This is a genomic window from Pseudobacteroides cellulosolvens ATCC 35603 = DSM 2933 (assembly GCF_001262605.1).
Taxonomy (GTDB): Bacteria; Bacillota; Clostridia; order Acetivibrionales; family DSM-2933; genus Pseudobacteroides; species Pseudobacteroides cellulosolvens.
The window spans coordinates 2,980,344-3,038,014 of record NZ_LGTC01000001.1; the positions used below are offsets into that span (position 1 = coordinate 2,980,344).

Annotated in this window: 65 protein-coding genes, 1 tRNA gene, 3 rRNA genes and 1 pseudogene (1 of these 70 only partly in view); 5 read left to right on the plus strand and 65 right to left on the minus strand. The window is 37.5% G+C overall.

The features are described from left to right. Positions 1-156: 156 nt before the first annotated feature. From rpsI to rpsJ, 40 genes and pseudogenes are all read right to left on the minus strand, one after another. The gene (gene rpsI, locus Bccel_RS11980) at positions 157-549 is read right to left on the minus strand and encodes a 30S ribosomal protein S9 (RefSeq protein WP_036945040.1); all 393 of its coding nucleotides are present in this window, start codon (positions 547-549) and stop codon (positions 157-159) included. Positions 550-571: 22 nt separating this feature from the next. Continuing rightward, on the minus strand, positions 572-1,006 hold the full coding sequence (gene rplM / locus Bccel_RS11985; protein ID WP_036945042.1) for a 50S ribosomal protein L13: 435 nt from the start codon (positions 1,004-1,006) through the stop codon (positions 572-574). 411 nt (positions 1,007-1,417) lie between these two features. Beyond that, entirely contained in the window at positions 1,418-3,229 is a 1,812-nt protein-coding gene (gene speA / locus Bccel_RS11990; protein ID WP_242857010.1) for a biosynthetic arginine decarboxylase, read from the minus strand. 292 nt (positions 3,230-3,521) lie between these two features. Beyond that, entirely contained in the window at positions 3,522-4,256 is a 735-nt protein-coding gene (gene truA, locus Bccel_RS11995; protein WP_036945044.1) for a tRNA pseudouridine(38-40) synthase TruA, read from the minus strand. Positions 4,257-4,258: 2 nt separating this feature from the next. Next, positions 4,259-5,206: an ROK family protein gene (locus Bccel_RS12000; protein ID WP_036945045.1), complete on the minus strand. Its 948-nt coding sequence runs from the start codon at positions 5,204-5,206 to the stop codon at positions 4,259-4,261. Between the two features lie 118 nt (positions 5,207-5,324). Beyond that, positions 5,325-6,128: an energy-coupling factor transporter transmembrane component T family protein gene (locus Bccel_RS12005; protein WP_036945046.1), complete on the minus strand. Its 804-nt coding sequence runs from the start codon at positions 6,126-6,128 to the stop codon at positions 5,325-5,327. Continuing rightward, positions 6,128-6,928: pseudogene (locus Bccel_RS12010) on the minus strand (energy-coupling factor transporter ATPase); the annotation flags it as partial. The pseudogene Bccel_RS12010 and the gene Bccel_RS12005, both read right to left, overlap by 1 nt. A 34-nt stretch (positions 6,929-6,962) precedes the next feature. Then, a complete protein-coding gene (locus Bccel_RS12015; RefSeq protein WP_036945048.1) occupies positions 6,963-7,838 on the minus strand; it encodes an energy-coupling factor transporter ATPase in 876 nt (291 codons plus the stop codon). Between the two features lie 338 nt (positions 7,839-8,176). Next, on the minus strand, positions 8,177-8,701 hold the full coding sequence (locus tag Bccel_RS12020) for a bL17 family ribosomal protein (protein ID WP_036945049.1): 525 nt from the start codon (positions 8,699-8,701) through the stop codon (positions 8,177-8,179). Positions 8,702-8,777: 76 nt separating this feature from the next. After that, positions 8,778-9,725, minus strand: a complete 948-nt coding sequence (locus Bccel_RS12025; protein ID WP_036945050.1) for a DNA-directed RNA polymerase subunit alpha — start codon at positions 9,723-9,725, stop codon at positions 8,778-8,780. A gap of 141 nt (positions 9,726-9,866) precedes the next feature. Continuing rightward, positions 9,867-10,493 (minus strand): 30S ribosomal protein S4, encoded by a 627-nt coding sequence (gene rpsD / locus Bccel_RS12030; RefSeq protein ID WP_036945051.1) that lies wholly within the window; start codon positions 10,491-10,493, stop codon positions 9,867-9,869. 79 nt (positions 10,494-10,572) lie between these two features. Next, entirely contained in the window at positions 10,573-10,977 is a 405-nt protein-coding gene (gene rpsK, locus Bccel_RS12035; protein ID WP_036945052.1) for a 30S ribosomal protein S11, read from the minus strand. A 27-nt stretch (positions 10,978-11,004) separates the two neighbouring features. Next, positions 11,005-11,373 (minus strand): 30S ribosomal protein S13, encoded by a 369-nt coding sequence (rpsM, locus tag Bccel_RS12040; protein ID WP_036945053.1) that lies wholly within the window; start codon positions 11,371-11,373, stop codon positions 11,005-11,007. A 156-nt stretch (positions 11,374-11,529) separates the two neighbouring features. Next, positions 11,530-11,643, minus strand: coding sequence for a 50S ribosomal protein L36 (gene rpmJ / locus Bccel_RS12045; RefSeq protein WP_004620818.1), 114 nt, complete (start codon positions 11,641-11,643; stop codon positions 11,530-11,532). Positions 11,644-11,661: 18 nt separating this feature from the next. Then, a complete protein-coding gene (gene infA, locus Bccel_RS12050; protein ID WP_036945054.1) occupies positions 11,662-11,880 on the minus strand; it encodes a translation initiation factor IF-1 in 219 nt (72 codons plus the stop codon). 43 nt (positions 11,881-11,923) lie between these two features. Further along, positions 11,924-12,187, minus strand: a complete 264-nt coding sequence (locus tag Bccel_RS12055; RefSeq protein WP_036945055.1) for a KOW domain-containing RNA-binding protein — start codon at positions 12,185-12,187, stop codon at positions 11,924-11,926. Between the two features lie 48 nt (positions 12,188-12,235). Continuing rightward, complete coding sequence (gene map, locus Bccel_RS12060; RefSeq protein ID WP_036945056.1) at positions 12,236-13,006, minus strand: type I methionyl aminopeptidase; 771 nt, start codon at positions 13,004-13,006, stop codon at positions 12,236-12,238. Between the two features lie 3 nt (positions 13,007-13,009). Next, complete coding sequence (locus Bccel_RS12065; protein ID WP_036945057.1) at positions 13,010-13,654, minus strand: adenylate kinase; 645 nt, start codon at positions 13,652-13,654, stop codon at positions 13,010-13,012. A 50-nt stretch (positions 13,655-13,704) separates the two neighbouring features. Beyond that, positions 13,705-14,988 carry a preprotein translocase subunit SecY gene (gene secY, locus Bccel_RS12070; RefSeq protein ID WP_036945079.1) on the minus strand — a complete coding sequence of 428 codons (1,284 nt, stop codon included), beginning with the start codon at positions 14,986-14,988 and terminating at the stop codon, positions 13,705-13,707. Positions 14,989-14,995: 7 nt separating this feature from the next. Further along, complete coding sequence (gene rplO / locus Bccel_RS12075) at positions 14,996-15,439, minus strand: 50S ribosomal protein L15 (protein ID WP_036945058.1); 444 nt, start codon at positions 15,437-15,439, stop codon at positions 14,996-14,998. A 15-nt stretch (positions 15,440-15,454) separates the two neighbouring features. Continuing rightward, positions 15,455-15,637 carry a 50S ribosomal protein L30 gene (gene rpmD, locus Bccel_RS12080; protein WP_036945059.1) on the minus strand — a complete coding sequence of 61 codons (183 nt, stop codon included), beginning with the start codon at positions 15,635-15,637 and terminating at the stop codon, positions 15,455-15,457. Positions 15,638-15,650: 13 nt separating this feature from the next. Beyond that, positions 15,651-16,151: a 30S ribosomal protein S5 gene (rpsE, locus tag Bccel_RS12085; protein ID WP_036945060.1), complete on the minus strand. Its 501-nt coding sequence runs from the start codon at positions 16,149-16,151 to the stop codon at positions 15,651-15,653. Between the two features lie 18 nt (positions 16,152-16,169). Beyond that, positions 16,170-16,538 carry a 50S ribosomal protein L18 gene (rplR, locus tag Bccel_RS12090; protein ID WP_036945061.1) on the minus strand — a complete coding sequence of 123 codons (369 nt, stop codon included), beginning with the start codon at positions 16,536-16,538 and terminating at the stop codon, positions 16,170-16,172. A 17-nt stretch (positions 16,539-16,555) separates the two neighbouring features. Further along, positions 16,556-17,107: a 50S ribosomal protein L6 gene (gene rplF, locus Bccel_RS12095; protein WP_036945062.1), complete on the minus strand. Its 552-nt coding sequence runs from the start codon at positions 17,105-17,107 to the stop codon at positions 16,556-16,558. Between the two features lie 57 nt (positions 17,108-17,164). After that, on the minus strand, positions 17,165-17,563 hold the full coding sequence (gene rpsH, locus Bccel_RS12100; RefSeq protein ID WP_036945063.1) for a 30S ribosomal protein S8: 399 nt from the start codon (positions 17,561-17,563) through the stop codon (positions 17,165-17,167). Between the two features lie 28 nt (positions 17,564-17,591). Then, the gene (locus Bccel_RS12105; RefSeq protein WP_036945064.1) at positions 17,592-17,777 is read right to left on the minus strand and encodes a type Z 30S ribosomal protein S14; all 186 of its coding nucleotides are present in this window, start codon (positions 17,775-17,777) and stop codon (positions 17,592-17,594) included. 18 nt (positions 17,778-17,795) lie between these two features. Continuing rightward, positions 17,796-18,338, minus strand: a complete 543-nt coding sequence (gene rplE, locus Bccel_RS12110; RefSeq protein ID WP_036945065.1) for a 50S ribosomal protein L5 — start codon at positions 18,336-18,338, stop codon at positions 17,796-17,798. Positions 18,339-18,366: 28 nt separating this feature from the next. Continuing rightward, positions 18,367-18,717, minus strand: coding sequence for a 50S ribosomal protein L24 (gene rplX / locus Bccel_RS12115; RefSeq protein WP_036945066.1), 351 nt, complete (start codon positions 18,715-18,717; stop codon positions 18,367-18,369). Between the two features lie 18 nt (positions 18,718-18,735). Next, positions 18,736-19,104 carry a 50S ribosomal protein L14 gene (gene rplN, locus Bccel_RS12120; RefSeq protein WP_036945067.1) on the minus strand — a complete coding sequence of 123 codons (369 nt, stop codon included), beginning with the start codon at positions 19,102-19,104 and terminating at the stop codon, positions 18,736-18,738. Positions 19,105-19,128: 24 nt separating this feature from the next. After that, a complete protein-coding gene (gene rpsQ, locus Bccel_RS12125) occupies positions 19,129-19,386 on the minus strand; it encodes a 30S ribosomal protein S17 (RefSeq protein WP_036945068.1) in 258 nt (85 codons plus the stop codon). A gap of 25 nt (positions 19,387-19,411) precedes the next feature. Then, positions 19,412-19,615: a 50S ribosomal protein L29 gene (rpmC, locus tag Bccel_RS12130; RefSeq protein WP_036945069.1), complete on the minus strand. Its 204-nt coding sequence runs from the start codon at positions 19,613-19,615 to the stop codon at positions 19,412-19,414. After that, a complete protein-coding gene (rplP, locus tag Bccel_RS12135; protein WP_036945070.1) occupies positions 19,605-20,042 on the minus strand; it encodes a 50S ribosomal protein L16 in 438 nt (145 codons plus the stop codon). The genes rpmC and rplP overlap by 11 nt, the downstream gene beginning before the upstream one ends. Then, positions 20,042-20,704, minus strand: coding sequence for a 30S ribosomal protein S3 (rpsC, locus tag Bccel_RS12140; RefSeq protein ID WP_036945071.1), 663 nt, complete (start codon positions 20,702-20,704; stop codon positions 20,042-20,044). Before rpsC ends, rplP begins: the two co-directional genes overlap by 1 nt. Before the next feature lie 19 nt (positions 20,705-20,723). Then, positions 20,724-21,068 (minus strand): 50S ribosomal protein L22, encoded by a 345-nt coding sequence (gene rplV / locus Bccel_RS12145; protein WP_457920572.1) that lies wholly within the window; start codon positions 21,066-21,068, stop codon positions 20,724-20,726. A gap of 177 nt (positions 21,069-21,245) precedes the next feature. Continuing rightward, entirely contained in the window at positions 21,246-21,530 is a 285-nt protein-coding gene (gene rpsS, locus Bccel_RS12150) for a 30S ribosomal protein S19 (RefSeq protein WP_036945072.1), read from the minus strand. Positions 21,531-21,591: 61 nt separating this feature from the next. Then, a complete protein-coding gene (rplB, locus tag Bccel_RS12155) occupies positions 21,592-22,425 on the minus strand; it encodes a 50S ribosomal protein L2 (RefSeq protein ID WP_036945073.1) in 834 nt (277 codons plus the stop codon). A 27-nt stretch (positions 22,426-22,452) separates the two neighbouring features. Next, entirely contained in the window at positions 22,453-22,983 is a 531-nt protein-coding gene (rplW, locus tag Bccel_RS32815) for a 50S ribosomal protein L23 (protein WP_036945074.1), read from the minus strand. Continuing rightward, positions 22,983-23,606, minus strand: coding sequence for a 50S ribosomal protein L4 (gene rplD, locus Bccel_RS12165; protein WP_036945075.1), 624 nt, complete (start codon positions 23,604-23,606; stop codon positions 22,983-22,985). The genes rplW and rplD overlap by 1 nt, the downstream gene beginning before the upstream one ends. A 29-nt stretch (positions 23,607-23,635) precedes the next feature. Then, positions 23,636-24,268 (minus strand): 50S ribosomal protein L3, encoded by a 633-nt coding sequence (gene rplC / locus Bccel_RS12170; protein WP_036945076.1) that lies wholly within the window; start codon positions 24,266-24,268, stop codon positions 23,636-23,638. Positions 24,269-24,340: 72 nt separating this feature from the next. Then, positions 24,341-24,652, minus strand: coding sequence for a 30S ribosomal protein S10 (rpsJ, locus tag Bccel_RS12175; RefSeq protein WP_036945077.1), 312 nt, complete (start codon positions 24,650-24,652; stop codon positions 24,341-24,343). Positions 24,653-25,456: 804 nt separating this feature from the next. Here rpsJ and Bccel_RS12180 point away from each other — a divergent pair. Further along, positions 25,457-27,142 (plus strand): GGDEF domain-containing protein, encoded by a 1,686-nt coding sequence (locus Bccel_RS12180; RefSeq protein WP_036945078.1) that lies wholly within the window; start codon positions 25,457-25,459, stop codon positions 27,140-27,142. A gap of 195 nt (positions 27,143-27,337) precedes the next feature. On the opposite strand, the gene rrf is transcribed toward Bccel_RS12180, so the two are convergent. From rrf to Bccel_RS12240, 12 genes are all read right to left on the minus strand, one after another. Continuing rightward, a 5S ribosomal RNA gene (gene rrf, locus Bccel_RS12185) occupies positions 27,338-27,454 on the minus strand. 243 nt (positions 27,455-27,697) lie between these two features. After that, positions 27,698-30,747 (minus strand): 23S ribosomal RNA (locus Bccel_RS12190). 421 nt (positions 30,748-31,168) lie between these two features. Then, positions 31,169-31,244: transfer RNA gene (locus Bccel_RS12195), tRNA-Ala, on the minus strand. Between the two features lie 117 nt (positions 31,245-31,361). Continuing rightward, positions 31,362-32,873: ribosomal RNA gene (locus Bccel_RS12200) — 16S ribosomal RNA — on the minus strand. Together the 16S, 23S and 5S rRNA genes with 1 tRNA gene alongside form the textbook arrangement of a ribosomal RNA operon. Positions 32,874-33,289: 416 nt before the next feature. Beyond that, positions 33,290-33,871, minus strand: a complete 582-nt coding sequence (locus Bccel_RS12205; protein ID WP_036942529.1) for a uracil-DNA glycosylase — start codon at positions 33,869-33,871, stop codon at positions 33,290-33,292. Continuing rightward, complete coding sequence (locus Bccel_RS12210; RefSeq protein WP_036942531.1) at positions 33,850-34,419, minus strand: uracil-DNA glycosylase; 570 nt, start codon at positions 34,417-34,419, stop codon at positions 33,850-33,852. Before Bccel_RS12210 ends, Bccel_RS12205 begins: the two co-directional genes overlap by 22 nt. A gap of 6 nt (positions 34,420-34,425) precedes the next feature. After that, the gene (locus Bccel_RS12215) at positions 34,426-35,055 is read right to left on the minus strand and encodes a radical SAM protein (RefSeq protein ID WP_036942532.1); all 630 of its coding nucleotides are present in this window, start codon (positions 35,053-35,055) and stop codon (positions 34,426-34,428) included. A 20-nt stretch (positions 35,056-35,075) separates the two neighbouring features. Beyond that, on the minus strand, positions 35,076-35,459 hold the full coding sequence (queD, locus tag Bccel_RS12220) for a 6-carboxytetrahydropterin synthase QueD (protein ID WP_081926954.1): 384 nt from the start codon (positions 35,457-35,459) through the stop codon (positions 35,076-35,078). Continuing rightward, entirely contained in the window at positions 35,452-36,186 is a 735-nt protein-coding gene (gene queC, locus Bccel_RS12225; protein WP_081926955.1) for a 7-cyano-7-deazaguanine synthase QueC, read from the minus strand. The genes queD and queC overlap by 8 nt, the downstream gene beginning before the upstream one ends. A 70-nt stretch (positions 36,187-36,256) precedes the next feature. Further along, complete coding sequence (locus Bccel_RS12230; protein ID WP_036942533.1) at positions 36,257-37,018, minus strand: acyl-CoA dehydratase activase; 762 nt, start codon at positions 37,016-37,018, stop codon at positions 36,257-36,259. A gap of 14 nt (positions 37,019-37,032) precedes the next feature. Further along, positions 37,033-38,016: a 2-hydroxyacyl-CoA dehydratase family protein gene (locus Bccel_RS12235; RefSeq protein ID WP_036942534.1), complete on the minus strand. Its 984-nt coding sequence runs from the start codon at positions 38,014-38,016 to the stop codon at positions 37,033-37,035. Between the two features lie 17 nt (positions 38,017-38,033). After that, positions 38,034-38,687, minus strand: a complete 654-nt coding sequence (locus Bccel_RS12240; RefSeq protein ID WP_036942538.1) for a PilZ domain-containing protein — start codon at positions 38,685-38,687, stop codon at positions 38,034-38,036. A 347-nt stretch (positions 38,688-39,034) separates the two neighbouring features. Between Bccel_RS12240 and Bccel_RS12245 the strand changes: the two genes are divergently transcribed. The 3 genes from Bccel_RS12245 to Bccel_RS12255 are packed head-to-tail and all read left to right on the plus strand — an operon-like array spanning position 39,035 to position 41,794. Continuing rightward, a complete protein-coding gene (locus tag Bccel_RS12245; RefSeq protein WP_036942865.1) occupies positions 39,035-39,898 on the plus strand; it encodes a class I SAM-dependent methyltransferase in 864 nt (287 codons plus the stop codon). 3 nt (positions 39,899-39,901) lie between these two features. Beyond that, on the plus strand, positions 39,902-40,582 hold the full coding sequence (locus Bccel_RS12250; RefSeq protein ID WP_036942540.1) for an RluA family pseudouridine synthase: 681 nt from the start codon (positions 39,902-39,904) through the stop codon (positions 40,580-40,582). Between the two features lie 51 nt (positions 40,583-40,633). After that, positions 40,634-41,794: a THUMP domain-containing class I SAM-dependent RNA methyltransferase gene (locus tag Bccel_RS12255; RefSeq protein WP_036942542.1), complete on the plus strand. Its 1,161-nt coding sequence runs from the start codon at positions 40,634-40,636 to the stop codon at positions 41,792-41,794. 126 nt (positions 41,795-41,920) lie between these two features. Here the strand turns inward: Bccel_RS12255 and Bccel_RS12260 are convergent, their stop codons facing one another. Beyond that, positions 41,921-42,397, minus strand: a complete 477-nt coding sequence (locus tag Bccel_RS12260; RefSeq protein WP_036942544.1) for a copper amine oxidase N-terminal domain-containing protein — start codon at positions 42,395-42,397, stop codon at positions 41,921-41,923. Positions 42,398-42,739: 342 nt separating this feature from the next. On the opposite strand from Bccel_RS12260, the gene Bccel_RS12265 reads away from it, so the two are divergent. Further along, entirely contained in the window at positions 42,740-43,726 is a 987-nt protein-coding gene (locus tag Bccel_RS12265; protein ID WP_036942547.1) for an acyl-CoA thioester hydrolase/BAAT C-terminal domain-containing protein, read from the plus strand. Between the two features lie 70 nt (positions 43,727-43,796). On the opposite strand, the gene Bccel_RS32340 is transcribed toward Bccel_RS12265, so the two are convergent. From Bccel_RS32340 to Bccel_RS12320, 12 genes are all read right to left on the minus strand, one after another. After that, positions 43,797-44,081: an NAD(P)H-dependent oxidoreductase gene (locus tag Bccel_RS32340; RefSeq protein ID WP_338053629.1), complete on the minus strand. Its 285-nt coding sequence runs from the start codon at positions 44,079-44,081 to the stop codon at positions 43,797-43,799. A 101-nt stretch (positions 44,082-44,182) separates the two neighbouring features. Next, positions 44,183-44,662, minus strand: a complete 480-nt coding sequence (locus Bccel_RS12275; protein ID WP_036942551.1) for a flavodoxin family protein — start codon at positions 44,660-44,662, stop codon at positions 44,183-44,185. A 67-nt stretch (positions 44,663-44,729) separates the two neighbouring features. Continuing rightward, on the minus strand, positions 44,730-45,227 hold the full coding sequence (locus Bccel_RS12280) for a hypothetical protein (protein ID WP_160317716.1): 498 nt from the start codon (positions 45,225-45,227) through the stop codon (positions 44,730-44,732). A 157-nt stretch (positions 45,228-45,384) separates the two neighbouring features. Then, positions 45,385-45,525 (minus strand): MerR family transcriptional regulator, encoded by a 141-nt coding sequence (locus tag Bccel_RS30225; RefSeq protein WP_160317717.1) that lies wholly within the window; start codon positions 45,523-45,525, stop codon positions 45,385-45,387. Between the two features lie 100 nt (positions 45,526-45,625). Continuing rightward, complete coding sequence (clpB, locus tag Bccel_RS12285) at positions 45,626-48,217, minus strand: ATP-dependent chaperone ClpB (RefSeq protein ID WP_036942557.1); 2,592 nt, start codon at positions 48,215-48,217, stop codon at positions 45,626-45,628. 120 nt (positions 48,218-48,337) lie between these two features. After that, positions 48,338-49,021, minus strand: coding sequence for a zinc metallopeptidase (locus Bccel_RS12290; RefSeq protein WP_081926973.1), 684 nt, complete (start codon positions 49,019-49,021; stop codon positions 48,338-48,340). A 250-nt stretch (positions 49,022-49,271) separates the two neighbouring features. Beyond that, complete coding sequence (locus tag Bccel_RS12295; RefSeq protein WP_036942563.1) at positions 49,272-51,776, minus strand: glycoside hydrolase family 9 protein; 2,505 nt, start codon at positions 51,774-51,776, stop codon at positions 49,272-49,274. 635 nt (positions 51,777-52,411) lie between these two features. Further along, positions 52,412-52,807, minus strand: coding sequence for a response regulator (locus Bccel_RS12300; RefSeq protein ID WP_036942566.1), 396 nt, complete (start codon positions 52,805-52,807; stop codon positions 52,412-52,414). A 35-nt stretch (positions 52,808-52,842) separates the two neighbouring features. Then, complete coding sequence (locus Bccel_RS12305) at positions 52,843-55,557, minus strand: PAS domain-containing hybrid sensor histidine kinase/response regulator (protein WP_050753408.1); 2,715 nt, start codon at positions 55,555-55,557, stop codon at positions 52,843-52,845. Positions 55,558-55,573: 16 nt separating this feature from the next. Then, positions 55,574-56,044, minus strand: coding sequence for a chemotaxis protein CheD (locus Bccel_RS12310; RefSeq protein ID WP_036942568.1), 471 nt, complete (start codon positions 56,042-56,044; stop codon positions 55,574-55,576). 18 nt (positions 56,045-56,062) lie between these two features. Then, on the minus strand, positions 56,063-57,073 hold the full coding sequence (locus Bccel_RS12315) for a protein-glutamate methylesterase/protein-glutamine glutaminase (RefSeq protein ID WP_242857011.1): 1,011 nt from the start codon (positions 57,071-57,073) through the stop codon (positions 56,063-56,065). Positions 57,074-57,105: 32 nt separating this feature from the next. After that, on the minus strand, positions 57,106-57,671 hold the 3' portion of the coding sequence (locus tag Bccel_RS12320) for a CheR family methyltransferase (RefSeq protein WP_242853133.1). Its footprint extends 262 nt past the window's final position; the window shows 566 of its 828 coding nt (coding positions 263-828); its start codon lies beyond the right edge, outside the window — the gene reads right to left on this strand; the stop codon is at positions 57,106-57,108.

Below are 57,671 nucleotides of genomic sequence, written 5' to 3' on the forward strand. Positions count from 1 at the left end.
ATCCTATGAAATATTTATCAATCTTATTTTTTTATGTTGATCAATTAATGAACTAATTTTGTTACAGTATTTGAAACTGAAAATGTACACAAATTACCTTATGATTCAAAAAATCCCCAAATGCAAGCATTTGAGGATTTGATAACAATGTAAATATTATCTCTTTGAGAACTGTGGAGCTCTTCTTGCCTTCTTGAGACCGTATTTCTTTCTTTCCTTCATTCTTGGGTCTCTAGTAAGGAAGCCAGCTTTCTTAAGCACCAGTCTTAATTCTTCATCAGCCTTTAAAAGTGCTCTTGAAATACCGTGTCTGATAGCTCCTGCCTGGCCTGTAAAACCACCGCCAACAACTTTACAAAGTACATCGAACTTACCTACTGTATCTGTAAGAACCAAAGGTTGTTTTACAATAACCTTAAGTGTTTCCAATCCGAAATATTCATCAATGCTTCTATCATTTATAGTTACGTTTCCATCTCCTGGTATAAGTCTAACTCTTGCAACAGCTTTCTTTCTTCTACCAGTTCCATAATATTGAACCTTTGCCATAAGTACTAACTCCTCCCTTCAATTAAATATCCAATTCGATAGCTTCAGGTTTCTGTGCCTGATGCTCATGTTCTGTTCCCTTATAAACCTTCAATTTTCTATACATTGCTCTTCCAAGGCTATTCTTTGGCAACATGCCTTTAATAGCAAGCTCAACAGCCCTTTCAGGTCTAGTAGCCATGAAATGCTTGTACTTTATTTCCTTCATACCGCCTGGGTATCCGGAATAATGTCTGAACATCTTCTGCTCAAGCTTCTTACCTGTGAGAACAACCTTTTCCGCATTCAATACGATAACATGATCACCAGTATCAACATGTGGAGTGTAAGTAGGCTTATGCTTTCCTCTTAACAATTTTGCAACTTCACTAGCAAGTCTACCGAGAGGTTTGCCGCTAGCATCAACTATCAACCATTTTCTTTCAACTTCTTGTGGCTTAGCCATAAAAGTTTTCATTATTTTTTCTACCTCCTTGACAACGAGTTACGCTTCTGATTTATAATCATCTGAATTTTAGAATGCTAAAGTTATACTTTAACTACAAAATTCTTCAGTAACGACTAAAACATAAATTCATAACACAATGAACCAATTTTAGACACTTTAATATTTTAATATTAATACAGCAAAGTGTCAAGCTATATTTTTAATTTATCTCACTTATCCTCTATTTTTTTCATCTATTGTATCGATATCTCTCACATAATCGGCCACCATTTCATTTTTTGATAATTTATTAGCAGATAAATAACTGGCCAATTTGGCATTTCAAAAACCCAAAGAAAAAACACCTTGCGGATAAAGTGTTTTCTTAAATATAGTAATTTATTTATTCAATCAATATATAGCTACATTACATAACATATACTATCTCTCGTAATAGGTATATCCCCTTAGTCCATTGTCATATGCCTTCATTATTTCTCTTCTGTCGCTTGCACTTATAAGTCCGTCTCTTATGGCTTCTTCGGCTTTTTCTCTAAAACTTACAAGCATGTCTTTCGGATCAAACTCTACATAGGAAAGAACATCTGCTACGCTATCGCCATGAATTTCGTTTACAAAATCAAAATTGCCGTCAGGATATATTCGTACGCTTACAACATTTGTATCACCAAAAAGATTGTGTAAATCACCCAGGGTTTCCTGGTAAGCACCTACAAGAAATACTCCCAGATAATAATCATCTCCGTTTTTCATTTCGTGCAGCGGTAATGTGTTTCTTACATCATGTAAATCAATAAAGCGGTCAATCTTACCATCACAATCACAGGTTATGTCTGCAATAACTGCGTTTCTTTTGGGCAATTCCAGCAAACGGTGTACAGGCATAATAGGAAACAACTGGTCAATAGCCCAACTATCCGGTATTGATTGAAAAACAGAAAAATTGCAGTAATATATATCTGCTATTGCACTTTCAATGTCTTCAAGATCCGGCGGCGGGTTCTTAAGCTTTAACTTCTCCTTTGCTATCTGGCTTATGGTATTCCAGAATATCTTTTCAGACAAGGAACGTTCACGAAGGCTTATCCTCCCATGCTTAAACATTTCACGAATCTCATCCCTGTAGTACAGCACGTCATTATAGCATTCCTGAATGTTTTTAAGATTAATGTTTTTCTTAGCATCGTAAAGGTTTTTAATCTGCTCTGAAGTATTATCATCAAGCTTGTCCGGTATATCATACTCCTGGAATTTTTCCACATCAAGCACATTAAAGAGCAATACCGAATAATAAGCAACCACAGCACGCCCTGACTCAGTTACTATAACCGGATGCTGAATTCCGCTAGGGTCTAATATTGACATAACCGCTTCTACTATATCGGTACAGTATTCCTCAACATTATAATTACGGCTATTGGTGTAATTGGTATTTGAACCATCATAATCAACCGCAAGCCCGCCTCCCAAATCAAGGTAACCCATTGGAGCCCCTTCATTTACCAATTCTGCATATACTCTTGTAGCCTCCAGCACAGCAGAACGTATATCCCTGATATTAGGTATCTGCGAACCCAAATGGTAGTGAAGAAGTTTTAATGAATCCAGCATCTTCTTTTCCTTTAATGTATCAACCATTGTTATGGCCTGTGAAACATTGAGTCCGAATATGCTTCTGTCTCCTCCAGATTCTGTCCAGTGGCCTCCTGCTTTTGCCGAAAGCTTTATTCTTATACCTATATTGGGCTGTATTCCTAATGCCTGGGATCGTTCCAATACTATATCAAGCTCACCTGGAATCTCAATTACAAAAAAACACTTGTACCCCATTTTTACTGCATACAGACCCAGATCAACAAATTCTTCATCCTTATAACCATTACAAATAAGACATGCTTCCTTATCCTTCATAAGTGAAAGTGCTGCAACCAATTCAGCTTTGCTTCCCACTTCCAAACCGTGGTGATACCTCTGACCGAACTTTGTAACTTCCTCGATAACCTGCTGCTGCTGATTAACCTTTATAGGGTATACCCCTCTATATTCACCCTTATAATTCAACTTCTTTATAGCCTCATTGAACGAGTTATTTAAAAAGGATATTTGAGAATCCAACAAATTCTCAAAACGCAATAAAACAGGCATATCAAGCCCACGTTCTTTGACACCTGAAATTATATCCATAAGGCTTATGGCAGAAGATTCACTATCCTTGTAAGGGTTAATAAGCACTTCCCCCTTATCCGATATTGAAAAGTAGCCGGCCCCCAATTTTTAATACCGTATAACTCTTCGGACTTTTCTTTTGTCCATCTTCCCAACAGTTCAGTTTTATTCATGGTATCATTCCTTCCATACAGGCAACCAATAAATAACTAAAAATATTACATTTTAGTTATTTCTAATTGCTTTTACTTATATAGTACAAATTAAAAATTATATCAATTATTTTTAAGCCTAAAGCCAACAATAACATACAGTAAACTCACTGTCAACATGCTGAAAAAATTATATTATACCAATTTTAATAATATACTTCCACAAGGTACAACCCATGAGCCGGTGCTGTTCTTCCAGCTCTGGTCCTATCCATGCTTTCCAAAATTGAGCTCAATTCATCGGGAGCGATTCTTCCCATTCCTACATCAATAAGGGTACCTGCAATGATCCTGACCATGTTGTAAAGAAATCCGTCTCCCGATACTGTAAGTTCGATAATATTATCTTTCTTTTGAAGTTCAATCCCTGTCACTGTCCGCACCGAATCTTTAACGCTGCTTCCACTGGCCTTAAAGGCAGAGAAATCCTTTTTACCAGGTATAAAACCGGCAGCCTTTTTCATGTCTTCCAGCTTTAATGGAACCGGAACATGAAAAGCCCTGCTCCGCAGTAATGCGGATGGGGCCCTGTCATTGTATATTAGATACTTGTATTTTTTACCCTTTGCACAAAATCTAGAGTGAAAATCCTCCTGGACTTCCTCAGAGTGCACTATGGATATATCAGGCGGAAGCAAAGAATTTACAGCAAGAAAAAACTTCTCTCCGGGTATTTTAGATTCTGTAAAAAAATTGGCTACCTGACCATAAGCATGGACTCCTGTATCGGTTCTGCTGGCACCAATTATTTTGATATTTTCTCCTGTCAGCTTTTTAAAAGCATCCTCCACTACTCTTTGGACAGAAATAGCATTTTCCTGCGATTGCCAACCATGATAACCTGTTCCGTCATATTCTATAGTAACTTTAATATTTCTCATTTCTATTTTCCAAGCATTGCAGCTCCAACTATACCTGCATCATTTCCCATTTCTGCAACTCTTATCTGAGGCTTTGGAACCGAACCTCTGCAGTATATGTCTGCATAAACCCTTTCTCTAAGAGGCTTTAAGAGGTATTCTCCCTCTTTACATACGCCTCCGCCTATTACTACAGCTTCAGGCATGAATGAATTAATTGTATTGGAAAGGCCTTCAGCTATGTACTTTATATATTGGTCAACAACCTTCTGTCCTATGACATCTCCCATTTTTGCCGCATCAAAAGCTGTTTTGGCATCTATATTATCCAAATTGCCATCAATAATTTCATTAATTTTCGAATCAGGGTTAGCTACAGCAGCTTCCCTGGTCTGCCTTATGAGTGCTGTTGCTGAAGCATATGCTTCCCAGCAGCCCTTTCTTCCGCATGTACATTGAACACCGTCAGAAACAATTACCATATGCCCTATTTCTGAACCTGCGTAATTAAATCCGCTGTAAATCTTCTTACCGATTACTATACCCCCTCCTATTCCCGTACCGAGGGTTATAGCAATAGAATCATCCACATCCTTTGCCGCACCTGCGATGCTTTCTGCCAATGCAGCACAGTTTGCATCATTTTCCAGGTATATAGGAAGATCTATATATTTTTGCATTTCATCTCTAATTGGTGCATTATCAAAATTCAAATTACAGCTGTAAACAAGTATGCCCTTTTTACTGTCCGGCGTTCCTGGTGACCCTATTCCGATGCTTTTAACATCTTTTAGTTCCAGCCCTTTGTCCTTTATAACCTTTAATGCCAGTTGTGCCATATCTTTAATTATTTCCTGATAGTGTCTTTCCCTTTTTGTCGGCACGCTGTCTTTGTGAAGCAGTACACCATTCTCATCTACAATACCGGCAGCAATTTTGGTGCCGCCTAAATCAATACCTACATAATACATGTTATCCTCCCTGTATATCATAAACCTTTATTTATTAACTTTATATTCGCTTCTAGAATAAAGAATACTATAACTTTGACAACGAATCAATATTTATATTCATCATTTTTTATTAGACCTACTTTGTTACCAAGTAAACAGCAATTGCACAAATAATAAATACAAGAAATAATACAGATACTTTTATATCATCTTTACTATACTTCAATTGCTTTAATCTTGTCCTACCTTCTCCGCCTCTGTAACATCTGGCTTCCATAGCCATTGCCAGTTCCTCCGCTCTCCTGAAGGCTCCTGCCAAAAGCGGAATCATTAAAGGTATGTAGCCTTTTGCCCTTTTAATGATTCCCCCTTGGTCGAATTCTGCTCCCCTCGAAGCCTGTGCCTTCATCAGCTTATCCGTTTCTTCAACTAAAATCGGTATAAACCTTATAGATAGTGACACCATCATTGCAACCTCATGAACCGGAACCCTGAATCTTTTAAGTCCTGCTAAAAGGCTTTCAAGTGCATCTGTGACAGTGATAGGTGTTGTGGTATATGTAATCATTGACGAGTTTATAATAATAAGTGAGAGCCTTAAAATCATTTTCACGGTAATGCCTATTCCTTCGTACGTTATCCTTACAAAGCCAATCTCCAATGCAGTAGTGCCTTTTGTAGCAATCAGATTAATTATACCTGTTATCATCATAATAAGAAAAATGGGTTTTATACTTTTTATGACATAGCTGATATGTACTTTGGTTCCTGCTAATACTATTACAGTAAAGAATACAGCTAATCCAAACTGAATATATGAGTTGATGATAACAAAATAAATCATTAAAACAAATGTCAATATTATTTTTGTTCTGGGATCAGCTCTGTGCAACAGTGTATTTCCTTGAACATATTGACCTAATGTTATGTTTTTTATCATTATATTTCCCTCTTGTTCAAATAACCTAAAATTGCTTCTTTTGCTTCTTTAACAGTAAATACATCAGAATTTAATTCAGGAAGCTTTTTCTTTAAAAGTCTCATAAAGCATGTTATCTGCGGCACAGATAGCCCTATATTCTTAAGCAACTCGTCATTTTTAAATACCTCTGCTACCGTGCCATCCATCTCTATCCTTCCTCTATTTAAAACAATAATCCTATCTACATACCTGGCTAAATCTTCCATGCTATGTGAGACAAGTATTATTGTTGCGTTATTTTCTTTTTTAAATTTTACAACTGCATCATATATTTCATCTCTGCCCTTTGGATCAAGTCCTGCTCCTGGTTCATCAAGAATCAGCACCTTAGGTTTCATGGCAAGAACCCCTGCTATTGCAACCTTCCTTTTCTCCCCTCCAGAAAGACGAAATGGTGATTTCTCCAATAAGTTTTTATCAAGCCCAATTATATTTATAGTTTGCAGAATTTTTTCTTCAACTGTTTTACCTTCATAGCCCTGTTTTGAAAGGCCATATCCTATATCCTTGAAAACAGTTTCCTCAAAAAGCTGGTGCTCCGGATATTGAAACACCAATCCTACCTGCTTTCTTATTTCCTTCATATTTTTTTTATTTACATCAATTCCATTGATATTAATGCTTCCACTAACAGGCATGAGTATGCCGTTTAAGTGCTGGACGAGTGTAGACTTGCCTGAGCCTGTATGCCCGATTATGCCTACCGATTCACCGTCATTTATATTTATGTTAATGTCTATCAATGCATTTTTTTCATATGGGCTTCCAACCATATAGGTATGCCTAAGATTGTTAATTACTATAGCCATCTCTACCACACTCATCCATTATAACTTTAATCAATTTACAAGCGGCCTCTTCAATATTGCCAATATCTAAAGGAAGTTTAATACCGTTTTTGTTCAATTCATATAAGAGCTCTGTTATTTGAGGTACATCAAGCCCCAATTCTTTTATAACATCAACTTTTGAAAATATTTCATTGGGCTTGCCATCCATTATTATAGAACCCTTTTCAATAACTATTACTCTGTCAAACAAACATGCTTCTTCCATATGGTGACTTATATGGATTATTGTTATACCATGTTTTCTGTTAAGTTCCCTTACTGTTTCCATAACTTCCCTCCGCCCCTCAGGGTCAAGCATTGAGGTGGCTTCATCCATTACAATACATTTAGGCTTCATGGCTAAAATTCCAGCTATTGCAACTCGCTGTTTCTGTCCTCCTGAAAGAAATGCGGTTTGATGAATCGCATATTCATACAGCCCAACAGCCTTCAAAGCACCATCCACCCTCTCTCTCATCTCTGTCGGAGGTATGCCAAGATTCTCAGGACCAAATGCCACATCTTCTTCAACTGAAGTTGCAACTATTTGGTTTTCCGGGTTTTGAAATACCATGCCAATGCTGCTTCTTATCTCCCAGATAAAATTGTTATCTTTAGTGTCAATATTACCTATATATACAGTTCCTTCTCCCGGAACTATTAAAGCATTCAATAATTTTGCAAGAGTTGACTTACCCGAACCGTTTCTTCCAATTATTGAAATAAACTCACCCTGTTCAATTTTTAAATCAATTTTTCTAAGTGTTTCCTCTTTATTGCTTTTGCCTTTATTGTATGTATAATGAACATTCCTTAACTCTATTCTCTTTTTATCCATTCTATCTCACTCAATCATATTTAAAATTATTTAAGGAAGCGATTAAGGCATGAATGAAAAATTACTTCCGCTTTCTATGTGAGTGTTAACGAGCTAAGTCAACACATAATCGAAGCTTATAACGGAAGTTATTTTTTGATCATGACTAATAATGCATTAAAAATGTACTTGCATAATATATTTTTGGGAACGACCTAATACAAAGCACTTTAGACCTGTTTACCATGGTTTAAAGTGCTCTTTTAAATAGATATAACTTTTATATTGTCGGTTAGTTACAAAACAAAGGGATTAAGAAATTCTTTCATCACCTAATCCCGTTACTGTTTCATATTTTATTAAACCAATTCTAAAATAACAACTTCTGCAGCATCTCCGCGTCTTACGCCGAGTTTGTATATTCTTGTGTAACCACCCTTAATATCCTTATATTTAGGAGCAATTTCATCGAATATTTTGTTTGCAAGGTTTATGCTGTTTCCTTCTTTGTCCTTCACCTTGTAAACCCAGTTCATAATCATCTTTCTTGCATGTAACCTTGAAGGATTATCAACTGCTTTTCTTTCGCTCTTTTCTTCTCTTTCAACTTTTCTGTATGTCTTATTGTTACGTGATGTAGCTGCATTTAAAATCTTCTTACCTGTAGAATCTAATTTTGCAGCAGTAACTTTAACATTCTTTGGTTCGAAGTTATCAGCCTCTTTTATAGCAATTGTTATCATCTTTTCAGCAATATTTTTAACTTCCTTTGCCCTTGCCAGTGTGGTTTCAATTTTACCATACTCGAACAATGATGTTACGAGACCTTTTAAAACTGCTTTTCTTTGGTCCGTAGCGCGTCCGAGTTTCCTTTGTAATGGCATTTAATTTACCTCCCTTACCTTTAATCAACAGGTCTTGTATATAACTACAAGATGCTTCTTATATTTTATTTTCGAATTATTCTTCGCTTGGTGCCAAGGCTAATCCTAGTGCACTCAATTTCTGCAGAACTTCTTCAAGAGACTTTCTTCCGAGGTTTCTGACCTTCATCATATCCTCTTCTGTCCTGTTTGTAAGATCTTCTACAGTGTTAATTCCTGCACGCTTCAAACAGTTATATGATCTAACTGAGAGATCCAGTTCCTCGATAGTCATCTCAAGAACTTTTTCCTTCTTAGTTTCTTCCTTTTCGACCATAATTTCTGTATGTTTAGCCTGATCGGACAAATCTATGAACAGATTTAAATGCTCACTAAGTATCTTTGCTCCGAGGCTTATGGCCTCATCCGGCTTAATACTTCCGTTTGTCCATACTTCAAAGGTCAGCTTGTCATAATCAGTAACCTGGCCAACACGCGTATTTTCTACTGTGTAATTTACTTTCCTGACAGGAGTGTAAATTGAATCAACAGTTATAATACCTATAGGCTGTCCAGGCTGCTTATTCTTCTCAGCTGGTACATATCCTCTGCCTTTGTTTAGGGTCAACTCAATGTAAAGCTTGTGGTCTCCATTGAGAGTAGCTATATGAAGATCAGGGTTTAATATTTCAACATCTGCATCTGCAGTTATATCACCTGCAGTAACAGGACCTTCCCCTTCAGCTTCTATATATACTATTTTTTGACCTTCGCTGTGCATTTTTAAAGATAATCCTTTTATGTTGAGGATAATCTCTGTAACATCTTCAACAACTCCAGGTACTGTGGAAAATTCGTGCAGTACACCATCTATCTTGATGGATGTAACAGCTACACCAGGCAATGAGGATAATAAAATCCTTCTTAAAGAATTACCCAGTGTTGTACCATACCCTCTTTCCAGTGGTTCTACTACAAACTTTCCATATGTGTTATCTTCACTAATTGTAATGCACTCAATCTTTGGCTTTTCTATTTCGATCAACCTAAAACCCTCCTTTTTGTCTTTAATTTGTTAATGAGGGCAACTGATTCTTTATCTCTTAATAGTCTAATTTAAAATCCATAGGTCCCCGACTTATCATTTCAGTTGCTATATCCAACGATTCTTTAAGTTTATAAACTATTATTTAGAATACAACTCAACAATCAAGTGTTCTGCAATCGGTAAATCTATGTCTTCTCTCGCAGGAATTGCAGCTACTTTACCAACCATATTTTCACGGTCAAACTCAAGCCACTTAGGTATTGTTGTTCTTCCTACAATTTCACTAATAGCTTTGAATTTTTCAGAGCTTCTGCTCTTTTCTTTTAAAGCTACAACATCTCCTACTTTGAGAAGATATGAAGGTATGTTCACTTTCTTTCCGTTAACAGTGAAATGACCATGATTAACAAGTTGTCTTGCTTCAGGTCTTGAAGTAGCCAATCCTAATCTGTAAACTGTGTTGTCAAGTCTGCTTTCTAATATTTGGAGAAGGTTTTCACCAGTAATACCTTTTTTCTTGGAAGCAAGTTCGAAATATTTTCTGAACTGTCCTTCAAGAATTCCATAATATCTTCTTGCTTTCTGCTTTTCACGGAGCTGTAATCCGTATTCGGAAAGCTTCTTTTTCTGCTGTCCATGCTGCCCAGGAGCATAAACCCTTCTCTTTATTGAACATTTGTCTGTATAGCATCTTTCACCCTTAAGTAAAAGTCTTTCACCTTCTCTTCGGCAAAGCCTACAAGATGCACCAGTGTATCTTGCCATTTAATTCTACACCTCCAGTATAATAATCGAGACAGGCAACATCTATTATCATTTTGACTATGCTGCCATATATTTTCTATTAAACTCTTCTTCTTTTTGGTGGTCTGCAACCATTGTGAGGAATCGGAGTAACGTCCTTTATTAAACTAACTTCAAGGCCAGCAGCCTGCAAAGCTCTAATAGCCGCTTCTCTTCCCGCACCAGGTCCCTTTACATAAACCTCTACAGACTTTAATCCATGTTCCATAGCTGCTTTTGAAGCAGTTTCGGCTGCCATTTGAGCTGCATATGGAGTGCTCTTTCGGGATCCTCTAAAACCCAGTCCACCCGCACTAGCCCATGACAAAGCATTTCCAGTAGCGTCAGTGAGTGTAACTATTGTATTGTTGAATGTTGATCTGATATGTGCCTGACCGCGTTCAACATGTTTACGTTCTCTTCTTTTTCTGGTCGTTCTTTTTGCACCAGCGGTTTTAACTGCCATTTTATTCTTCAACCTCCTTATTCAATATTACTTTTTCTTGTTAGCGATAGACTTCTTAGGTCCTTTTCTTGTTCTCGCATTATTCTTAGTATTCTGTCCTCTTACAGGAAGTCCCATTCTATGTCTACGTCCTCTATAACATCCAATTTCAATAAGTCTCTTGATGTTTAAAGCTATTTCTCTCCTTAAATCACCTTCAACCTTGTATTCCTTGTCTATTATTTCTCTTAATTTGCTTATTTCGTCGTCAGTCAAGTCTCTGACTCTTGTGTCTGGATTTATCCCAGTTTCTTTTAAAATTTCATTTGACTTTGGTCTGCCTATACCAAATATATAAGTTAGCCCAATTTCTACTCTTTTTTCCCTGGGTAAATCAACTCCGGCAATACGAGCCATCTTTTTACACCTCCGTTAAATTCAGTCAAGTTCAATACTCTAACTACTATGGTAACTTTCTTAATAAAATTCATTACAGGACATGATTGTCATCATGCAGCCGCTCCTTCATAAATCTTTTTAAGAAAGCTTTACACAATTTATGATTATCCAAAATCAACCTTGCTTTTGCTTATGTTTTGGATTTTCGCAAATAACCATTACTCTGCCTTTTCTTTTAATTATCTTGCATTTTTCGCAAATTGTTTTTACAGATGGTTTAACTTTCATCTTTTTCTCCTCCTTAAATTACTTAGCTCTCCACGTTATTCTACCCCTTGTTAGATCATAGGGTGAAAGCTCTATAACTACTCTATCACCAGGAAGAATTCTTATAAAATTCATTCTTAATTTTCCAGATATATGGGCAAGTACTTTGTGTCCATTATCTAATTCCACCTGAAACATCGCATTTGGTAATGCTTCTATTATCTTACCTTCAACTTCTATTACATCTTCCTTAGACAATATTAAAACCTCCTTATCAAATCACTTTCCGTTATCGTTCCTGTTATTGTTGAGGATCTTCTAAAGCCCTTCTGACTTCAGAATTGGTAACATTCATATTATTCAAAAGTTTTTCATTCAGCGGCTTTATAACTTCCTCCGTAATTATAAGGTGCTTTGCTTTCTTTCTTTTGGGTTTTTCTATTTTTCTAAGGTCGCCGTCGGAGATATACACATATGATTCGTCCGGAATACTTATAATAATAAATTTCTTACCGGCATCTCGCCCAGCTTTTGAATAAACTACCTGACCTATTTTATAATCCAAGGAATCCACCTCTTTAATGCTGTCGTATTTTAAACTTTCCCTGCACTTCTAAGGTGTTTCCGTAATAATCATAGGTTCGCCTTCTGTAACAATAATCGTATTCTCGTAATGAGCTGATAAACTGTTATCTAAAGTTACAACGGTCCATTTATTTTCAAGCAATTTTACGTTATAATCTCCTGCATTCACCATAGGTTCTATAGCTAGTGCCATACCAGGCACAATCCTCGGATTTGCACCTTTGAAACTGTAATTAGGAATTTGCGGTTCTTCATGCATCTCTGTTCCTATGCCATGCCCCACATAATCCCTTACCACAGAATATCCGTTACTCTCAACATAATCCTGTATAGCAGCTGATATATCTCGTATCCTCTTGCCTACTACGGCGTTTTTAATACCTTCATAGAAGCTTTGTTTAGTTACATCAATCAAATGTTGTGCTTCCGCAGTAACAGTACCTACCGGAAAAGTTCTCGCTGCATCAGAGTGAAATCCGTTAAAATAGACCCCAATGTCAACACTAATAATATCGCCATCTTTTAAAGCTCTTAAACCGGGAATGCCATGTACAACTTCATTATTTACAGAAGCACATATGCTTCCCGGGTAATCAACGGCACCTCTATAAGGAGATTTATATCCTAAAAATGAAGGTATTGCACCGCATTTCCTGATATAACTTTCAGCAATTCTGTCCAGGTCTAAAGTTGTTACTCCTGGCTTAATTGCCTCTTGTATCCTTATGAGGGCGTTAACCAGTATATCGCTTGACTTTTTCATTAGTTCTATTTCAGCTTTAGATTTTTGAATGCTCATTTGTCACACACCCAATACCTTTATAACAGCTTTTGATGTTTCTTCAATCTCTTCTTTTCCAATTACGGTAAGCATCTTACCTCTTTTAGAATAGAAGTCTATCAATGGTTCTGTTTGCTCATGGTATGTCTTAAGCCTACTAATTACAGTCTCTTCTTTATCGTCATCCCTTTGTATGACATTTGCTTTGCAATTATCACAAATGCCGTCTACCTTAGTGGGATTGAAAACAATATGGTAAGTTGCTCCGCAATTAGGGCAGACTCTTCTTCCAGACATTCTTTCAATTATTTCCTCATCAGCAACATGTATATTTATAACATGATCCATATCTGTTCCTATCTCAATAAGTGTTTTCTCCAGATATTCCGCTTGAGGAATGGTTCTTGGAAACCCATCAAGAATAAAACCATTTTTACAGTCTTCCTGTATAAGCCTGTCTTTAACAATGCTTATAGTAAGTTCATCAGGTACAAGCATACCTTTGTCGATGTATTCCTTTGCTTTTATTCCAAGTTCAGTTCCATTCATCATATTGTTTCTAAATATATCACCTGTCGATATGTGAGGTATGCACAACTTTTGTGAAAGTTTCTTTGCCTGTGTACCCTTACCTGCTCCAGGAGCCCCCAATAAAATCAATCTCATAGTTTTATTCCTCCATTACAAAAAACACCATTAGATACTCTCTCTATATATTATTCAAGGAATCCTTTATAATGTCTCATAAGCATTTGTGATTCCATTTGTTTAATTGTATCTAATGCAACCCCAACCAATATCAGAACTGATGTGCTTCCAAACCACACATTAGCTAATCCAGTTGCATTCTGTAAAACTATCGGTAATACAGTTACAACTGCAAGGAATAATGCTCCAAACCATGTTACTCTGTTTAATACCCTTGAAATATAATCAGAAGTTGGTTTTCCCGGTCTTATACCTGGTATAAACCCGCCGTTCTTTTTCATATTGTTTGCAAGCTCAATAGGATTAAACACAATCATAGTATAGAAGAATGTGAAGAACATTATCAGTACTGAATATAAAACAGCATACCAGACACTGCCTGATGAATTCTTAAAGAAGTTTACAAACCAGTTGTTTGAATTTGCAAAGAAAAAGCTTATAATCTGTGATGGGAACATCATAATAGACATAGCAAATATTATCGGAATAACACCTGCCATATTAACCTTTATAGGAATATGAGTGCTCTGTCCACCATAAACTTTTCTTCCAACTACTCTTTTTGCATATTGTACAGGTATTCGCCGTTCAGCTTGTGATACCCATACAACAGCTGCGATCATCGCTAAGAACATTATTAAAATAGCAATTATCTTAACTAATGCCATAAGGAAATTACCTTCAGTCATACCAGCTTTTCCTATGTTTACTAATGCCGCAAAAGCTGATGGACCGTTTGAAACTATACCTGCAAAGATCATTAATGATATACCGTTTCCTATGCCGTGCTCAGTGATCTGCTCACCAAGCCACATAAGGAAAGCCGTACCGGCTGTAAATGTAAAAGTTATTGTAATAAAGCTTAATACACCTGAATTAATAACCGCACCTTTAATTCCGAAATACAGACCTACAGCCTGTATAAACGCAAGTAAAACGGTTCCATATCTGGTGTATTGGGCAATAATTTTTCTTCCTTCTTCGCCTTCCTTAGCTAATTGCTCCAGCTTAGGAATAGCGACGGTCAACAACTGCATTATGATAGACGAGTTGATATATGGTGTAATACTCATTGCAAATATCGTTGCGAGCTTAAAGGCTCCGCCTGATACTATATCAAAAAACCCGAAAAGCTGTCCGCCTTGTTCAACCAACCTCTGGAACTCAGCCGGATTCAAACCCGGAACAGGTATATGGGAACCAACTCTATAAACAAGCAAAAGACATACTGTGAATATAAGTTTTCTTTTTAAATCGGGAATCTTCCAGGCATTTCTCAATATTTCCAACATGCCCATATTATACCACCTCGACCTTTCCCCCTGCAGCTTCTATCTTTTCAGAAGCACTCTTTGTAAACTTAGCAGCCTTAACAGTAAGCTTCTTGGTCAACTCACCGTTACCCAATATAGCTACACCGTCATTTACTTTTTTAACCAAACCGTTTTCCTGTAAAAGCTCCAATGTAACTGTTGATCCATTTTCAAATGTATTCAAATCAGAAACATTTACTTCAGCATAAACTTTAGCAAAGTTCTTATTATTGAAGCCTCTCTTAGGTAACCTTCTGTATAACGGCATCTGACCGCCTTCGAAACCAGGTCTAACTCCGCCGCCAGCACGTGCATTCTGACCCTTATGACCCTTTCCGGCTGTTTTACCGTTTCCACTACCTGGACCTCTACCTTTTCTCATTGCTACTTTCCTTGAGCCTGGTGAAGGTACTAATTCGAAAAGTTTCATATCTTACACCTCCTCTTATATTTCTTCAACTGCCACAAGATGAGAAACCTTATTAACCATTCCTCTTATCTGAGGATTATCTTTTTGTTCAACTACACTTCTTATTTTCTTTAAACCAAGAGCTTTTACTGTAGCAACTTGGTCTTCTTTAGCCTTATTTATGCTTCTTATTAAAGTAATTTTTAATTTACCAGCCATGTTAGCTACCCTCCTAGCCCAGTATTTCTTCAACAGTTTTACCTCTAAGCTTAGCTACTTCTTCTGCTGTTCTTAGCTGTGACAAACCATTTATAGTCGCATTAACCATGTTTATTGGGTTATTTGATCCTAATGATTTAGTTCTGATATCATGAATACCAGCTAATTCAAGAACCGCTCTTACAGGACCACCAGCTATAACTCCTGTACCTTCGCTGGCAGGCATTAGAAGAACTCTTCCTGCACCATACTCACCTGTTGATTCATGTGGTATAGTTGTTTCAACTAGAGGAACCTTTATAAGGTTCTTCTTTGCATCTTCAATTCCTTTTCTTATTGCATCAGGAATTTCTGCTGCTTTTCCTATTCCACTTCCTATATGTCCATTTTCATCTCCGACAACAACAAGTGCACTGAAACGAAAATTTCTACCACCTTTAACAACCTTAGTAACACGACCGATATTTACTACCTTTTCTTTAAGGTCTAATGAATTCGCATCAATTCGTTGCAATTTTTGTCCCTCCTTCTATTAAAATTCCAAGCCTGCTTCTCTTGCTGCTTCCGCAAGCTCTTTAACTCTACCATGATACAGGTAGCCACCTCTATCAAAAACAACCTTATCGATTCCTTTTGCTTTCGCTTTAGACGCTATAAGCTTGCCAACTTCAATAGCTGCTTCCTTATTTCCGCCAAACTTTACTTTTCCTTTTAAAGACTCATCAAGGGTTGATGCTGCAACAAGTGTGTTTCCGTTTGCATCATCTATAATCTGAGCATATATATGATTTAGGCTTCTGAATACATTCAACCTTGGGCGTTCAGGAGTACCTTTAATTTTTTTACGTACCCTTAAATGCTTTCTTAATCTTATTTTATTAGTGTTAGGCTTATTTATCATTAAAGTTCACTCCTTTCTTATTTTTTACCTTTTCCGCCAGTCTTACCTTCTTTACGTCTGATAACTTCAGTCTCATACTTAATACCCTTACCCTTATATGGCTCAGGCTCTCTCTTTCCTCTTATCTTTGCAGCAAACTCACCAACTGCCTGCTTATCAATACCCTTAACAATTATTTTATTTTGAGCAGGCACTTCAACTGTTATGCCTGCAGGCTCTTCCATTTCAACAGGATGTGAGTAGCCGAGGGTAAGAACTAATTTCTTGCCCTGCTTTGCGGCCCTGTAACCTACCCCGTTTATTTCAAGCCCTTTTTCATATCCATTGGTTACACCTTCAACCATATTGCTTATAAGGGTTCTTGTAAGACCATGCAATGATTTGTGCATTTTTTGCTCGGAAGGCCTTAATACATTTATTTCATTATTTTCTATCTTAATAATCATATCCTTATGGAACTCTTTTGTCAAAGTTCCTTTTTGGCCTTTAACCGTAACTACGTTGTTCTCAGCAACTTTTACGTCTACACCTTTAGGTATAGCTATCGGCATTCTGCCTATTCGTGACATTTTTCTTCCTCCTGTTCTTAAATTATGAGCCTTGGCCCTTTTCAGAAATATTTTATATTACCATACAAAAGCCAGTACTTCTCCGCCTATTCCCTGAGATCTAGCTTTTTTGTCAGACATGATCCCTCTTGATGTAGAGATTATTGCAATTCCTAAGCCACCCAATACTTTAGGAAGTTCATCCTTACCGGCATATACCCTTAATCCTGGTTTGCTTATTCTCTTAATTCCTGTTATTACACCACTTTTGCTTGGTGTATACTTCAAAGCCAATCTGATTATGCCTTGCTTACCGTCTTCTATTTCTTCAATATTCCTCACAAATCCTTCTTCCAATAAAATTCCTGCTATTGCTTTCTTTATATTTGAAGCTGGAATATCAACAGACTCATGTTTTGCAGAACTAGCATTTCTTATTCTGGTTAACATATCAGCTATTGCGTCTGTAATTTGCATATGTTAAACCTCCTTCCAAATTTTCTGGTTACCAACTTGCTTTCTTTACGCCAGGTATTTGACCCTTATATGCCAATACTCTGAAGCATAGACGACAAATACCGAATTTCCTTATATACGCATGCGGTCTTCCGCACAATTTACATCTATTGTAAGCTCTTGTTTTAAACTTGGGAGTTTTTTGTTGCTTCAAAATCATCGCTTTTTTTGCCACGCTTAGGTCCCCTCCTTATCATGCACGGCTGAATGGCATGCCCATCAGCTTTAACAACTCTTTCGCTTCTTCGTCGTTTTTTGCCGTTGTAACAAATGTTATATCCATGCCTCTCATCTTATCAATTTTATCATACTCAATTTCAGGAAATATCAACTGGTCTGTAACACCTAATGAGTAGTTACCTCTTCCGTCAAAAGCATTGTTAGATACTCCTCTGAAGTCTCTTACTCTTGGCATTGCAACATTAAATAATTTATCTACAAACTCATACATTCTTTGTCCGCGAAGTGTTACTTTACATCCGATATTCATACCTTCTCTTAATTTGAAAGCTGCTACAGACTTCTTAGCCTTAGTTATAAAAGGTTTTTGTCCTGTTATAGCAGTTAAATCATTAACAGCCGCATCTATAGCCTTAGGATTTTCCTTAACGTCTCCTACGCCCATATTAATTACAACTTTTTCAATCTTAGGAATCTGCATTGCACTTTTAAACTTGAATTTGTCCTGTAATGCTGGAACAACTTCTTTAACATATTTTTCTTGCAATCTAGTCATTCACCAATTACCTCCTTTCGAACAGAGTTTAAACGTTATCTATAAACTCATTACATTTTTTGCAAACCCTTACCTTATGTCCATCATCAAGCTTCTGTTTTCCAACTCTTGTACGTTCTCCGCACTTTGGACAAACAACCATAGCCTTTGATGCATATATAGGGCTTTCCTGATGAATTATTCCGCCCTGCTGGTATCTTCCTCTTGGCTTCTTATGCTTAACACTCATATTTACGCCTTCAACAAGAACCATACCTTTATCTGAAAGAACCTTTAATACTTTACCTTTTTTGCCTTTATCGCCGGTTTTTCCTTCACCGCCTGACAATATATAAACAGTATCTCCTGTTTTTATATGTGCAACTTTCTTATTTTCCAATTTAAGCCGCCTCCTCCCTTATAGAACTTCCGGTGCGAGGGACAATATTTTCATGAAATCCTTATCCCTTAATTCCCTAGCAACTGGACCAAATATACGTGTTCCTCTTGGGTTTTTGTCTTCTTTGATTATAACTGCTGCATTTTCATCAAATTTTATATATGAACCGTCATTTCTTCTTACACCTTTTCTTGAACGAACAATAACGCATTTTACAACGTCACCTTTTTTCACAACACCACCGGGTGTTGCATTTTTAACTGAAGCTACAATGATATCACCTATATTGGCATATTTTCTCCATGAACCACCGAGAACCTTTATGCACATAAGTTCTTTTGCTCCGGTGTTATCAGCAACTCTTAGTCTTGATTGGACTTGAATCATATCTAATACCTCCTTCCCATGGACTTACTGTGCTTTCTCGATAACTTCAACAAGTCTCCATCTCTTTTCCCTGCTTAATGGTCTGGTTTCCATTACCTTAACTCTATCACCTATATTGCACTCGTTATTTTCATCATGTGCTTTTAATTTGTATGTTCTTTTAACTATCTTTCCATACAGTGGATGTTTAACACTGTTTTCTATAGCTACAACGATGGTTTTATCCATCTTGTTACTTACTACTTTGCCAATCCTTGTTTTTCTAAGTGCTCTTTGATCCAATTTATATACCTCCCTTCAGGGTCTTTTATTTATCAGTCCCTTTCAATTGCCTTTCACGTATTATTGTCTTCACACGAGCAATTGACTTCTTAACATCCCTTAACTTCATTGGATTTTCAAGCTGGTTAGTTGCAAGCTGAAACCTTAATTTAAACAGTTCTGCTTTTAAATCCTTTTCTTCTTTTTCTAATTCAGCCTGAGTTCTTTCTCTCAAATCACTAGCTTTCATTTGCTTCACCGTCCATTTCATCTCCGCGGGCCACAAATTTACACTTAATCGGAAGCTTATGCATTGCAAGTCTTAACGCTTCTCTTGCAGTTTCCTCCGCTACGCCTGCGATTTCGAATAATATCCTGCCAGGTTTAACTACTGCTACCCAATATTCCGGTGAACCTTTACCACTACCCATACGTGTTTCTGCTGGTTTTTTGGTTACAGGTTTATCAGGAAATATCTTAATCCAAACCTGACCACCTCTTTTTATATACCTAGTCATAGCTATTCTGGCTGCTTCTATCTGATTGCTTGTTATCCAAGCTGGCTCAAGAGCCTGCAAACCGTATTCACCGTTTGAAACCTTTATACCTCTGGTTGCTACACCAGTCATTCTGCCTCTATGAACTCTTCTACGTTTAACTCTTTTTGGCATTAACATTAGCGTTCTCCTCCTTCCGCTTTCTTCTTAACAGCAGGAAGAACTTCACCCTTATATATCCAAACCTTAACACCAATTTTACCATATGTTGTATTTGCTTCTGCAAATCCATAATCGATGTCTGCTCTTAAAGTCTGGAGTGGAATTGTTCCCTCGTGATAATGTTCAGTTCTTGCAATTTCAGCACCGCCCAAACGACCTGCTACAGAAGTTTTTATTCCTTTTGCACCAAGCTTCATTGTTCTTGACATTGCCTGCTTCATCGCTCTTCTGAAAGAAATTCTCTTTTCTAGCTGTGTAGCTATATTTTCAGCTACTAACTGAGCATCCATGTCAGGTGTTTTAATTTCTGTGATGTTGATTAAAACACTTTTTCCGGTCATTTTTTCAACTTCTTTTCTGAGTTCCTCAATACCTGTACCGCCTTTACCGATTACAAGACCTGGTTTAGCAGTATTTACATTTATCTTAACCTTGCTTGCAGCTCTTTCGATTTCTATTCTTGATACACCGGAAGAGTACAATTTGCCTTTTATGAATTTTCTGATTTTAACGTCTTCCACTAAAAGATCGCTGAAATCCTTATCACTTGCATACCATTTGGTATCCCAATCTTTAATTATTCCGATTCTTAAACCGTGTGGATTAACTTTCTGGCCCATTCTTCAACCTCCTTTTCCCTTATTCTTTTTCCTTTAATACTACAGTTATATGACTTGTTCTTTTATTGATTCTGTTTGCTCTTCCCTGAGCTCTTGGCATAATTCTCTTTAAAGTAGGTCCTTGAGTTGCATATGCTTCAGCTACATATAAGTCTTCCTTATCAAGTCCGTTATTTGTTACAGCATTTGCTTCAGCAGACTTCATAAGCTTTAATAATATACTGGAAGCAGCTTTTGGTGTAAATCTCAATATACCGTATGCCTCTTCAAGATTCTTATTTTTTATCAAATCAATAACAATCTTAACTTTTCTTGATGATATGCGAGCATATTTAAGCACTGCTCTACCCTCATCTTTTCCTATTCCCAAAGCCTTTCTTTCTCTCTTTGACAAGATTACAGGCTTTTTATTTTTTCTATGAACAGAACTGTAAGTTTCAAGAAGTTGTTCTTTATCCTTAAGAAGTTCATCTTTTGATCTTATCTGTCTTTCCAACCGGAATTCCTCCTTTCAAAGCTATCTTGCATTTATACAGCACTCTTATCTTCCACCGCTGGATTTTTCACTTTTTCCTGCATGTCCTTTATATGTTCTAGTTGGAGCAAATTCACCTAATTTGTGACCAACCATATCTTCTGATACAAACACTGGAACGTGCTTTTTACCATCATGAACAGCAATTGTATGACCAACCATCTGTGGAAATATAGTTGAAGCTCTTGACCATGATTTGAGTACCTTCTTTTCATTCTTATCATTCATATCTTCTATTCTTTTAAGAAGCTTGGCATCAACATATGGTCCCTTTTTCAAAGATCTGCTCATTTATTATAATCCTCCCTTCATAAGTAAACTATTTACTTATGCCTAATGACCTATAAAACAATTACTTCTGGTTTCTTCTCTTAACTATGAACTTATCGCTCTTGTTTTTCTTCTTTCTTGTTTTAAGACCGAGAGTTGGTTTACCCCAAGGAGTTACCGGACTAGGTCTACCTATCGGAGATTTACCTTCTCCACCACCGTGAGGGTGATCTACAGGATTCATAACAACACCGCGAACTGTTGGTCTAACACCCATCCATCTTTTTCTTCCTGCCTTACCAATGGATATGTTTTCATGTTCAATGTTGCTTACCTGACCGATAGTTGCTTTACAATTCATTCTTATCATTCTTACTTCGCCTGAAGGAAGTCTTACCTGTGCATAATCTCCTTCTTTAGCCATAAGCTGTGCCACATTTCCTGCTGCTCTAACCAGCTGTCCGCCTTTACCAGGCTTTAATTCTATATTGTGAATTAAAGTACCAACCGGCATATTAATGAGCTTAAGTGAGTTACCTGGTTTGATATCAGCATTTTCGCCTGATTCAACAGTATCTCCTACTTTTAATCCAACAGGTGCAATTATATATCTCTTTTCACCATCTGCATAGTGAAGAAGTGCTATATTTGCTGTTCTGTTTGGATCGTACTCAATTCCTGCAACCTTTGCCTTTATCCCGTCTTTATCTCTTTTAAAATCTATGATTCTGTACTTTTGTTTTGCACCGCCACCTATATGACGAACTGTTATCCTACCGTATGCGTTTCTTCCGCCCCTCTTCTGCAATGGAGCTAGCAATGATTTTTCAGGTTCTGTTTTTGTTATTTCATCAAAAGCTGAAACAGTCATGAACCTTCTTGCCGGAGTAGTAGGACTAAACTTTTTAACTGCCATCTCTTCTCACTCCTTACTAAACATTAGTTATTGACCTACACCAAACTCTTCAATACTAGTTTTGTATTTTTTACCTGGATTCTTCAGGACGCCGCCTTTATCAAGGTATGCACCTGGTGTATATGTCTTCTTTTCTCTTATAACTCTACCCTTTTCATCAACCTTGTACTTAACTTTGCCATTTACCTTCTTGATAACCATAACTGGCTGGCCTTTTTTGTCAACTACAGGCTTTCCTTCTTTATCAACCTTCTGTATCTTCTCAGGAACCCTTACATACTTTTCCTTAGGTCCTGCAGGCTCTACGTCAATTTTGACTATAGCCTTTTTCCAATCTGGTCTTGGGCCCTGGTGCACACCCATTCTCTTAACTTTTCCTTCGTAACTTGCTGTATTAACTTTAAGTACTTTAACCTGGAATAACTTTTCTACTGCGTATTTAACTTCAGTTTTTGTTGCATCCGGAGCTACTATAAAGGTGTACTTTCCATCACTCAATCCATCATTGGATTTCTCTGTGATATATGGTCTCAAAATAATATCTTCAGCACTTCTCATTATGCGTACACCTCCTCTACTTTTGCTACTGCATCCTTAGTAATTATACATTTTTCATACTTCAAGAGATCAAATACATTAATTGTATTTACATAAGCTGTTTTAACACCTGGAATGTTTCTAGCAGCTCTCGCAGCCAAATCACTGTCATCGGATAAAACTATAAGAGCACTTTTATCAACCTTGAGGTTATCCAAAATTGAAGCCATTTTCTTAGTTTTACCGTCTTCTACAGCAAGATTATCCAGTACCAATATATCATTATCAACAACCTTTGAAGATAGAGCCGACTTTAATGCAAGTCTCTTAACCTTCTTAGGTAATGTATAACTATAGCTTCTTGGTTTAGGTCCAAGAACGATACCACCCTTTATCCACTGAGCCGAACGGATACTTCCCTGTCTTGCTCTACCAGTTCCTTTTTGTCTCCATGGCTTCTTACCACCGCCACGAACTTCACTCTTTGTCTTTGTAGATTGAGTCCCTTGTCTTCTGTTAGCTAATTGGTTCAATACCGCAATATGCATAACCTGAACATTTGGGTCAATTCCAAATATAGAATCCTGTAATTCTATATTTCCTACAACTTCACCACTCATATTATATAAATCAACCTTAGGCATTTCATTTCCTCCCTTCCTAGTTCGTTTTATCAAACCTTAACAGTTTCCTTAATGTAGAGTAATCCGCCTTTTGGCCCTGGAACAGCTCCCTTAACAAGAAGGAGGTCCTTTTCACTATCCACTCTTACAACATCAAGGTTCTGAACAGTAACCTTATCTACACCCATGTGACCTGGCAACTTTTTACCTTTGAAAACACGTGCCGGGTTGGTGTTGGCACTCATGGAACCAACTCTTCTGTGATACATGGAACCGTGGGTTTCTTTACCACCCTTTTGTCCGTATCTTTTAATTGTTCCCTGGAAACCTTTACCCTTTGATATACCGGATATATCAACACGAACTCCATTTTCGAACATATCGCCTACTTTTATTTCCTGACCGATTTCGTAGGTCTGCATATCAGGTACTTTTATTTCCCTAAGATATTTTTTAGTTGCTACCTTTACTTTGCTGAACTGACCTTTTTCAGGTTTGTTCAATCTCTTTTCGCTGACATCAACAAATCCTATTTTCAAGGCGTCATATCCATCGTTATCTACTGTTTTCTTTTGAACAACAGCACATGGTCCAGCTTGAATAACTGTTACCGGAATAAGCAAGCCATCTTCATTAAAGATCTGTGTCATTCCTAATTTAATTCCCAGAATTGCTTTTTTCATTTTCTTCCCTCCTGTGGTTATTGGTTCATACTTAAACCGTACGAACTTGACCTTATTGACTAGAAGCCGTTATTACAGCTTTATTTCTATATCAACTCCTGCCGGTAAGTCCAATCTCATAAGTGCATCTACTGTTTTTGGAGTTGGCAGTAATATGTCAATCAATCTTTTATGAGTTCTCATTTCGAACTGCTCGCGGGAATCCTTATACTTATGCGGAGCCCTCAATATAGTGATTATTTCTTTTTCTGTCGGTAGTGGCACCGGTCCAGATACTTTCGCACCAGTTCTTTTAGCAGTATCAACTATTTTTTCAGCTGATTGATCAAGAACCTGATAGTCGAACGCTTTTAGACGAATTCTTATTTTTTGCTTGTTTGCCATTACAAAAGCCTCCTTTTAATTACTCAATTTGTTACTTACAACAAGCATTAATCTGTACACTATGCCGGGTGTTTCATACCTTAACATATAAAAACCCAGAAATTATAAGGCCTAAAAGGCAATATAACCTGGGCTGTACTCCAATACACAAACACAAAACTGCTATTTGCAAAATGTACAGTGACTTGTCGCCCGGTTTCATGAATCGGACATTCTCCGCTGAAGTTACCTGCTTCATTTGAGCAGCAATCTCCAGTTTCATCGTATGTCATGTCACAACGTTTAATATTTTACTATAATATTTGTAAATATGCAAGGCTTTTTTTATAATTTTCAATCTAATTTTAATATGGTTAAACTTTATATAATATATTGAATAATTGTTTGAATAAGGATATACTTAGTATAATTATTACTTAACATATTTTACTTTTTTTGTTTATATAGCTAATCATTCTCCATCTATCTATTTAATGAGGTCATGTTCATTATTACCTTAAAAGATTGATAATTTAAAGCATTAAATATAGTAGCAAAAAGCCGCCCAAACCCCTATATCATAAATATAAAATATGAAACAATTATAATAATTATTTCTACCTTTTTATATTAAAGCCAAAAGTAAAATTAAGTTATAAAGTCATTAGTTTTCTTATAAAAAATGCTTGATGATTTAGACACATCGTTTGTTTATCCAGTAAATTATAAATATACTTTTGGTAACTCCTTAATGAGCAGTGCAAAAATAGTACATTTGGCATAGATAAGATAAAGCAAATTGTACATGCTGGAGGGTATTAGAACGTGAAAATTATTGGTCATATTTTTGATGGACTGTGTTTGTTTTCATTGCTTATGCTTTTATGTATTGTCTTTATTTTTCCTTATCAGAGTACTAGGTTTTGTTTTGATGGTCTGGTTACTATGGATGAAGGCTGGAATTATAGTGTTAATGCTAAGCTGTTTAAAGATGTTAAATTACCATATAAAAATTATGAAACTAAGGTTGGGGATACTTTTTCTATTTCCCGAATTCTACCTGATGCATTTAAAGACTCACAGGCAGTGTGTATTTTTACAGCATATGATTCAGTGCGAGCTACATTAGATGGCAAAGAGATTTATTCTTATGGTTATAGTTATTCTGATTATTTACTTACAAACAATAAAGGCTTTTTAAATAACATCATACCTATTCCAGCAGGGAGTAATGGAAAAAAAATTACTATAGAAATGGTTTCAGTTAATAGTAAATATTCCGGAATTGTAAAGAAGATATCTTATGCCAATCATAATGCCGTATATGCCACATTAATTCTAAAAAAGCTTCCTGGCATCATAGTATGTACATTTATTATTATGACAGGAATTTTATCGTTTATTATTTATTTCTCATTACGTATTAAAACTGAACATTTGGATGAGAATTTTAAAGTAATTGGTATTTTTGCACTTTGCAGTGGTTTGTGGGGCATAAACCAGTATGATTTCTTCAGCTTAATTATTGGTAATGCACAAATTTCATATTTTGTAGATTATTTGGGCCTTTTTCTGATGCCTGTTTCATTCTGCCTTTATATTTACAAGCTGTGTAAGGAAAGATGTAAAAAAATAATAGGTACCATATGTGCCATGCATACCTTATTTGTTTTAGTAGCATTCATTTTACAAATTACAAGGGTTAAAGAATTTTTCAATTTATTAATCTTCTATCTTGCTATCCTTGTACTTGAAATAATCTTGGTTACAGGAACAATCATATATGAGATTGTGGTAGAAAAAAATACAAAATTTAAATTGTTCATGATACCATTAATGATTGTTTTAACTGGTGCATTATGCGATATTACTATGTATTATTTAGGAATCTATAGTGAACGTTTTGTTGTTTTCCCAATAAGCATCCTAATTTCCATAACTACCCTGATGGTTTTTTCTTGGAAACGTTATTTAAAGATTATTGCGGATCAGGAAAAAAATGATCTTATTATAAAAATGGCAGATTTGGATCTTATGACTCAGGCTAAAAATCGTAATGCGTTTGAAAAGGAAATCGTTGAAATTTCTAAGAATCCTGAGCGTTTAAAAAATATTTATATAACGGAATTTGACTTGAATTTTTTGAAATATATAAATGATAATTATGGACATGATACTGGAGATGACGCTATACGTAACTGCTATAGGCTTATAAATAAGATAGTGGGTACCAAAGGAGAGGTATTTCGTACAGGAGGGGACGAGTTTATCTGCATAACTTATGAACCGATAGAAAATTTACAATCGGATCTGAAAAGGATGATAAGCGAACTGAATCTTACTTATCCATTGAAACTTTCTTATGGAACTGCATCTTTTAATCCCGAGTTGGACGAAGATATACAGGATGTTATTAGAAGAAGTGATGTATTGATGTATAAAATGAAGGAAATGACAAAAGTTCACATGGCTGAGTATAAACGTAAAAAACGCTATGTACTGAATAAGTGATATGACCATAAAGCTCTGATGATTTATATTATTATAAGCTTACACAATCTACTGTTAACAAGTATTTTAACTATATCCTGTAGAGATTCATTTGTTAAATTAAACTTATATTAAAAACCATTCATTTTAAAAATGCCAAACCCCAAAAATACATAAAACAGAGCCTTATGCTATTCGCATAAGGCTCTGATATAAATCTGGCGACTACCTATTTTACCAAGACGCAACCGTCTAAGTATCGTCGGCACTAAGAAGCTTAACTGCCGTGTTCGGGATGGGAACGGGTGTGACCTTCTCGTAATCATCACCAGAAAATTTAATTGATAAGGCTTTTGCCTATCAACTTTTGACTATTTAATTATCAGGTGAAATCTCTTATCCTAACTTCCGCTAATCTCGCTCATGTGTTGACTTAGTTTCGTCAACACCCGCTCGAATCGGAAGTAATGTCTAAATGATTTCTTATATACCCTCAAAACTATATAATGAAGTAATATTGACAAGAATTGATGATTTAACTATGATAAAGACTCTCTTTATAAATACCTGTTTTAATTGGTCAAGCCCTCGACCTATTAGTATCAGTCAGCTTAATGCATTACTGCACTTACACTCCTGACCTATCAACCATGTAGTCTACATGGGGTCTTACCCTTACGGTGGGATATCTCATCTTAGGGTGGGTTTCACGCTTAGATGCCTTCAGCGTTTATCCCTGCCGAACTTGGCTACCCAGCTGTGCCACTGGTGTGACAACTGGTGCACTAGAGGTTCGTCCATCCCGGTCCTCTCGTACTAAGGACAGATCCCTTCAAATATCCTGCGCCCGCGACAGATAGGGACCGAACTGTCTCACGACGTTCTGAACCCAGCTCGCGTACCGCTTTAATTGGCGAACAGCCAAACCCTTGGAACCTACTACAGCTCCAGGATGCGATGAGCCGACATCGAGGTGCCAAACCTCCCCGTCGATGTGGACTCTTGGGGGAGATAAGCCTGTTATCCCCAGGGTAGCTTTTATCCGTTGAGCGATGGCAATTCCACTTTCATACCACCGGATCACTAAGCCCTACTTTCGTACCTGCTCGACTTGTTTGTCTCGCAGTCAGGCTACCTTATGCCTTTGCACTCGATGCACGATTTCCAACCGTGCTGAGGTAACCTTTGGACGCCTCCGTTACCTTTTGGGAGGCGACCGCCCCAGTCAAACTGCCCACCTGACATTGTCCCAAGTCCGGATTACGGACTCTGGTTAGAGTTCCAGTACTCTTAGAGTGGTATCCCAACATTGGCTCCATAATGGCTAGCGCCACTACTTCCAAGCCTCCCACCTATCCTGTACAAAGAATACCGAAACCCAGTATCAGGCTACAGTAAAGCTCCATGGGGTCTTTCCGTCTAGTCGCGGGTAACTTGCATCTTCACAAGTACTACAATTTCGCCGGGTACGTTGTTGAGACAGTGCCCAAGTCATTACGCCATTCGTGCGGGTCAGAACTTACCTGACAAGGAATTTCGCTACCTTAGGACCGTTATAGTTACGGCCGCCGTTTACTGGGGCTTAAGTTCACTGCTTCGCCTTGCGACTTACAGATTCCCGTAACCTTCCAGCACCGGGCAGGCGTCAGCCCCTATACTTCATCTTTCGATTTAGCAGAGACCTGTGTTTTTGATAAACAGTTGCTTGGGCCTATTCTCTGCGACCTCATTGCTGAGGCACCCCTTATTGCGAACTTACGGGGTCAATTTGCCGAGTTCCTTAACAACGCTTCTCCCGATCGTCTTAGGATTCTCTCCTCACCTACCTGTGTCGGTTTGCGGTACGGGTACCATCATCCTCGATAGTGGCTTTTCTCGTCAGCGTGGAATCTGTCACTTCGGTACTCTAATTTCCCTCCTCATAAGATATTCGAACCGTCTGGCGGATTTGCCTACCAAACTGTCTACCTTCTTTGAACGAGCTCTTCCAGTCACTCGCTTGACTTATCCTCCTGCGTCCCCACTTCTCTAATAGCGGCTAACGGTAGTACAGGAATTTCAACCTGTTGTCCATCGCCTACGCCTCTCGGCCTCAGCTTAGGTCCCGACTTACCCTGGGCGGACGAACCTTCCCCAGGAAACCTTAGGTTTTCGACGGTAAAGATTCTCACTTTACTCTCGCTACTTATTCCGGCATTCTCACTACTGCTTCGTCCACATGTCCTTACGATCATGCTTCAGCCTACAACAGTAAGCTCCCCTACCCCTCGTGTGTGCTCAATGCTGCTCCCTAATTCACAGCTTTAGCTTGAGGACAATTTAACGAAAAATATCTTATTTGTTTCACAAGGATATTTTTCGTGAAGCTTCCCTTCACTTTACTGCTTATTAAAGTAACACCATTGAACACACACAAAGCCATAGCTTCGGTACACAGTTTTAGCCCCGGTAATTTTCGGCGCAGGCTCACTCGACTAGTGAGCTATTACGCACTCTTTGAATGAGTGGCTGCTTCTAAGCCAACATCCTAGTTGTCTTAGCAAACCCACATCCTTTTCCACTTAACTGTGATTTTGGGACCTTAGCTGATGGTCTGGGCTGTTTCCCTTTTGACAACGAAACTTATCTCACGCTGTCTGACTCCCAAGGAGCATCTATACGGCATTCAGAGTTTGATAGGGTTCGGTAACCCGGTAAGGCCCCTAGCCCATTCAGTGCTTTACCTCCGTTAGACTCCCTTGAGGCTAGCCCTAAAGCTATTTCGGGGAGAACCAGCTATCTCCGAGTTCGATTGGAATTTCTCCGCCATCCACAGCTCATCCCAGACCTTTTCAACGGTCATGTGGTTCGGTCCTCCACGAGATTTTACTCCCGCTTCAACCTGTCCATGGATAGGTCACCCGGTTTCGGGTCTATTACACGTAACTTATCGCCCTATTAAGACTCGGTTTCCCTTCGGCTCCGTACCTTTAAGTACTTAACCTTGCTACGTACAATAACTCGCCGGACCGTTCTACAAAAAGTACGCTGTCGAGCCTTAATGCTCTACAACTGCTTGTAAACATAGGGTTTCAGGTTCTATTTCACTCCCCTCCCGGGGTTCTTTTCACCTTTCCCTCACGGTACTGCTTCACTATCGGTCACCAGTTAGTATTTAGCCTTGGGAGGTGGTCCTCCCTGCTTCCCACAAGGTTTCACGTGTCTCGTGGTACTCTGGATACTGGCCTGTCTCTCAACTTTTCGCGTACGGGACTCTTACCCTCTTTGGTTCAGTTTTCCAAACTGCTTCTGCTAAGTCTCAAGAATCATTATGCCAGTCCACAACCCCGGTCTACATTGCTGTAGTCCGGTTTGGGCTTCTCCGCGTTCGCTCGCCACTACTTACGGAATCACTTTTGTTTTCTTTTCCTGCGGGTACTTAGATGTTTCAGTTCCCCGCGTCTCCCTCCTTAACACTATGAATTCATGTTAAGGTACCTGAGTGCTTATCTCAGGTGGGTTTCCCCATTCGGACATCTACGGATTAAACGGATATTTGCTCCTGCCCGTAGCTTTTCGCAGCTTATCGCGTCCTTCATCGGCTTCTGGTGCCTAGGCATTCACCCTATGCTCTTATTAGCTTGACCTATGTTATCTTTTTTCGCATTATACTGCAACTTGTTGAGATGAAATCACCGTTTTGGGTGATTTTATCGAAACCTAGTTGCTGTTTGCAAAAAAGATAATTCTCGATTTCTCTCGATAATGGTTTCTCATAAAGTAATTGTCTTTTACCATCGTTATGATCATCCTAAGAGTCACTTGTACCTTTAATTCGATCAAAAGTGACTAATCTATACATTTGTCTGTCGCAAATCCCGTTAAATCATCGTTATTTGCTCCGTCAAATGTAAGATTACTTACACTTTTTATCTTGATACTTGTTACCCTTATTTTTCTCATCTTTACTTCTTCATTATATAGTTTTCAAGGTACATATTAATTTTAGCTATTTGAACTTAGATCCCAGTAATATACCCTAAAGTGTATTTCTAGTCTCTGCAGTTCTGGTGGAGATAAAGAGAGTCGAACTCTTGACCCCCTGCTTGCAAGGCAGGTGCTCTCCCAACTGAGCTATACCCCCAAATTAAACTTCCATTACCCAATGGGCTCTGGAAACTAAACAGTGTAATTGAAAGAACTCGTTACCGACCTGGAATTTAGAAGTTTGAGACTTATCTCAATCTTCAGTTCTCCTTAGAAAGGAGGTGATCCAGCCGCACCTTCCGATACGGCTACCTTGTTACGACTTCACCCCAATCATCGGCCCCACCTTCGGCAGCGTCCTCCTTGCGGTTAGACTACTGACTTCGGGTGTTGCAGACTCTCATGGTGTGACGGGCGGTGTGTACAAGGCCCGGGAACGTATTCACGGCAGTATGCTGACCTGCCATTACTAGCAATTCCGACTTCATGTGGGCGAGTTTCAGCCCACAATCTGAACTGGGACTATTTTTGGGGATTTGCTCCACGTTACCGCTTCGCTTCCCTCTGTAATAGCCATTGTAGTACGTGTGTAGCCCAGGACATAAGGGGCATGATGATTTGACGTCGTCCCCACCTTCCTCCGATTTGTCACCGGCAGTCTCGCTAGAGTGCCCAACTTAATGATGGCAACTAACAACAGGGGTTGCGCTCGTTGCGGGACTTAACCCAACATCTCACGACACGAGCTGACGACAACCATGCACCACCTGTCTCCTTGCCCCGAAGGGAAATGATATCTCTACCATCGTCAAGGGATGTCAAGCCCTGGTAAGGTTCTTCGCGTTGCTTCGAATTAAACCACATACTCCACTGCTTGTGCGGGCCCCCGTCAATTCCTTTGAGTTTCAACCTTGCGGCCGTACTCCCCAGGTGGGATACTTATTGTGTTAACTGCGGCACGGAAGGGGTCGATACCTCCCACACCTAGTATCCATCGTTTACAGCGTGGACTACCAGGGTATCTAATCCTGTTTGCTCCCCACGCTTTCGCGCCTCAGCGTCAGTTACTGTCCAGAAAGCCGCCTTCGCCACTGGTGTTCCTCCTAATATCTACGCATTTCACCGCTACACTAGGAATTCCGCTTTCCTCTCCAGCACTCAAGAAACATAGTTTCAGATGCAGTTCCGAAGTTGAGCTTCGGAGTTTCACATCTGACTTACATTCCCGCCTACACGCCCTTTACACCCAGTAAATCCGGACAACGCTCGCCACCTACGTATTACCGCGGCTGCTGGCACGTAGTTAGCCGTGGCTTGTTTTTGAGGTACCGTCATTATTCGTCCCTCATCAAAGAAGTTTACGATCCGAAAACCTTCATCCTTCACGCGGCGTTGCTGCATCAGGGTTTCCCCCATTGTGCAATATTCCCCACTGCTGCCTCCCGTAGGAGTCTGGGCCGTGTCTCAGTCCCAATGTGGCCGATCAACCTCTCAGTTCGGCTACCAATCGTCGCCTTGGTGGTCCGTTACACCACCAACTAGCTAATTGGACGCGGGTCCATCTTATACCGGATTGCTCCTTTGACAACTCTGTGATGCCACAAAATTGTGTTATGCGGTATTAGCACAAGTTTCCCTGTGTTATCCCCCTGTATAAGGCAGGTTACCCACGCGTTACTCACCCGTCCGCCGCTAAGATATCTATTGCTAAATATCTCCGCTCGACTTGCATGTGTTAGGCACGCCGCCAGCGTTCGTCCTGAGCCAGGATCAAACTCTCAAATTAATATTTGAAAATTTAATTAGCTCATTTAATAATCTACTTACTGACTTTTATAAAGTTCGCAAGTTACTCAAATTTGATTTAGCTTATAAAAGCTTCATCTTAAAATTAACGAGTTTCTTTCGTCTTTTTACACTGTTTACTTTTCAAAGTCCATTGCTGCGTTTGAAACAGCTTTTACATACTATCACATTTTTTCTTCGCTGTCAACACCTTTTTATTTCTTAATTTCTTCCTCTTCGCTGCTCATTTTCAGCAGCGTCTCAGCGACAGCTTATTTAATATACCACCTTCTAAGACTTATCTCAACACTTATAAAGATTATTTTCTGCACTTTAATGCAATTTATACTTTTTATTCTCCTTTTTTCTTCATAATAATCCTTATAAGTTTAAATTACGACCAGTTGAATATCAAATTTATTTTTCAAGGATGCCTTTTAGTTTAACCACATCCTCCATATATACATCCTGAAGACCGGCGTTGTAGATAATGCTTGCTGGATGATATAAAGGATATAACGAGTATTCCTTATCTAAAACCTGAATCTTCATTATTTCACCATGAACATTGCCTATGCTGATACTTTTATCTCCTGAAACCATTTTAAGCGGAACATTTCCCAATGTTACAATAATCTCAGGGGAAATGATCCCTATTTCCTTTAACAGGTATCCTTGATTTTTCTCTATTTCATCCTTTGTCGGCGGCCTGTTAATCTTGCGGCCTGACTTGGGATTTATCTTTGACAGCCTGTACTTTATTGAGTTTGCAACAAAAATGTTGTCTCTCATAAGCCCAATTACCTCAAGAAACTTGTTCAAATTTTTCCCGGCTGCCCCCACAAAAGGTTGCGACAACTTCACTTCGTCTTTCCCAGGTGCCTCTCCTATCAACAATATACGTGTATCTATATTACCGCAATCCAATACTATTTCTTCTCCAGCAAATTCATTTTGGTATTCCTCAAATAGCTTATTTAATCTATCTTGTTTTGACATAGCTCATCCAACCTTTGTTTTACTTTTTTCATGTCCTGCCACATAAGAATTTTTTTCGATTCATCACGTAATAATGCTGCCGGATGAAATGTAGGCATTATCCAGTAGCCCTTTCTTTCAATCCATGTTCCTCTTATTTGAGTAATCCTAGCATCTTTATCTACAATATATTTCATAGCCGTTGCACCAAGACATACAATTATCCTTGGCTTTATCAGATAAACCTGATTCCTTAGATAAGGAAGGCATTTTTCCGCTTCATCATCAAGAGGAACTCTGTTTCCCGGAGGTCTGCATTTAACCACATTTGCAATATAGTATTGGTCTTTACCTATTTCCAAGGCATCCAGTAAAGTATCAAGAAGCTTTCCCGCCGGGCCCACAAAAGGCAGCCCTTGCTTGTCCTCCTGTTCTCCCGGACCTTCTCCGATAAATAAAAGAGGGGCATTAACATTTCCCCTGCCAACAACTATATTTTTTCTTGTACTCCCCAGGCTGCACCTTTGGCAACCTGAACATGCTCCAATTAATTCTTCCCAATCCAGCATTTTTTATTAAACCCCTCTTTTATCTACACCCCAAATAACTTTATGAAGCTGAATCTGAAACCTTGCATTCAGCTTGTCTCTTAACATCCAATCAACCAAATCGCAGTACTCAATTTTTCCGAATACAGGCGAAAATGTAATGATCCCCTTCCTATAATACTCTTTTATTATGGCCTTTGCCCACTCATAATCTTCTTTCCCGCCTATTACAAACTTTATCTCATCCCTATCTGACAACAACCCAAAATTAAGAAGGTTCATTTCCTTGGAAGCTCCGCTAGACGGACATTTCACATCCATTACATAAGAATGCTTTAAATCTAATTTGAATAAGCCTATATCCATTGAGCCATTTGTTTCTATCGTCACACTGTAATCTTCCAATAGCACCAAAAGCTTTTCCAGATCCCCTTGCAAAAGGGGCTCACCGCCTGTAACACATACTCTCTTATAATAATGCTTTTTTATCTCTTCAAACACTTCTTCAGGCTCCATATCTGTGCCATCCTCATAGGCATACGCTGTATCACAGTAAGAGCACCTAAGGTTACAACCGCTAAAACGCACAAATACAGTGGGAAAACCTGCATAGATGCTTTCCCCCTGTATGCTTAGAAAAATCTCATTTACTTTCATATTAATTTATCTTCCTATCTTTAAACCATATCTTTTCTATCTATAGTAATAAAACTTGTAGGCGTTTCCCATAAAACAACCTTTTCAAGAAAGTACTCCTCACCCTTTATGGATGCATCAATCTTATCCCATATCCAGAACCCTAAAAGCTCACATGTAGGATTAAATTCAAAAATCTCATTAAGATATCTATGATCAACAACTGAAATAACTTCATCATTAATTATTCTTTTGAGATCATGAAAATCTATAACAAATCCATTTTTATTTACAGGTCCCTTTAAAGTTACTTCAAGCTTGTAGGTATGACCGTGAATGTATTTACATTTACCCTCATATTCATATAAATGATGTGCACTATCAAAAGTAAAAACCTTTGTAATGCTCATTAATCTATTATTCATATCTGTTCCTTTCGTTGACATCTTTGTTCACCGCTTGATTTCCGGCAATATCAATTTCCATATCGTTTTTAGAATACTCGATAGGATCCTCTATACCTGCTTCATCAAATCCCTTCAAACGAAGGACACAGCTGTCACAAACACCGCAAGCCTTATCGCCGCCCTTATAGCAGCTCCATGTTAAATGCAGCGGTGCACCTTTATCGCATGCTAATTTAATAATCTCCGATTTGGATAAGTTCAATAGAGGTGTAACAATCTTTACCCCCCTGCCTTCAACCCCGCTTTTGGTACCTACAGCAACCATCTGCTGAAATGCTTCAATAAACTCAGGCCTGCAATCAGGATAACCGCTATAATCTATAGCATTTACTCCGATATAGATAGCCTCAGCGTTTACAACCTCTGCGTAACCCACTGCATAACTCAAAAATATAATATTCCTTGCCGGAACATATGTTATAGGTATAAATTTATCCCCTTTATACTCAGGCACATTTATACTCATATCTGTAAGGGCACTTCCCCCCACATTGTCAAGCTTAAACACATTATATGTTTTTAGCTTATGGTACTTGGCAATAAGCCCTGCACAATGAAGTTCCCGGCGATGCCTCTGTCCATAATCAAATGATATGGGAAATACTTCATAGCCATCCTTTATCGCAACTGATAAACAAGTTGTACTATCAAGACCTCCTGAAAGCAATACAACTGCTCTTTTCATAACTTTCCTCCATTTACTAAGGAACGATTAAAATATTCATCCCTAACTATATTAATAATTCTTTGTATATCTATTTCATTGCATATATGCAGCAGCCCAATGCACCATTTAACTGCGGGTATTTCGGCACTATTACATCTTTAAAATCAGTTTCGTTTTTAATAAAGTTCAAAAGAGCATTATTTTCTGCTACCCCGCCTGTTACAACTATACTTTCTCCAGGAAATCTCTCTATCAGAGGTTTTATCCTTTTAAATAAAGAGTAATTTATAGAAGCTGCAAGAACTTCAGCCGCATATCCTTCAGAAATTTTTCCTATAAGCTCCGACTCGGCAAAAACTGCACATGTTGAGCTCAAATTCACGGGATTATTTGAGTAATTTGCTACTTCCCCAACACTCAATCCTATCACCTTTGCCATATTTTCCAGGTATCTTCCACATGAAGCAGCACATTTATCGTTTAATATCATATCGATAATCCTTTTATTCTTAATGTCGATTACCTTGCTGTCCTGCCCACCCACATCCAAAAGTGTAAAGTCACTAAGTCCTGTTTGCCAAACCGCTCCGAATGTATGTGCCTTAAGCTCGGTTATAGCTTCAGCACCATCTATATTTATATTGTTGCGCCCATAACCGGTGCTAACAATACGGTCTGCCTCACCCATTCCAAGCTTATCAAAATTTACAAATATTTTACCCTCTATATAAGTACAATAATTTTTATAAAAATCAAAAGTATCAAAAACCAAACTTTTTTGAAAACTTTCATTCTCGAACAATACAACTTTTACAGCTCTGCTTCCGATATCAAAGCCTAAAACTACCATCTTTATACTTCCCCTTATTTTAACATTTCAATAAATGCTTCTATCCTTAGCTTGGTCCTTGCATCTATATTACCGGGTTTATCACCCTCTAATGTCAATACCGGCACTCCTAGTTCCTTTCGTATTACAATATCCTCTATTCCTCTAAAACAAAATGATTGGGTATAGTGTATAATCGCATCTATGCTTCTTAATTCTATTTGTTTTTTAATATCATTAAGCCTTCCGCTAAGACTGTAAGGATAAGTAAAGTTTGAATAGGTCTTCACCAAATCCCTTATTCCTATACTATCTGCCATTGTAAACTGCCTTTGGACCTCATTGTAAACTATCCTTGCATCCTTCTCTTCAACAAAATCATACAAATCTGTATAAATGGGAGGAACTCCAATATACCCCAATCTGATTCTATTTTTATTCTCTCTTCTGCCTTCTATTTTATTAATCAAATTTGTAATATCATCCGAAAACACTTTATAATCTCCGTTAAAATCACTGCTTGACACCTGCCACAGATGATTCTCAAACCCTGTTGCCTTATTATGTTTCCACGTTAATTCATCGAGGTAAACAAGCTTATTTCTTATATTATCAAGGTCATCTTTAACCTTGTTACATTCATCTATAGCTACATTAAAATATTCACATAGCTTCCTTATCTCTAAACCAAGCTTCTCGACAGTATCGGAACTTGGATACGCAAAGGGAATAGCCGTAATGCCCTTTAACTCCAACACTTCCATCAATGCCTTAGCATTAGAGCAGTCGCCCTCAACAACTCCTATTATGGTATCAATATCTTCACAGTTTACAACCCCTGAATAAATACCTTTTATCCACGCACATGTGTTTCTTGGAAATCCTGCATTCTCTGCATTCTCAATATTCCTTTGGGGACTTTCAGCAGTGATGAAAACATTATTCAAGTCAACAGGAATCATCCCTGCTGCAAAAATTATCTCAACAGGAATGCTTGTAGTAAAACCAATCTTCTTCAAAATTTAGCACCTCAAACCTACATTTTTGTTTTATTTATGTATTTGGAAATCAGTCGTTTTTCCTTTCTTTCCAGCTTCTTTATGTAACCTTCATACTTCTCCCTGTTAACATTGTCCATATCCAATATATGAACTCCATACATGTTATTAGGCCAGATTACATCGCTCCATTTAATCTCACATTTGAAATTAATAATATTATCACTTGATAGATATACATTCATATCTACTTTTTCACCAATTTCCATGTAACCCTTTGTTATTATACTCATACCCGTGTTACTCAAATTAGTAACAACAGAATAAACTTCACTGAAGTCTTGCATCATCTTTAAGCTTGAACTTAAGTAGGCATCATACCTGTATGAATATCTGATATTCTTTATTCTTTTAATACTATTTACCGTTAGCAGCACTGCCCTTGATGCAAATTTAATTTCCTGTACTGTCGATTCAATGGTATATAAATATTCATTATCAGAGTACTTGATTAACAGATTATCGCCGATCATAATTACTTTAACCATATAGTCTTCAACCTGCTCGACTTCAATACAGTTTCCATAAGCTTTACGGATAATTGTTGTCACCCAATCGTAACTACCTGGATGTCTGGTCTTGATAATTGACTTTTCAGGCAGAATATTTTCTATCTCAATTACATCATCCATGCTTATTTCACTCCTCGTATCATATTCTTTTTTATGTATCGGCTAAAACTTATATTTATCTTATAAGCTTATTAAAATAATCCTTTCTTATATAAACTATAGCATATATATAATATCAACATAAGAAGTTTTAATCAATACTGCTTATATAAATAAAAAGTGAACAGGATTAAACCGCTTATACTAAAGAATAATTTTAAACACATAAGAAGCATGTAAATGTGTAAAAATAAATTAAACCAATCTTTGCTACCTGATTTGAATATGTTATAATTATATGCTCGAAAGTTTGTTTTTTATAATATTTTAATTTTTTAATATATACATACCGGAGGTTTAATAAATTGATTATTGTTGCTGATGACTGGAAGGATTATGAAATAATAGATGCCAAAGATGGCGAAAAGCTGGAAAGATGGGGTAAATACATTTTAAGACGGCCTGATCCTCAGGTTATCTGGCCAAATCAAAGTGCAGGCGAGCTTTGGTCAAAACCCCATGGACACTATTTCCGCAGTAAAAGCGGTGGAGGGAATTGGGAATTTAAAATCAAGCTGCCTGAGCGTTGGACAATAAGCTATGACAAGCTGTCTTTTTATATTGAGCCAACTAACTTCAAGCATACAGGTCTATTCCCGGAACAAGCCGTCAACTGGAAATGGATTATTGATAAAATTCAGAATGCTTCCAGGAAAATAAGCGTCCTTAATCTCTTTGCCTATACAGGCGGAGCAACTGTTGCTGCTGCATATGCAGGTGCTGATGTATGTCATGTTGATGCATCAAAAGGCATGGTTACTTGGGCTAAGGAAAATATAGAGCTTTCCGGCCTTTCGGATAAAAAAGTCAGATACATAACCGATGATGTTGTCAAATTTGTTCAACGAGAATTCAGAAGAGGCAACAAGTACGATGCAATCATAATGGATCCTCCCTCATATGGCAGAGGTCCCAAGGGCGAATTGTGGAAAATAGAAGATTCTTTATATATGATTATTGATGAATGCAGCAAAATTTTATCGGACAAGCCGCTGTTCATGCTCATAAATTCCTATACAACAGGCTTCTCTCCAATAATCCTGCAGAACATACTCAATGTACTTCTTAGCAGTAAACTAGGTGGCAAAGTCACATGCGGTGAAGTGGGGCTTCCCATAACAGCACCAGGCCTTTTACTTCCATGTGGAATTTTCGGACGTTGGGAGGCCTAGCTATTGAAATCTCCAGTAAAAATAAATTTATTATATGAAGATAACCATATTCTTGTTGTTGAAAAGCCGGTTAATATTCCTACACAGGAGGACGAATCGGGAGATTTGGATCTTCTTACAATATTGAAGGACGATATAAAAATAAGATATCAAAAACCCGGTAATGTTTTTTTAGGACTGGTTCACAGGCTTGACCGTCCTGTAGGAGGTATTATGGTTTTTGCCAAAACCTCAAAAGCTGCGTCTAGGCTTTCGGATCAAATAAGGAAACGGGAGTTTACCAAGGTTTATTATGCAGTTATAACAGGCACTCCTGTTAAGTCCACCGATATTCTGACCCATTATCTTTTAAAAAACACCAGCACAAACCAGGTTAAAGCTGTGACCCCCGGTACTCCTGAAGCAAAGGAAGCAATTTTAAGCTACGAGATACTTGGCAGCATACAAGGCCTATCACTGGTAAAGGTTAAGCTTCATACCGGAAGGCCTCACCAAATAAGGGTCCAGTTTTCTACTATAGGGCACCCCTTATACGGTGATGCCAAATATGGTATTACCAATACTAAAAAAGCACAAATAGCTTTATGGTCTCACGAAATAGGTTTCAAGCACCCGACTCAAAATGAAAATTTGTCATTTTCATCCAACCCACCGGGTATTTATCCATGGGATATCTTTTTATAGATAAACTGCGAATATATTAAACTGTAAATTATTTTGAATGGAGATACGTTAATGAGCAAACTACACTTGATTGCAACCTCAGCCTTCGGAATTGAAGCTGTGGTTGGCAGAGAATTAAAACATCTTGGTTATGAAGACCAATATATAGAAAACAGCAAAGTTACCTTTTCAGGTGACGAAGAGGCTATTGCTAAGACAAATCTTTGGCTTAGGACAGCTGACAGAATACTCTTGAAAATGGGTGAGTTCCAGGCACTCACCTTTGATGAGCTGTTTGAAAAAACAAAAGCCCTTCCATGGCATGAATGGATACCCAAAAATGCAAATTTCCCTGTAGAAGGAAAATCAATCAATTCAAAGCTTTTCAGTGTACCAGACTGCCAGGCAATAGTAAAAAAAGCCGTGGTTGAAAAGCTTAAAGAGAAATACAAAATCGACTGGTTTGAAGAAACCGGACCAACATACAAAATTGAGGTTGCACTGCTAAAAGACATGGCAACTCTGACTATTGATACAAGCGGTGCAGGCCTCCATAAAAGAGGATACCGAAAACTCGTTGCACATGCACCCCTCAAAGAAACTTTAGCATCTGCAATGCTGCTTGTAAGCAGATGGAAACATGATCGTGTGCTGATTGATCCTTTCTGTGGCTCAGGTACAATTCCCATTGAGGCAGCATTGATAGCTAAAAATATTGCACCTGGTCTAAAAAGAGAGTTTATTTCGGAAAAATGGGGCAACATAAGCCCTTCAATATGGAATAAAGTCAGGGAAGAAGCACAGGATCTCATAGTAAATGACAGGGAGCTAAGAATAAGCGGCTCAGATATAGATGACGAGGTAATGAGTCTTGCCAGATACCATGCAAAGCAGGCTGGAGTGGAAAATGATATCCATTTTCAAAGGCTTGCTGCTGCAGATATTAAATCCAGATACAAATATGGTTTTATAATATGCAATCCTCCATATGGAGAGCGTATAGGCGAAAGCAAAGAGGTTGAAAAGCTGTATCGCCAGATGGGGCAGGTTTTCAAGCAGTTTGATACATGGTCCTATTATATATTGACTTCACATCCTGAATTTGAAAAGCTTTTTGGTACCAGAGCGAGTAAAAAAAGGAAGCTATATAATGGAAAGATTCAATGTAACTACTATCAATTTTATGGGCCTCCTCCACCAAAAGAGCATAGGGATCAGCCAGTTGAGTCTTAATGATTATATTTTAAAGTGAACAAAAGTCGGATACGAAAGTTGTATCCGACTTTTGTTCATATAGAGTACCAAATAATCATTTGATATTTATGGTATGCATTTTAAAATTATTAAGAACAGCAGAACTTAACCTACAGCATTGTTAATAATGGTAACGACTTTATTTTTGCTATCCCATTTGACTTCTCCATATAATAATTCTACAAATGACCTTAAAGGTATATAAATTCTGTTATTGATTATCTTTGCAGAAGTATCCATTTTAATTGTTTTTGGTTTATTGTATTCAGGTAAAGTTGAATACTCTACATAAGCCGTATTCTTTCCTATCTCAAAAGTAATAGTCTTAAACGGGTCACTAATTATTACTTGTTTTTTTGCTTTATTCCAATTGATTTCATAAAAATTGTACATTTCACAATTCAGCATAGCCCTTGCAGGTACAAGAACTCTATTGTTTCCATCAATAGTGGGTTTAGCGTCAGTAAATTTAATTTCCTGACCATCAACTATAACCTTAATAGCTTTAGAATTTGCTGCAAAAGTTACATTTACGGTAAGTACCATTACCATAAAATAGATTAAAACAAACATCTTTTTCATTATGTACACATCCTTAATAAAGTTTATTTACAACGTCTCATTATACAACAAAATATTGTTATAAGCGATAATTTTGTAGAAAAATGTCATATAAATTAACATAAGGATAGGGTGAGCTGCACCAGTAACAATAGCAACTCGTTTACACAGTTCAGATTTTCTGATAAACTATTCTTATATTAATCTTCATAAATTGGCAATTATGTTTCATATTTCCTAATACCATTTGCCAATTACACGGGGTCTCATTTAAGAATTGTTGAAATATAACTCTCATAATATGAAAAGCTATATTTTTCAACGTTTCTGAACTATAAAAAAATTATGATTGGAGGGAACATTATGAGAAAAAACTTAAAAACTGTAAGATCTTTGCTTCTGGTATTTATTGGAGTATGCTTACTTGTAAACGGAACCGTTTTTGTTCAGGCATGTAAAAACGGTTCATTTGTAGAATCAAAAGCAACCCCAAAGAAATGCAAAATTGAAAGGCCAAAGGATAAAGAAATTGTGAGCATGGAAGTCAGAGAAAAAGGGTTGAATGCTGATTTTTATTATGATAAGAATGCAAAATGCCAAAAAGCTATAATTGTCTTTGGTGGTTCAGAAGGCGGAAAATCATGGAGCAAAGATGATGCAAAAAAAAACAGAATGAGATTTTTAAGCAAGGGATATGCCGTTTTGTCTTTGGGCTATTTTGCAGTGGAAGGCCTTCCCAATACTTTACAATGCATACCTATGGAATATTTTAACACTGCTATTGATTGGGTTTTAAAGCAACCTGGAATTGATAAAAAAGGGGTTGCAGTTATTGGCTTGTCAAAGGGTGGAGAAGCATCCCTTCTTCTAGCAAGTCTTAATCCAAAGGTTAAGGCTGTAGTTGCACTTGTGCCTGCCTCAAATGTTTTCCAGGGATTAGGTGAGGATGTAAGAAGTTCATGGAGCTACAAGGGTGAAGATGTACCGTTTGCACCTTTTGTAATGAATGATGCATATTTCGAAGGATACAGAAAAATGAATGAGGAAGGTATTCTTGAATTTAAACAAGTTTATAAAGATGCGATTGCAAACCCAGAAATTGATGAAATGTCTGCCATTAAGGTTGAAAAATCCAAAGCAGATATATTGCTTATCTCCGGTAAAAATGATGTTCTGTGGGACTCGGAAGGAATGTGTCAAAAAATAATGAAAAGATTGAACGACAAAAAATACAAAAGATTCTATGAACATATTTCATACGAAACAGGGCATAACCTTTACGAAAATGAAGAAGAGTTATTTAGTGATATATTGAGTTTCTTAAAATCTCATTATGGATGTCAAAATTGAACCTATATATCTATTTAGAAGAAATTAAGATATTTAAGCAATTTAGAGGTTGGAGTTAATCCAGCCTCTCCTATCTCTTAATACTAGTATGGCATATCAGAGAACCATCCAATGGATTTTCAATACTTTTTAAGTATACATATGCCAAGAATTCCTGTGCCGTTTCAATAAAACCAGCCTGTATGATAAAACCAATTGATTTTCCCTGTACCGATGTCGGTTTTAAATGTTCAATAAATTTCATTACAATTCCCGGCATGGCATGAATGTAAAGAGGCAGTATGATAATTACTGTATCAAACTTCTCCAGATAATTGGCCAAATCCGTGAGATCAGAGTTTGCGATACTTTTTATTTAACAGGGCATTTTCATATTGTGCACAAATTCTTCACATATGATTCTTGTATTACTGTTTTGTGCATTTCCTTTCGGCGAACCGTTTAAAACTATTGTTTTCAACCTTTCCACCTCCCATCTGTATATTCTTCAATAGGCTTTACCAGTATATTTTTCGAGTAAAATTGATAAAACACCCGATTAATATAGGCTTTAAAAATTTCGCAATCATCCTCCGTTTGAAATTGTCCATCATAGTAAAATTCGATGTCAGGGTATTTCTCGTATCTTTTTACATGCATGGACTCACCTGTTTTGTAGGTGGTATATGGAAGGTAAAGAGGTATCATCCTATCGAAGAGACTTTTCAGCCTTCCTGAAACAAATCCCTTTGACACTTTAGCAAAATAAATGGCTTTATCGGCAGTTATGTATTCATGATAAAACTTGTTTAAATCTTCAAATACGCATTTCCCAGGGCTCTTCCACCAGCAGGACCAACATCCTGCACAATGAGTTACCTCCTGCTTTGATAGATCCAATGTATAAGTATTTTCGATTTCAATATTTGAGCATTCCTTGATTACTAATGTTTTCATATTCTGATTTACTCCTTTCGAACCGTTTATAATCATAGTATAAAGTAGGGTCTTACCCCCATGTCAATCATTCAAAAGGAATAAAAATTTCCATATATGATTTCGTTTCATTCGCCTTATATGTAATAAGGCGGATTATGGCAAATGCTTCTCCTAAAAGCCTTAAGCCTTTTTCGTTTGCATACTCATAGGATAATTTATGCATTATGGCCATCAAGTCTGAACGTTCTTTTGGGGGTTGTACCTCCTCTCTTACTGTATAAAAGCATTTGGGATATTGCAAAAAAACGCCGTTATCCTCCTTCTCATCAACAGCATCAACAATTATCATTTTTGTACCATTAATACCGTTTATATCAAAGGATATATACCTCATAATCTGTGACAGCATATCCGCATTATTGGAATAAATAATATCTATCACATTTTCATATTCCTCAACAGTAGCAAAATCAGATACTTCTCCATCAACTCTATATAGTGGTAAAGCCTTTATAGAAAATGTATTAAAGTTACTGCTTAAATCCATGCTAAATCTTTGAGTTTCTTCAATCCTTTTTAACATACACAGACCATCATATATCATTTTTTCCAGTTCATTTTTCTTGCTTTCCAAAAGAAATTGCATATCATTAAGATCGCTGTTCTTTAATAAATCCTGAATCTAGTGTATTGTCATTCCACGTTTTTTGTAAAAATCTATGATCATTATTTTATAAACATCAAAAAACACTATAGCTTCGGTAATTATTCTCATCATTCTTTTCGGGATTCAATAACCCCTTCTCCTCATAAAACCTAAGTGTATCTCTTAGAACTCCCAAATATTTCAAAAGTTCACCTGTGCGATATTTTTTAAACAATTCACAGCCATCTCCTTCCAATATATATGATACATTTATTTGCCAACAAGCAATTAATGCATATAGTATTATATATCTCCTAGAATTATTAACTTCCCATCTAATAAATCCTTATCACAAGCACTCCATCCGAAACATCTATATAAATATTTTTACCCTCACTAACCTCTCCACTTATTATCTTTTTCCCTATTTCTGTCTCAATGAATTTCTGCATGTACCTCTTTACAGGCCTTGCACCAAATACAGGAGTATACGCATTTTGAGCCATAAACTCCTTTGCCTCCATGGATACTTCAAGTCCTATACGCCTGTCATCAAGACGCCTTCTTATATCAGCCAAAGCCAGGTCAATAATTTTAACTATTTCTTCCCTTCTTAATGGCTTAAAAAGAACAATTTCATCCACACGGTTTAAAAACTCAGGCTTGAAGTGCCTGTTAAGCTCTCCGTAAACATACTCCCTTGCTTTAATGTCAATTTCACCATTTTCGTCAATTCCACTTAAAAGATGCTGGCTTCCCAGATTGGAAGTCATGATGACAACAGTGTTCTTGAAATCAACCGTCCTTCCCTGGCTATCGGTAAGCCGTCCATCATCCAAAAGCTGAAGAAGAACGTTAAATACTTCAGGATGGGCCTTTTCAATTTCGTCAAAGAGAATCACGCAATAGGGCTTTCTTCTCACAGCTTCTGTAAGTTGACCTCCTTCTTCATATCCCACATAACCGGGAGGTGCTCCAATAAGCCTTGCAACTGCATGCTTTTCCATGTACTCAGACATATCGATTCGAACTACATTATCATCACTGTCAAAAAGAGACTGGGACAATGCTTTTGCAAGCTCGGTTTTACCAACACCTGTAGGCCCTAAGAATATGAATGAGCCTATTGGCCTTCTAGGATCCTTTAAGCCAGACCTGGCACGTATAACCGCATCACTTACAGCTGTCACCGCCTCATCCTGCCCTATCACTCGATTGTGGAGCAATTCTTCAAGATTTAAAAGCTTATCCCTTTCATTTTCCACAAGTCTTGTTACCGGTATTCCTGTCCACCTGGAAACAATTTCAGCTATCTCCTCTTCAGTAACTTCTTCCTTTAGAAGCACACCTTCGCTTGATTTTTTACGAACTTTTTCCTCTTCAAGGCTTCTTTGCAATTCAGGAAGTCTTCCATGTTTTAACACAGCAAGCTTATCAAGATCATAAGACCTTTCAGCTTCTTCTATCTGCCTTTTAACTTCTTCTATCTGCTCTTTCAAGTTCTTCTCTCTTTTGATGTTTTCCTTTTCCAGTTCCCACTGTGCCTTCATACTGTCGGATTTATCCTTAAGTGATGATATTTCCTTCTCAAGGCCTGAAAGCCTTCCCTTGGAAATTGCATCATCCTCCTTTTTAAGAGCCTGACGTTCAATTTCAAGCTGCATTATTCGCCTCTGAATATCATCAAGTTCGGTGGGCATGCTGTCAATTTCCGTCCTTATCATGGCAGCAGCTTCATCCATCAGATCAATTGCCTTGTCTGGAAGAAAGCGATCACTGATATATCTGTTGGACAATACACTGCAGGCAATTATGGCACTGTCTGTGATTCTAACTCCATGATGGATTTCAAACCGTTCCTTAAGTCCTCTCAAGATGGAAATGGTATCCTCCACAGTAGGCTGATCCACCACAATAGGCTGAAACCTTCTTTCTAAAGCCGCATCCTTCTCAATATACTTCCTGTACTCATCAAGGGTTGTTGCACCTATGCAGTGAAGCTCTCCTCTTGCAAGCATTGGCTTTAATATATTTCCTGCATCCATTGCACCTTCAGCTTTTCCTGCTCCGACTATATTGTGAAGCTCATCGATAAAAAGAATAATTCTTCCGTTGGATTTATTCACGTCATTGAGAACAGCCTTAAGCCTTTCTTCAAATTCACCCCGATATTTTGCACCTGCAATCAATGAACCCATATCCAGTGCAAAAATTGTCTTGTCCTTCAATCCTTCCGGCACATCACCCTTCAATATTCTTTGAGCAAGTCCCTCAACCACTGCGGTCTTTCCAACACCCGGTTCCCCTATAAGTACCGGATTGTTTTTGGTTCTTCTGGATAATATACGTATGGCACGCCTGATCTCAGCATCCCTGCCTATAACCGGATCAAGCTTACCGCTTCTGGCAAGCTCCACCAAATCACGTCCAAACCTTTTTAAAGCCTCATAGGTCTCTTCCGGGTTTTTTGATGTAATTCTCTGGTTGCTCCGTACCTTGCCAAGGGCTGCCATAAACTTCTCCAGCGTAATCATAAAACGCCTGAATATTGCTTGTGAAGGTGAATTCTTCTCCTTTAGCAAAGCCATATAAATATGCTCAACACTGGTATAATCGTCATTAAATCGCTTTGCCTCATCCCGAGCATGAATTAGTATTTCATTAAAACGCCGTGTGGCATACATGCCGGAAGCTCCGCTTCCATAAACTTTTGGAAGCTTTTCAAGCTCTATCTCAATATCCTTTGCATACAGTCTGATGTCTTGTCCCATATATCCTATAAGTTTTGGAATAAGGCCATCCTCCTGCATTATCAATGCAAGATGAATATGTTCCCCGTCCACTTGCTGATGTCCCATACGGACTGCTATATCCTGTGCCGCCGATACTGCTGCTTGCACCTTTTCTGTAAAGCTATCCATGTTCATGTTTATCCCCCCTGTTGTTTTTATATTATCTAATGCTTTATGACTGTCTTCCTTTTATTCCTTTACTTAATCGTCCTCGCCTTATTTCTTTACTTAATCGTCCTCGCCTTATTTCTTTACTTAATCTTCCTCGCCTCGTGCACCCGCTAAAAGCAGAAGCCTTAAAAGGCTCGCCATTGCTACTGCAGCAGATGCAACATATGTCATTGCTGCTGCGTTCAATACCTTTTTTACAGGAGGTATTTCGTTATGGCTCAATACATATTCACCACGAAGCATGTTTACCGCCCTTCGGCTTGCATTAAACTCAACCGGAAGAGTAATAAGATAGAATGCTACAGCTCCTGTAAAAAGAATTATTCCTAGCTGGAGCAAATACTGCATATTGAACATCAAGCCAAATATGGCCAAGTACGGCCCTAATGTGGAGCCAATATTAGCTATGGGAACAAGACTGCTTCTTAGTCCTAACGGTGCATACCCAACTGCATGCTGAACTGCATGGCCAGTTTCATGGGCAGCAACCCCGATGGCTGCTAGAGATGTGCTATAATATACATTCTCTGACAATCTCACTCTTTTTGTTCTTGGGTCATAATGATCGGTTAATCTTCCTTCAATCGGTTCCACACTAACATCATACAGCCCATGCCTGTCAAGGATCATTCGGGAGACCTGTGCTCCTGTCATATTGCGGCTGTTTGACATTTGGCTGTATTTTTTAAAGGTACTCTTTACCTTAAACTGGCTAAATATTGCAAAAATAAATGCCGGAAATACAAGTAACATAAAATAACTATCCATAAATCCACCTCCATTCATATATGTATTCCCCAAGTTCCTATATTATTATTTATACAATTTCAGCGAATTATTTGCAACTTTTGACTTTGACCTTCTTTGACTTTTATATGTAATTCTATCACAATGGCAATAATTATCTTCTAATATCTCAAATTATCTTTATTTTTTAACAAAATTAAGAATCAATACTTTTAATATAGGTATAAAAAAAGCTGAAGCACTTTGTGCCTCAGCCTTTTGAACAACTATATCAATAAGTAAAACCGAATTTCTTTGCGAGAATAACAACGTCGTTCATATTAATAGATCCGTCGCCATCAAGATCACATTTTGAATCGTATAATGTATCGCCTGCAACACCGCCGAATGCTTTTGCCATCATTGCAACATCCATCATGTTTACGGCTTTATCTTTGTTTATATCTTCTTTTACACTTTCAGTAATGCTTCCTCCAACTTCATCAAGGAATTCTGTTACCCAAACCAACGGTGCATTCCAGTTGATTGTAATCTCATTACTTGACCATGATTCAATGTGGTCGATGAAGCATTTTTGTGGAGGCTTTCCTTTTATTCCTGCTTCCTGGATATATGGATCTTCACAACCTGAGTTTGGTCCGCCTGAAACAAATCCCGGAGGCACAGTTGGGAAGTTCTTGTTTGCCTGGTTTGCAAAGAAACGGTGGTGTGGATTTCTTAAAGGTTTTTCACCATATCCAGATATATACGACTTGTCGTTAGGATTACGTCCTAATAAGTAGTCAAAGCTTTCTGTAACACCGTTTATATACTTGCTGTCCTTTGTGAAGTCATATGCAACACCCATTACTACACATTCATTAAGTATGAATGAGTTTGAACCCCAAGTATAATAGCTTGGCTCCAATGGAGCTCCATAGCCTTCTTTTGCTTGAACAGCCATAAAGCTGTCTGCTGCTGCTATTATATTTTTCTTAGCAGTATCTATGTCAGCCTGTGGAAGTTTGTTTGGTGCCATTGCAAGTGTCAATGTTCCCAAACCGTTGGTTGTTCCCCAGTCAAAGCATCCTGTAATATTACCGAATCTTGAAGGCATCTTCAGATAATACTCAGAACATTCAGGACCCTGTATATAATCAAGATACTCACTGCTACCTGTTGTAACATATAATTCACAAGCAGCCCAATAGAAATCATCTTTTACATTTGAGTCACCATAGTCTCCACCGCCGCCGCCAAGGGATTGTGCGTACATAGCAGGATTTTCCATAGCCTTATCCCAAGCTAACTCAGCTGCTGCTAAAAGCTTTTCTGAATATTTTGAATCTATTATTTTCCATAAACGTGAACCTTGTGCAGCAGTTGCTGCCAAGTTCAATGTAGCTGCTGTACTTGCAGGATATAAATTACGCTCTTCTTTATCGTCAGCTGGAGCCAAACCTAACATTGTCCACTTTTTATCATTTATTTTATGTAATGCCATACCCGCATTTGGATAACCTTCAGGTATCTGCATCTTAAGGAGGAAATCCAATTCCCATTTACATTCATCTAAAATATCCGGTGTACCGTTATACTTCTCATTAACATAAATTGAGGATGATTTTGTATTTTCCGGTATAATAAGCTTACCATCTCTAAATGCTTGAGCAGCAACTCCGCCTACTTTTTTTGCCCTTTCATAAAGGTTCATAAGAGTCCAAACGGAGATACCGCCATTAACAACATATTTACCATGGTCACCTGCATCATACCATCCGCCTGTAACATCAAGGGTATACTCTCCTGTCTGAGGCAATGCTATTCCAACATCAGGAGCATGTCCTGCTGCCCTTGCCCATTGGGGTTGTGCACAGTATGGCATTTCAATTTTAATACCACTTCTTGAATGATAGAAATACCTCATTGCATCATACTTCATAACAGAATACAGATTTGTTGCAATATCAAATGGGTGGCTTGTGCTTTTACCCACAGTAATTTTGTATTCAGTTCCAGGTAACTTATAAGATGAAAAATCGATTATATGAACCTTGTCGCCTGATGCAGCGTCAAGTCCTACTACTTGGGTATTTCCTGATGCAACCACTACATTTTCCTTGTCTCTTAGATACCATTTTACCGGTGTGGTTGAATCACTAACCAAAGTAGCCTTTTTCTGACCGTTAGGGAAATACCCTACCTGGTTTACACGAACATCAGGTGCTGGTGCAAGTTCAGGTGGTATTGTTGGAGTAAACTGCTCATCCAAAAGATATACATCATCAATAGCAACAGTGTAAGGATAAATCTCACTGGCCATTTCACCACCAAATTGGAACGCCAATTCAACACCATCAATTGTATCACTAGCCATTACAAATGTTTGATCGATGAGTTTTTCTTCTCCACCAATCAATTCTATCGGTGTACTATCATTTGACCAGTATTCCTTATATGGTTCACCCTGATCGCCAATTTTAGCATATACCTTGCAGTCAACTGCAGAACGAAGTTTGAATTTTACTTGATAAGTATGACCTTTTTGCAATGTAATTCCTCTGTGTCTGAACTGTACATCCCATTTGTTAACACCAGGATTTGTAATTGTTAAAAGATATTCATTGTTAACAATCTTTCCTGATGCAACTCCAGGTGCGGATGGAACAGTTGTCCATGGCAAAGCAATTGAATTATTGAAATCACTTTGTTCCAACAAGTTACCTGCAAAGCAGGTCGTTTTAGCTGCCAAGACTAGTAGTATCAGCAGACCTAAAATAGTTAGCTTTTTTCTCATTTCTCTTACCCTCCTATAATTTTTGAAAAAGTTAAATAATATAAATTTCAGCTCAAAAGTATATTAATAGTGATTAACTTTTCATATAAACTTTTTGAACCGAATATATACCTTTTTATATAATATAAGTCATGAAAGCGGAAGTAATTTTTCATTCATGTATAAATAAATATTATATGATTGTACACTTACACCTTTAAACCCTTAAAGCAAATCTCTACCACTTAAAACCATTGGAAAATTAGATTAAAAACAATATAAGATATGATTTGATGAAAATCCTATATAGACTCTAAACACGAGTAATATTTGAATAGTGATTGTATTTTATCGAAAATTAGCTGCAAAGATATTTTACTATATTGTGGTATGTAATAAAACAGAGCAACGATATTCCATTTTCAAAGTTCAATTAAAGTTCAATTTTTAATATTACTTTCTCAAAGTAATGTTCAATCAGAACAAGTATAAACATAAACATACATCACAAAACAAATGTGATGCTGTTTACAGACGACTGCAATAAATTTTTACAAACATTTTGTAATATTACTTTTTCAATAGTAACTTTACTCTTATATCTTAATTTTACATGATATTTTAAGTCAGGTCAATTATAATTTGTCCATTTTAATCTATTTTATCAAGTCCAGCTTTTTCATGACCTCCTCAAATTTTTCAGTATTGATAGGTTTTGTTGCGTAAGCTTCGCTTCCTGTTTCAAAAGAATGATTAACAATTTCCAATTCATTTATTGCACTTGTCATTATAACTTTAACCTGTTTATTCTCAGGTATACCTTTCTGCTTTTCAATCTCCCTTATTGTTTTCAAAACCTTCATGCCGTCAAGCTTAGGCATCATAATATCCAGACAAATAAGATCATACTGCTTGTCGATATCAAACGATACCATAAACGCTTCAATAGCTTCCATTCCATCGACAGTTATGTCACACTCACCATACTTTGATAAAAACCTTGCCAAAAACTTCCTACTGGCCATATCATCTTCAGCTATTAATATTCTCATATGAGACCTCCTTCATTTACCTATAATACCCAACATTATTTAAAATTATTATTTTCTAAACTTTCATCTTTAAGCAAGTTAACCAGTTCATTATATAATATCAAAGCTTCATTAACATCTTCTCTTCTAGCGGCAAGTTCGATTCTGAACATCAGAGTCTTCAATATGTCAATGCCCATTTCTACTGCCAATAGCTTTAAATCGTGAGCATAAGACTCAATGACATAAATATCCTTTGCTATTATGGCCTTACCCAAATCCTCCGCTTTCTTTTTTATAAGCCCACAGCTATCTTCCGGCTCATCATCATTTTCAAATATTGTGGCCTCTTTACAATTCGTATCATTATCATCTAACGTGTTGTTAGGATTTATAAATTTCTCAATTTTTTTAAAAAACTCATTCATAATTATTGGCTTTGAAAGATACTCATCCATCCCTAAGTTCATGAATCTTTCCTTGTCACCATGAAGAGCATGAGCAGTAAGTGCTATAATTGGTATATGCTTCCCTGAGCTTTTCTTGGATTCCCTAATGAGTTTGGTGGCTTGAATACCATCCATTTGAGGCATTTGAACATCCATAATGCAAATATCAAAATCCTTCTCCATAATCTTTTGAACTGCCTCTATGCCATTATTGGCTACATCGTAGGTATACCCCCGTTCATCTAACATTCTGCAAATGACTATCTGATTAATCTTGTCATCTTCCGCCACAAGTATGTGAGCTGTATATTCAGATTTAACAATCTTATTCTCCTCAGAATATTGTGCAAAATTACCATGCCCAATTCCAAATTCAAGTACAAATGAAAAAGTACTTCCTACATTCTTCTCACTATTTACATCTATAGAACTTCCCATAAGCCCTAATAGTTCTTTGGATATTACCAGTCCAAGTCCCGTTCCACCATATTTCCGTGTATGTGACCCATCAACCTGCGTAAAGCTCCTAAAAAGTTTGTCCATATCATCTTTGGATATTCCAATACCGGTATCTATAATGGCAAACTGTACCTTTACAAAATTATTATTTCTGTTTACCAAGGTAATATTGACATCAACTCTACCCTTTTCTGTAAATTTCAATGCATTGCTTATTAAATTATTCAAGACCTGCACCAATCTGTTTGGATCTCCTATCAATTCAAGTGGAACACCCTTATCTATGTTGCACTTCAAATCAATCCCTTTTTCTTTTGCTTTTACAATATGCGATTTAATTATATTGTCACAAATTCTTTTAAGGTTGAATCTTATTTTTTCAACAATCATTTTACCTGCTTCAAGCTTTGAGAAGTCAAGAACATCATTTATTATTCTAAGCAGTGAATCTGCACAAGCCTTAGCAGTTTTTAAGTTGTCCTTTTGAATTGGAGTAAGATCTGTAGAAAGAGTCAAGTCAACCATACCTACAACTCCATTTAAAGGTGTCCTTATTTCATGGCTCATATTCGCAAGAAACTCGCTTTTCGCTCTATAAGCAGAGTTAGTAGCCTCCATTGCCTTCTTCATTTCCCGCTGTGCCTTTTTCTCCTCACTTATGTCAGAGCATATCAATGCAAAATATTCTTTTTCGTTTGAGTAAACCAAAGAGCTAATCCACTTATCTTCATTGTCTGGCATTCGCTGTTCAAAACGTATAACCTCACCGCCCAAGGCTACTTTACTATACTCTTCCAGCATGTTAAACTCAGTACTTTCAAAACTGCCGAATACATCAGAAGCCCTTTTGCCGACAACATCTTCCTTTACTCTGCCAACCATTCTGCAAAATTCATCATTAGCCTCCATTATATAGTAATCTATAGCTTTTTTATCAGCATCCATTATCAGTTTGTTATATGAAAAACCGTTCAACATATTCATAAAAAGGTTTCTATATTTTCTTTCATTAGCTTTTAGTTCATTTTCAATCTTTTTCTGATTTGTAATATCCTCTATTACAAGCATTGCACAATTGACATCTGACATTTTTATGGGTACAGCACTTATTTTAAAATGGTGTATAACAAAAACCCCATGATTATAGTGTCTAAAGATAATGCTGCGATCGACTACAGGCTCTGCCCTTTTCATAACACCGCTAATTGCCTTACGTAAAGGACATTCTATACACTTCGGACCATTTCTACAGCCATATTCCTTACTGTTTTCGCAGCTTATGCCATCACCAAAAAAATTGCCATTTACAAATTCAATATCTTTGTCTATCATTTTTAGGAAAGCATTATTTACATCCATTATTTTAGAGTCCCGGTCTACTATAATAAGGCCTACAGGTGCATATTGAAAGATACTCCTTAAGTTATTTCGCTCTTCTCTGAGTTCATCTTCCATCCTTTTGAATCTTGTTATATCTCTGAATACTCCAACAGCACCGCTTATTTGATCAAGGCCGCTTTTAATAGGTGCTATATTGGCAGATAAAAGTCTTCTTGTCCCATCCTTGGAAACTAATGCATAATAGCTTCCCAATCCGCTTTGTACACCTGTTCTAATTACCTTTTCAAATGGATTCTCAAGGTCCTCGCCAGTTACAAAATGTACAAGGACGAATACTTTGGTAATCTTCATCCCTGAAGCCTCATCAAAGCTCCACCCTGTAAGATTTTCCGCAGCCTCATTCATAAACAGTACATTACCCTCAGTATCAGTGCTGATTATACCGTCGGCAATACTGGTCAATGTTTTCTGCAAATCCTCAAACGAAAAGCTTTCATGCCTTTTTTTTAAATCTTCTTTCATAACAAGCCCTCTTAAACTAAATTTTTAAGGGCAGATACTGCACCCTTACCTCTCCTGTATCGGAATATAATGTTATTGTTCTACTGTTGTTTCCTCCTGTATCACTATAGTGTATATATAGATTAAGTGAGTTTAATGCCTTATTTACTGCTTCAATATTCTTCATGCCTATCTTAAACATGTCTGACTTATTTCTGGACTCTGCACCGCCATATATTTTTATTTCAAGTTCAAGTTTGCTGCATTTATAGTCGTTGCATAGTTTGTCGATAAGCATTGGAACCGCCGTATCTGCGTAAGTCCAGGGGTTATCCTTCATATATCCCTGACGAACATAGTGTTCAGGCAAAGAAATATGAACCATTCCTGCTACTTTCCTGATGGGTGAGTAAACCGTCATTGCTATACAGGACGAAAGGGCATAGGTAACTATAGATTCTCCATATTCATCTGTAACTGCATACTCACCTATTCCAATTACAATCACATATATCTCCCCTTACTTCTAAGTAAGCATTTTCACCGCAGAATATGCAGCTCTGGCTATTTCGCTAATTGTCACCTGCTTCTCAACAGCACCTATATCATATGCAACTTTCGGCATACCATAAACCACAGAGCTTGCCTCATCCTGACCGATTGTCTTAGCCCCGCACCTTCTCATCTCCAAGAGTCCCTTTGCACCATCCGAGCCCATTCCTGTTAAAATAATTCCTATAGCATTTTTTCCAGCGACTTTTGCAACTGAATCAAACAGCACATCAACAGATGGACAATGTCCGTTTACCTTTTCACCTTTAAAGCATTCTACTGAATATACACCCCCACCTTTTCTAAGCCTCATATGACTGTCACCAGGAGCAATAAGCACAGTTCCCGGAACAACCAAGTCACCTGTCTTAGCTTCCCTTACATTTAATGAACATGTGTTATTCAGCCTTTCAGCGTACATTCTTGTAAAAATAGGCGGCATATGCTGTACAATAACTACCCCCGGCATATCTTCAGGGAATTTCCGAATAACCTCGTATATTGCTTCAGTTCCCCCAGTGGATGCTCCTATCGCAATAATAGTATTTTTATTCTTTGCGTTAGCACTATCAAGTATCTTATCTGCCGGTTTATTATTTTTCCAATGGCCAAGCTTTGCTGTAGATGCTATTTTTATTTTAATAACAAGCTCATTTATTAGACTGTCCATATTGCTTCCATATCTGGCATCAGGCTTTGTAACAAAATCTACAGCACCGGCATTCAAAGCATCAAAGACGTTACTGCTCACAGCACTTACAACCACGACCGGCAGAGGGTACTGTGGCATAAGTCTTCTTAAAAACTCAATTCCATCCATTTTAGGCATCTCAACATCCAATGTCATAACATCAGGTTCAAATTCAATAATCTTATCCCTTGCCATAAATGGATCGGATGCAGTGGCAACTACCTCTATGCCTTTATCTTTCGCAATACCTCTTGCGATAGTTTCCCTAAAAACCAACGAGTCATCAACAACCAACACTCTTATTTTTTATTATTCATAACTATCACCTATTTTCTATAGACTGCTGGCATAATATATTTATACCGTGATTGTTCCCGGCCTATTGACTCAGAATGCCCAATAAACAGATATCCTCCCGGTTCTGTCATATCGTAAAATTTATTAATAAGAGTTCTCTTTGTTTCCTCATCAAAATAAATCATTACATTCCTGCAAAATATGACATGAAACTTCTTCTTGAATGGAAATACATTTTCCATCAAATTAAACCTTCTAAATATGACATTATCCTTAATTAGGCTTTTGATTTCATAATTCTCCCCATTCAATTTATTGAAATATTTAACCTTCCAGGTTGTCGGAAGTGATTCCATCTGTTCATTCAGGTAAACACCTGTTTTAGCCTTGTTAAGTACTGTTGTTGATATGTCTGTGGCAAGAAGTTTTGTGTTCCACTGTGCATTTTTACTTTCAAAATAATCGTTCATAATCATGCTTAATGTATAAGGTTCCTCACCCGTTGAACATCCTGCACTCCAGACCCTTAAATCCCTATCCTTAATATATTGTTCCATCCACGGCAAAACAACGTCTCCAAAAAATTTAAAATGAT

Bases quoted from the DNA above. Each gene is read 5' to 3' on its own strand.
- rpsI (WP_036945040.1), bottom strand. From the start codon at position 549: ATGGCAAAGGTTCAATATTATGGAACTGGTAGAAGAAAGAAAGCTGTT.
- rplM (WP_036945042.1), bottom strand. From the start codon at position 1,006: ATGAAAACTTTTATGGCTAAGCCACAAGAAGTTGAAAGAAAATGGTTG.
- truA (WP_036945044.1), bottom strand. From the start codon at position 4,256: ATGAGAAATATTAAAGTTACTATAGAATATGACGGAACAGGTTATCAT.
- Bccel_RS12000 (WP_036945045.1), bottom strand. From the start codon at position 5,206: ATGTATTATGTAGGTATTGATTTAGGCGGCACCAAAATTGCTGCCGGT.
- Bccel_RS12005 (WP_036945046.1), bottom strand. From the start codon at position 6,128: ATGATAAAAAACATAACATTAGGTCAATATGTTCAAGGAAATACACTG.
- Bccel_RS12015 (WP_036945048.1), bottom strand. From the start codon at position 7,838: ATGGATAAAAAGAGAATAGAGTTAAGGAATGTTCATTATACATACAAT.
- Bccel_RS12020 (WP_036945049.1), bottom strand. From the start codon at position 8,701: ATGCCATTACAAAGGAAACTCGGACGCGCTACGGACCAAAGAAAAGCA.
- rpsD (WP_036945051.1), bottom strand. From the start codon at position 10,493: ATGGCAAGATACACTGGTGCATCTTGTAGGCTTTGCCGAAGAGAAGGT.
- rpsK (WP_036945052.1), bottom strand. From the start codon at position 10,977: ATGGCAGTTAAAACCGCTGGTGCAAAAAGAACGACCAGAAAAAGAAGA.
- rpsM (WP_036945053.1), bottom strand. From the start codon at position 11,373: ATGGCTCGTATTGCCGGAGTTGATTTACCCAGGGAAAAAAGAGTAGAA.
- rpmJ (WP_004620818.1), bottom strand. From the start codon at position 11,643: ATGAAAGTTAAACCATCTGTAAAAACAATTTGCGAAAAATGCAAGATA.
- map (WP_036945056.1), bottom strand. From the start codon at position 13,006: ATGAGCATTCAAAAATCTAAAGCTGAAATAGAACTAATGAAAAAGTCA.
- Bccel_RS12065 (WP_036945057.1), bottom strand. From the start codon at position 13,654: ATGAGATTGATTTTATTGGGGGCTCCTGGAGCAGGTAAGGGTACACAG.
- secY (WP_036945079.1), bottom strand. From the start codon at position 14,988: ATGTTGGAAATATTGAGAAATGCCTGGAAGATTCCCGATTTAAAAAGA.
- rplO (WP_036945058.1), bottom strand. From the start codon at position 15,439: ATGAAACTTTTCGAATTAGTACCTTCACCAGGCTCAAGGAAAGTAGCA.
- rpmD (WP_036945059.1), bottom strand. From the start codon at position 15,637: ATGGCTGGTAAATTAAAAATTACTTTAATAAGAAGCATAAATAAGGCT.
- rplR (WP_036945061.1), bottom strand. From the start codon at position 16,538: ATGATAAATAAGCCTAACACTAATAAAATAAGATTAAGAAAGCATTTA.
- rplF (WP_036945062.1), bottom strand. From the start codon at position 17,107: ATGTCACGAATAGGCAGAATGCCGATAGCTATACCTAAAGGTGTAGAC.
- rpsH (WP_036945063.1), bottom strand. From the start codon at position 17,563: ATGCAAATTACAGACGCAATAGCTGATATGTTAACCAGAATAAGAAAT.
- rplE (WP_036945065.1), bottom strand. From the start codon at position 18,338: ATGACTAGATTGCAAGAAAAATATGTTAAAGAAGTTGTTCCAGCATTA.
- rplN (WP_036945067.1), bottom strand. From the start codon at position 19,104: ATGATTCAAGTCCAATCAAGACTAAGAGTTGCTGATAACACCGGAGCA.
- rpmC (WP_036945069.1), bottom strand. From the start codon at position 19,615: ATGAAAGCTAGTGATTTGAGAGAAAGAACTCAGGCTGAATTAGAAAAA.
- rplP (WP_036945070.1), bottom strand. From the start codon at position 20,042: ATGTTAATGCCAAAAAGAGTTAAACGTAGAAGAGTTCATAGAGGCAGA.
- rpsC (WP_036945071.1), bottom strand. From the start codon at position 20,704: ATGGGCCAGAAAGTTAATCCACACGGTTTAAGAATCGGAATAATTAAA.
- rpsS (WP_036945072.1), bottom strand. From the start codon at position 21,530: ATGAGCAGATCTTTGAAAAAGGGACCATATGTTGATGCCAAGCTTCTT.
- rplB (WP_036945073.1), bottom strand. From the start codon at position 22,425: ATGGCAGTTAAAAAGTTTAGTCCTACTACTCCGGCAAGAAGGTTCATG.
- rplW (WP_036945074.1), bottom strand. From the start codon at position 22,983: ATGAGAAGTGCTGAAGATATTATTTTGAGACCATATATCACAGAGAAA.
- rplD (WP_036945075.1), bottom strand. From the start codon at position 23,606: ATGCCTAAGGTTGATTTATATAATATGAGTGGTGAAGTTGTAGGAAAT.
- rplC (WP_036945076.1), bottom strand. From the start codon at position 24,268: ATGAAAAAAGCAATTCTGGGAATTAAATTAGGAATGACACAGATCTTT.
- rpsJ (WP_036945077.1), bottom strand. From the start codon at position 24,652: ATGGCAAACAAGCAAAAAATAAGAATTCGTCTAAAAGCGTTCGACTAT.
- Bccel_RS12205 (WP_036942529.1), bottom strand. From the start codon at position 33,871: ATGTCAAAACAAGATAGATTAAATAAGCTATTTGAGGAATACCAAAAT.
- Bccel_RS12210 (WP_036942531.1), bottom strand. From the start codon at position 34,419: ATGCTGGATTGGGAAGAATTAATTGGAGCATGTTCAGGTTGCCAAAGG.
- Bccel_RS12215 (WP_036942532.1), bottom strand. From the start codon at position 35,055: ATGAAAGTAAATGAGATTTTTCTAAGCATACAGGGGGAAAGCATCTAT.
- queD (WP_081926954.1), bottom strand. From the start codon at position 35,459: ATGAATAATAGATTAATGAGCATTACAAAGGTTTTTACTTTTGATAGT.
- queC (WP_081926955.1), bottom strand. From the start codon at position 36,186: ATGAAAAGAGCAGTTGTATTGCTTTCAGGAGGTCTTGATAGTACAACT.
- Bccel_RS12230 (WP_036942533.1), bottom strand. From the start codon at position 37,018: ATGGTAGTTTTAGGCTTTGATATCGGAAGCAGAGCTGTAAAAGTTGTA.
- Bccel_RS12240 (WP_036942538.1), bottom strand. From the start codon at position 38,687: ATGGATGATGTAATTGAGATAGAAAATATTCTGCCTGAAAAGTCAATT.
- Bccel_RS12255 (WP_036942542.1), top strand. From the start codon at position 40,634: ATGAGCAAACTACACTTGATTGCAACCTCAGCCTTCGGAATTGAAGCT.
- Bccel_RS12260 (WP_036942544.1), bottom strand. From the start codon at position 42,397: ATGAAAAAGATGTTTGTTTTAATCTATTTTATGGTAATGGTACTTACC.
- Bccel_RS12265 (WP_036942547.1), top strand. From the start codon at position 42,740: ATGAGAAAAAACTTAAAAACTGTAAGATCTTTGCTTCTGGTATTTATT.
- Bccel_RS12275 (WP_036942551.1), bottom strand. From the start codon at position 44,662: ATGAAAACATTAGTAATCAAGGAATGCTCAAATATTGAAATCGAAAAT.
- Bccel_RS12280 (WP_160317716.1), bottom strand. From the start codon at position 45,227: ATGTTAAAAAGGATTGAAGAAACTCAAAGATTTAGCATGGATTTAAGC.
- clpB (WP_036942557.1), bottom strand. From the start codon at position 48,217: ATGAACATGGATAGCTTTACAGAAAAGGTGCAAGCAGCAGTATCGGCG.
- Bccel_RS12290 (WP_081926973.1), bottom strand. From the start codon at position 49,021: ATGGATAGTTATTTTATGTTACTTGTATTTCCGGCATTTATTTTTGCA.
- Bccel_RS12295 (WP_036942563.1), bottom strand. From the start codon at position 51,776: ATGAGAAAAAAGCTAACTATTTTAGGTCTGCTGATACTACTAGTCTTG.
- Bccel_RS12300 (WP_036942566.1), bottom strand. From the start codon at position 52,807: ATGAGAATATTAATAGCTGAAGATGATATGGCCAGTAGGAAGTTTTTG.
- Bccel_RS12305 (WP_050753408.1), bottom strand. From the start codon at position 55,557: ATGAAAGAAGATTTAAAAAAAAGGCATGAAAGCTTTTCGTTTGAGGAT.